At 71.8% G+C, this 54,746-nt stretch carries 54 protein-coding genes, 2 pseudogenes and 1 riboswitch (1 of these 57 running past the window's edge); of the genes and pseudogenes, 20 read left to right on the top strand and 36 right to left on the bottom strand.

All coding sequences use genetic code 11. The features are described from left to right. Positions 1–182: pseudogene (locus ACZ7L6_RS41615) on the bottom strand (aa3-type cytochrome oxidase subunit I); the annotation flags it as partial. 105 nt (positions 183–287) lie between these two features. On the opposite strand from ACZ7L6_RS41615, the gene ACZ7L6_RS41620 reads away from it, so the two are divergent. Then, positions 288–821: an RNA polymerase sigma factor gene (locus ACZ7L6_RS41620; protein ID WP_471933431.1), complete on the top strand. Its 534-nt coding sequence runs from the start codon at positions 288–290 to the stop codon at positions 819–821. Continuing rightward, on the top strand, positions 814–1,833 hold the full coding sequence (locus tag ACZ7L6_RS41625) for a CU044_5270 family protein (protein WP_471933433.1): 1,020 nt from the start codon (positions 814–816) through the stop codon (positions 1,831–1,833). Before ACZ7L6_RS41620 ends, ACZ7L6_RS41625 begins: the two co-directional genes overlap by 8 nt. Positions 1,834–1,845: 12 nt before the next feature. Here the strand turns inward: ACZ7L6_RS41625 and ACZ7L6_RS41630 are convergent, their stop codons facing one another. The 3 genes from ACZ7L6_RS41630 to ACZ7L6_RS41640 all read right to left on the bottom strand — a co-directional run bounded on the left by ACZ7L6_RS41630 (position 1,846) and on the right by ACZ7L6_RS41640 (position 4,302). Next, complete coding sequence (locus ACZ7L6_RS41630) at positions 1,846–2,694, bottom strand: bifunctional 5,10-methylenetetrahydrofolate dehydrogenase/5,10-methenyltetrahydrofolate cyclohydrolase (protein WP_471933435.1); 849 nt, start codon at positions 2,692–2,694, stop codon at positions 1,846–1,848. A gap of 18 nt (positions 2,695–2,712) precedes the next feature. Then, a riboswitch (ZMP/ZTP riboswitch) is annotated at positions 2,713–2,796 on the bottom strand. A gap of 65 nt (positions 2,797–2,861) precedes the next feature. Next, positions 2,862–3,128 (bottom strand): DUF4235 domain-containing protein, encoded by a 267-nt coding sequence (locus ACZ7L6_RS41635; RefSeq protein WP_471933437.1) that lies wholly within the window; start codon positions 3,126–3,128, stop codon positions 2,862–2,864. Between the two features lie 103 nt (positions 3,129–3,231). Further along, positions 3,232–4,302: a YihY/virulence factor BrkB family protein gene (locus tag ACZ7L6_RS41640; protein WP_471933439.1), complete on the bottom strand. Its 1,071-nt coding sequence runs from the start codon at positions 4,300–4,302 to the stop codon at positions 3,232–3,234. 322 nt (positions 4,303–4,624) lie between these two features. Between ACZ7L6_RS41640 and ACZ7L6_RS41645 the strand changes: the two genes are divergently transcribed. After that, positions 4,625–5,797 (top strand): alanine--tRNA ligase-related protein, encoded by a 1,173-nt coding sequence (locus ACZ7L6_RS41645; protein WP_471933553.1) that lies wholly within the window; start codon positions 4,625–4,627, stop codon positions 5,795–5,797. Between the two features lie 54 nt (positions 5,798–5,851). Here ACZ7L6_RS41645 and ACZ7L6_RS41650 read toward each other — a convergent pair whose 3' ends face one another. Further along, positions 5,852–6,217, bottom strand: coding sequence for a nuclear transport factor 2 family protein (locus ACZ7L6_RS41650; protein WP_471933441.1), 366 nt, complete (start codon positions 6,215–6,217; stop codon positions 5,852–5,854). A gap of 168 nt (positions 6,218–6,385) precedes the next feature. On the opposite strand from ACZ7L6_RS41650, the gene ACZ7L6_RS41655 reads away from it, so the two are divergent. Next, on the top strand, positions 6,386–6,652 hold the full coding sequence (locus tag ACZ7L6_RS41655) for a hypothetical protein (protein ID WP_471933443.1): 267 nt from the start codon (positions 6,386–6,388) through the stop codon (positions 6,650–6,652). 91 nt (positions 6,653–6,743) lie between these two features. Here the strand turns inward: ACZ7L6_RS41655 and ACZ7L6_RS41660 are convergent, their stop codons facing one another. The 9 genes from ACZ7L6_RS41660 to ACZ7L6_RS41700 form a co-directional block, all read right to left on the bottom strand. Continuing rightward, positions 6,744–7,955: a type III PLP-dependent enzyme gene (locus ACZ7L6_RS41660; protein WP_471933445.1), complete on the bottom strand. Its 1,212-nt coding sequence runs from the start codon at positions 7,953–7,955 to the stop codon at positions 6,744–6,746. After that, on the bottom strand, positions 7,952–9,772 hold the full coding sequence (locus ACZ7L6_RS41665) for an IucA/IucC family protein (RefSeq protein ID WP_471933447.1): 1,821 nt from the start codon (positions 9,770–9,772) through the stop codon (positions 7,952–7,954). Before ACZ7L6_RS41665 ends, ACZ7L6_RS41660 begins: the two co-directional genes overlap by 4 nt. Then, complete coding sequence (locus ACZ7L6_RS41670; protein ID WP_471933449.1) at positions 9,772–10,968, bottom strand: MFS transporter; 1,197 nt, start codon at positions 10,966–10,968, stop codon at positions 9,772–9,774. Before ACZ7L6_RS41670 ends, ACZ7L6_RS41665 begins: the two co-directional genes overlap by 1 nt. Further along, positions 10,965–12,641: an IucA/IucC family protein gene (locus tag ACZ7L6_RS41675; protein WP_471933451.1), complete on the bottom strand. Its 1,677-nt coding sequence runs from the start codon at positions 12,639–12,641 to the stop codon at positions 10,965–10,967. Before ACZ7L6_RS41675 ends, ACZ7L6_RS41670 begins: the two co-directional genes overlap by 4 nt. Further along, complete coding sequence (locus ACZ7L6_RS41680; RefSeq protein WP_471933453.1) at positions 12,638–13,813, bottom strand: ATP-grasp domain-containing protein; 1,176 nt, start codon at positions 13,811–13,813, stop codon at positions 12,638–12,640. Before ACZ7L6_RS41680 ends, ACZ7L6_RS41675 begins: the two co-directional genes overlap by 4 nt. Before the next feature lie 109 nt (positions 13,814–13,922). Then, positions 13,923–14,942, bottom strand: a complete 1,020-nt coding sequence (locus tag ACZ7L6_RS41685; RefSeq protein ID WP_471933455.1) for an ABC transporter substrate-binding protein — start codon at positions 14,940–14,942, stop codon at positions 13,923–13,925. 28 nt (positions 14,943–14,970) lie between these two features. Continuing rightward, positions 14,971–15,789, bottom strand: a complete 819-nt coding sequence (locus ACZ7L6_RS41690; RefSeq protein ID WP_471933555.1) for an ABC transporter ATP-binding protein — start codon at positions 15,787–15,789, stop codon at positions 14,971–14,973. Between the two features lie 170 nt (positions 15,790–15,959). Next, positions 15,960–17,009 carry a FecCD family ABC transporter permease gene (locus ACZ7L6_RS41695; RefSeq protein ID WP_471933457.1) on the bottom strand — a complete coding sequence of 350 codons (1,050 nt, stop codon included), beginning with the start codon at positions 17,007–17,009 and terminating at the stop codon, positions 15,960–15,962. Continuing rightward, the gene (locus ACZ7L6_RS41700) at positions 17,006–17,998 is read right to left on the bottom strand and encodes a FecCD family ABC transporter permease (RefSeq protein WP_471933459.1); all 993 of its coding nucleotides are present in this window, start codon (positions 17,996–17,998) and stop codon (positions 17,006–17,008) included. The genes ACZ7L6_RS41695 and ACZ7L6_RS41700 overlap by 4 nt, the downstream gene beginning before the upstream one ends. A 208-nt stretch (positions 17,999–18,206) precedes the next feature. Between ACZ7L6_RS41700 and ACZ7L6_RS41705 the strand changes: the two genes are divergently transcribed. After that, the gene (locus ACZ7L6_RS41705; RefSeq protein WP_471933461.1) at positions 18,207–19,052 is read left to right on the top strand and encodes a (2Fe-2S)-binding protein; all 846 of its coding nucleotides are present in this window, start codon (positions 18,207–18,209) and stop codon (positions 19,050–19,052) included. 7 nt (positions 19,053–19,059) lie between these two features. On the opposite strand, the gene ACZ7L6_RS41710 is transcribed toward ACZ7L6_RS41705, so the two are convergent. Genes ACZ7L6_RS41710 through ACZ7L6_RS41725 form a run of 4 tightly spaced genes read right to left on the bottom strand, consistent with a single transcriptional unit; the run spans position 19,060 to position 24,449 of the window. Further along, on the bottom strand, positions 19,060–20,814 hold the full coding sequence (locus tag ACZ7L6_RS41710) for an ABC transporter ATP-binding protein (protein WP_471933463.1): 1,755 nt from the start codon (positions 20,812–20,814) through the stop codon (positions 19,060–19,062). A 28-nt stretch (positions 20,815–20,842) separates the two neighbouring features. Beyond that, positions 20,843–22,357, bottom strand: a complete 1,515-nt coding sequence (locus ACZ7L6_RS41715; protein ID WP_471933465.1) for a TIGR00730 family Rossman fold protein — start codon at positions 22,355–22,357, stop codon at positions 20,843–20,845. Further along, on the bottom strand, positions 22,354–23,682 hold the full coding sequence (locus tag ACZ7L6_RS41720; protein ID WP_471933467.1) for an FAD-binding protein: 1,329 nt from the start codon (positions 23,680–23,682) through the stop codon (positions 22,354–22,356). The genes ACZ7L6_RS41715 and ACZ7L6_RS41720 overlap by 4 nt, the downstream gene beginning before the upstream one ends. Further along, on the bottom strand, positions 23,679–24,449 hold the full coding sequence (locus tag ACZ7L6_RS41725; RefSeq protein WP_471933469.1) for an isopentenyl transferase family protein: 771 nt from the start codon (positions 24,447–24,449) through the stop codon (positions 23,679–23,681). Before ACZ7L6_RS41725 ends, ACZ7L6_RS41720 begins: the two co-directional genes overlap by 4 nt. Before the next feature lie 258 nt (positions 24,450–24,707). Here ACZ7L6_RS41725 and ACZ7L6_RS41730 point away from each other — a divergent pair, with 258 nt between their 5' ends. Then, positions 24,708–25,298, top strand: a complete 591-nt coding sequence (locus ACZ7L6_RS41730; RefSeq protein WP_471933471.1) for a transketolase — start codon at positions 24,708–24,710, stop codon at positions 25,296–25,298. Positions 25,299–25,310: 12 nt separating this feature from the next. On the opposite strand, the gene ACZ7L6_RS41735 is transcribed toward ACZ7L6_RS41730, so the two are convergent. Further along, positions 25,311–25,904 carry a rhodanese-like domain-containing protein gene (locus ACZ7L6_RS41735; protein ID WP_471933473.1) on the bottom strand — a complete coding sequence of 198 codons (594 nt, stop codon included), beginning with the start codon at positions 25,902–25,904 and terminating at the stop codon, positions 25,311–25,313. Between the two features lie 65 nt (positions 25,905–25,969). On the opposite strand from ACZ7L6_RS41735, the gene ACZ7L6_RS41740 reads away from it, so the two are divergent. Then, a complete protein-coding gene (locus ACZ7L6_RS41740) occupies positions 25,970–26,257 on the top strand; it encodes a metal-sensitive transcriptional regulator (RefSeq protein ID WP_471933475.1) in 288 nt (95 codons plus the stop codon). Between the two features lie 78 nt (positions 26,258–26,335). Here the strand turns inward: ACZ7L6_RS41740 and ACZ7L6_RS41745 are convergent, their stop codons facing one another. After that, positions 26,336–27,085: a sulfite exporter TauE/SafE family protein gene (locus tag ACZ7L6_RS41745; RefSeq protein ID WP_471933477.1), complete on the bottom strand. Its 750-nt coding sequence runs from the start codon at positions 27,083–27,085 to the stop codon at positions 26,336–26,338. A gap of 117 nt (positions 27,086–27,202) precedes the next feature. Beyond that, the gene (locus tag ACZ7L6_RS41750) at positions 27,203–28,876 is read right to left on the bottom strand and encodes a rhodanese-like domain-containing protein (RefSeq protein WP_471933479.1); all 1,674 of its coding nucleotides are present in this window, start codon (positions 28,874–28,876) and stop codon (positions 27,203–27,205) included. A 238-nt stretch (positions 28,877–29,114) separates the two neighbouring features. Here ACZ7L6_RS41750 and ACZ7L6_RS41755 point away from each other — a divergent pair, with 238 nt between their 5' ends. From ACZ7L6_RS41755 to ACZ7L6_RS41770, 4 genes are all read left to right on the top strand, one after another. Continuing rightward, entirely contained in the window at positions 29,115–30,203 is a 1,089-nt protein-coding gene (locus ACZ7L6_RS41755; protein WP_471933481.1) for an S-(hydroxymethyl)mycothiol dehydrogenase, read from the top strand. After that, on the top strand, positions 30,203–30,832 hold the full coding sequence (locus tag ACZ7L6_RS41760) for an MBL fold metallo-hydrolase (protein WP_471933483.1): 630 nt from the start codon (positions 30,203–30,205) through the stop codon (positions 30,830–30,832). Before ACZ7L6_RS41755 ends, ACZ7L6_RS41760 begins: the two co-directional genes overlap by 1 nt. A gap of 51 nt (positions 30,833–30,883) precedes the next feature. Then, positions 30,884–31,258, top strand: a complete 375-nt coding sequence (locus ACZ7L6_RS41765; protein ID WP_471933485.1) for a DUF4180 domain-containing protein — start codon at positions 30,884–30,886, stop codon at positions 31,256–31,258. Between the two features lie 106 nt (positions 31,259–31,364). Further along, positions 31,365–32,279 carry an SDR family oxidoreductase gene (locus ACZ7L6_RS41770; RefSeq protein WP_471933487.1) on the top strand — a complete coding sequence of 305 codons (915 nt, stop codon included), beginning with the start codon at positions 31,365–31,367 and terminating at the stop codon, positions 32,277–32,279. On the opposite strand, the gene ACZ7L6_RS41775 is transcribed toward ACZ7L6_RS41770, so the two are convergent. Next, positions 32,270–32,818 carry a hypothetical protein gene (locus tag ACZ7L6_RS41775; protein ID WP_471933489.1) on the bottom strand — a complete coding sequence of 183 codons (549 nt, stop codon included), beginning with the start codon at positions 32,816–32,818 and terminating at the stop codon, positions 32,270–32,272. The genes ACZ7L6_RS41770 and ACZ7L6_RS41775 overlap by 10 nt on opposite strands. Positions 32,819–32,868: 50 nt before the next feature. On the opposite strand from ACZ7L6_RS41775, the gene ACZ7L6_RS41780 reads away from it, so the two are divergent. Together ACZ7L6_RS41780 and ACZ7L6_RS41785 are read left to right on the top strand one after the other, a co-directional pair. Further along, positions 32,869–33,666, top strand: coding sequence for an SDR family NAD(P)-dependent oxidoreductase (locus ACZ7L6_RS41780; RefSeq protein ID WP_471933491.1), 798 nt, complete (start codon positions 32,869–32,871; stop codon positions 33,664–33,666). A gap of 149 nt (positions 33,667–33,815) precedes the next feature. Continuing rightward, a complete protein-coding gene (locus tag ACZ7L6_RS41785) occupies positions 33,816–34,517 on the top strand; it encodes a L,D-transpeptidase family protein (protein ID WP_471933493.1) in 702 nt (233 codons plus the stop codon). 37 nt (positions 34,518–34,554) lie between these two features. On the opposite strand, the gene ACZ7L6_RS41790 is transcribed toward ACZ7L6_RS41785, so the two are convergent. The 4 genes and pseudogenes from ACZ7L6_RS41790 to ACZ7L6_RS41805 form a co-directional block, all read right to left on the bottom strand. Further along, positions 34,555–35,757 carry a Gfo/Idh/MocA family protein gene (locus ACZ7L6_RS41790; RefSeq protein WP_471933556.1) on the bottom strand — a complete coding sequence of 401 codons (1,203 nt, stop codon included), beginning with the start codon at positions 35,755–35,757 and terminating at the stop codon, positions 34,555–34,557. A gap of 14 nt (positions 35,758–35,771) precedes the next feature. Further along, positions 35,772–37,121: an ABC transporter substrate-binding protein gene (locus ACZ7L6_RS41795; protein WP_471933495.1), complete on the bottom strand. Its 1,350-nt coding sequence runs from the start codon at positions 37,119–37,121 to the stop codon at positions 35,772–35,774. Between the two features lie 10 nt (positions 37,122–37,131). Next, positions 37,132–38,049: a carbohydrate ABC transporter permease gene (locus ACZ7L6_RS41800; protein WP_471933497.1), complete on the bottom strand. Its 918-nt coding sequence runs from the start codon at positions 38,047–38,049 to the stop codon at positions 37,132–37,134. Positions 38,050–38,067: 18 nt separating this feature from the next. Further along, positions 38,068–39,033: pseudogene (locus tag ACZ7L6_RS41805) on the bottom strand (carbohydrate ABC transporter permease). Positions 39,034–39,203: 170 nt separating this feature from the next. On the opposite strand from ACZ7L6_RS41805, the gene ACZ7L6_RS41810 reads away from it, so the two are divergent. The 3 genes from ACZ7L6_RS41810 (at position 39,204) to ACZ7L6_RS41820 (ending at position 41,618) form a co-directional block, all read left to right on the top strand. Then, on the top strand, positions 39,204–40,364 hold the full coding sequence (locus ACZ7L6_RS41810) for an ROK family protein (RefSeq protein WP_471933499.1): 1,161 nt from the start codon (positions 39,204–39,206) through the stop codon (positions 40,362–40,364). A gap of 100 nt (positions 40,365–40,464) precedes the next feature. Then, complete coding sequence (locus tag ACZ7L6_RS41815; protein ID WP_471933501.1) at positions 40,465–40,650, top strand: hypothetical protein; 186 nt, start codon at positions 40,465–40,467, stop codon at positions 40,648–40,650. 404 nt (positions 40,651–41,054) lie between these two features. Then, positions 41,055–41,618, top strand: a complete 564-nt coding sequence (locus ACZ7L6_RS41820) for an EamA family transporter (RefSeq protein WP_471933503.1) — start codon at positions 41,055–41,057, stop codon at positions 41,616–41,618. A gap of 23 nt (positions 41,619–41,641) precedes the next feature. On the opposite strand, the gene ACZ7L6_RS41825 is transcribed toward ACZ7L6_RS41820, so the two are convergent. Together ACZ7L6_RS41825 and ACZ7L6_RS41830 are read right to left on the bottom strand one after the other, a co-directional pair. Then, complete coding sequence (locus ACZ7L6_RS41825) at positions 41,642–43,015, bottom strand: S1 family peptidase (protein ID WP_471933505.1); 1,374 nt, start codon at positions 43,013–43,015, stop codon at positions 41,642–41,644. Positions 43,016–43,111: 96 nt separating this feature from the next. Next, positions 43,112–44,131 (bottom strand): hypothetical protein, encoded by a 1,020-nt coding sequence (locus tag ACZ7L6_RS41830; RefSeq protein ID WP_471933507.1) that lies wholly within the window; start codon positions 44,129–44,131, stop codon positions 43,112–43,114. A gap of 24 nt (positions 44,132–44,155) precedes the next feature. On the opposite strand from ACZ7L6_RS41830, the gene ACZ7L6_RS41835 reads away from it, so the two are divergent. Continuing rightward, complete coding sequence (locus ACZ7L6_RS41835; protein WP_471933509.1) at positions 44,156–45,340, top strand: MalY/PatB family protein; 1,185 nt, start codon at positions 44,156–44,158, stop codon at positions 45,338–45,340. 82 nt (positions 45,341–45,422) lie between these two features. Further along, positions 45,423–45,809: a PPOX class F420-dependent oxidoreductase gene (locus tag ACZ7L6_RS41840; protein WP_471933511.1), complete on the top strand. Its 387-nt coding sequence runs from the start codon at positions 45,423–45,425 to the stop codon at positions 45,807–45,809. Between the two features lie 27 nt (positions 45,810–45,836). Here the strand turns inward: ACZ7L6_RS41840 and ACZ7L6_RS41845 are convergent, their stop codons facing one another. After that, positions 45,837–48,599 (bottom strand): S9 family peptidase, encoded by a 2,763-nt coding sequence (locus ACZ7L6_RS41845; protein ID WP_471933513.1) that lies wholly within the window; start codon positions 48,597–48,599, stop codon positions 45,837–45,839. A 281-nt stretch (positions 48,600–48,880) separates the two neighbouring features. On the opposite strand from ACZ7L6_RS41845, the gene ACZ7L6_RS41850 reads away from it, so the two are divergent. Beyond that, entirely contained in the window at positions 48,881–49,180 is a 300-nt protein-coding gene (locus tag ACZ7L6_RS41850; protein WP_471933515.1) for a hypothetical protein, read from the top strand. Between the two features lie 108 nt (positions 49,181–49,288). After that, a complete protein-coding gene (locus ACZ7L6_RS41855; protein ID WP_471933517.1) occupies positions 49,289–49,747 on the top strand; it encodes a hypothetical protein in 459 nt (152 codons plus the stop codon). On the opposite strand, the gene ACZ7L6_RS41860 is transcribed toward ACZ7L6_RS41855, so the two are convergent. The 7 genes from ACZ7L6_RS41860 to ACZ7L6_RS41890 form a co-directional block, all read right to left on the bottom strand. Further along, complete coding sequence (locus ACZ7L6_RS41860) at positions 49,729–50,142, bottom strand: Zn-ribbon domain-containing OB-fold protein (protein WP_433053324.1); 414 nt, start codon at positions 50,140–50,142, stop codon at positions 49,729–49,731. The two genes, ACZ7L6_RS41855 and ACZ7L6_RS41860, sit on opposite strands and share 19 nt — an antisense overlap. Before the next feature lie 182 nt (positions 50,143–50,324). Then, a complete protein-coding gene (locus tag ACZ7L6_RS41865; RefSeq protein ID WP_471933519.1) occupies positions 50,325–51,065 on the bottom strand; it encodes a TetR family transcriptional regulator in 741 nt (246 codons plus the stop codon). Between the two features lie 37 nt (positions 51,066–51,102). Continuing rightward, the gene (locus ACZ7L6_RS41870) at positions 51,103–51,315 is read right to left on the bottom strand and encodes a Trm112 family protein (protein WP_471933521.1); all 213 of its coding nucleotides are present in this window, start codon (positions 51,313–51,315) and stop codon (positions 51,103–51,105) included. Continuing rightward, positions 51,312–52,217 (bottom strand): DMT family transporter, encoded by a 906-nt coding sequence (locus ACZ7L6_RS41875; protein ID WP_471933523.1) that lies wholly within the window; start codon positions 52,215–52,217, stop codon positions 51,312–51,314. Before ACZ7L6_RS41875 ends, ACZ7L6_RS41870 begins: the two co-directional genes overlap by 4 nt. A gap of 4 nt (positions 52,218–52,221) precedes the next feature. Further along, a complete protein-coding gene (locus ACZ7L6_RS41880) occupies positions 52,222–52,980 on the bottom strand; it encodes a class I SAM-dependent methyltransferase (RefSeq protein ID WP_471933525.1) in 759 nt (252 codons plus the stop codon). Then, positions 52,977–54,335, bottom strand: coding sequence for a condensation protein (locus ACZ7L6_RS41885; RefSeq protein WP_471933527.1), 1,359 nt, complete (start codon positions 54,333–54,335; stop codon positions 52,977–52,979). Before ACZ7L6_RS41885 ends, ACZ7L6_RS41880 begins: the two co-directional genes overlap by 4 nt. Continuing rightward, positions 54,332–54,746, bottom strand: the 3' portion of a protein-coding gene (locus ACZ7L6_RS41890; RefSeq protein ID WP_471933529.1) for an alpha-(1->3)-arabinofuranosyltransferase domain-containing protein. 3,848 nt of this gene lie beyond the right edge of the window; the window shows 415 of its 4,263 coding nt (coding positions 3,849–4,263); its start codon lies off the right edge, out of view — the gene reads right to left on this strand; the stop codon is at positions 54,332–54,334. The genes ACZ7L6_RS41885 and ACZ7L6_RS41890 overlap by 4 nt, the downstream gene beginning before the upstream one ends.

Consider the following 54,746-nt stretch of genomic DNA (forward strand, 5'->3'; position numbering starts at 1 on the left):
TCGTTCGACATGATCTGCAGGCCCGGACGGGCCAGCTCGGCACGCATCAGCAGCGCCATCACGCCACCGATCACGAAGAACGCGAACGACGTGACCAAATAGAGCGTTCCGATCGTCTTGTGATCCGTGGTGGTCAGCCACTGGACGACTCGGACGCTCCTGATGTCTCTGATCCTCTTCACGCCCCGCCTGTGTCCGCCCCTCGACCGGACGTCACACTCGCAGGACGCGACAAGAATCACGGAAACGGGTGTGACGATGCGGCGGGTGCCGGACACGAACGGAACATGAGCAACGACGAGATCTTCGCCGCTGCCTATCGCGAGCACTACTGGGCGGTCAGCCGCTATGTCGCGCGGCGACTGGACGGGCGCATGAGTGAGGTCGAGGAAGTGGTGGCGGAGGTGTTCACCGTCGCCTGGCGGCGCCGGGACGACCTCCCGGCCGCCCCGCTGCCCTGGCTGTACGGCGTGGCACGCAACTGCCTGGCGAACGCGGTACGCGGCTACGGGCGCCGCCGACGGCTGGTCGACCGGCTCGGCAACGACGACACGGCGCACGGCCGGCACGTCGAGGCCGGTCCCGACGCCGAGTCACCGGGTGCCTGGGTGCACGAGGCGCTCGCCCGGCTCTCCCCGGCGGACCAGGAGGTGCTGCGCCTGACGGCGTGGGAGGAGCTCGGCATCGACGAGATCGCCGTCGTCCTCGGCTGCGGCAGCCGGGCCGCGGCGATGCGGCTGCACCGGGCGCGCCGCCGACTCAGAGCGGAGATCGACCGTATGAGCCCAGCGACCGCATCGAAGGAACACGGCCATGGCTGACGAACTCGAACTCCTGCGCCGCGCCAACCCGGTGCCGGCCGACGGTCCCCACTTCGGCGACGGACCGCTGGACCACACCGCCGAGCGCGGCCTCGACCGGCTGCTGAACGACCGCCCGGCCGGCCCTGATCGGCGACTCCCCGCCGCCGATCGGCCCCGCCGCCGTACCCGACTGGCATGGGGCCTCGCGGCCACGGCCGTGGTCGCCGCGCTCGTGTCGGCACTGCTGTTCACCGGCCAGACCACCGCACCCGCCCTCGCCGCGCCCCGCCCGCTCGTCGTGCAGGCCGACTCCACCCCGGTGTCCCTGCGGACGATGGCCGAGCGTGCCCGAGTGGCCGCGGCCGACGGCTCGCCCGTCCTGCGCAAAGGCACCCACGTGCAGTCGTGGAGCCTCGGCATGAGCGACGACAAGCCGCCGATCACCCTCCCCGAGGAACGCATCGTGCGCTGGAACGCCGACGACAGCCACACGGAACTCGTGGTGGCGACCGACCCGCGCCATCCGGGGCGGCCGGTCCTGCGGGAGACGGACGGCCGGCCGCGCCTGGTCGAGGACGGGCACGTCATCAGCAGGCGGACCTATCCGCCGAGTTGGAGCGACGCCCCGCCCGAGTCCCGGCCGCCGCACGACGCCGTACGGCTGCACGACTACCTGGAAGAAGCGGAGCGCCCCTACCTGTCGGACCACAGCAAGCCGCTGAACACCGCCGAACTCCTCGACGCCACGAAGATCCTGCTCGACCACTGGACCCTCGGCGCCCGCGAGACCGCCGCGCTGGCGGGACTCCTGGCGGACGCCGACTTGTTGCGGCCCGTCGGCCAGGTGACGGACCGGCTGGGCAGGCGCGGGCAGGCGTACGTGTACGACGCCTCCGTCACCCGCCGCATGCTGATCCTGGACCCCGCCACCGGGACGGTCCTCGGCCTGGAGACCACGTTCACCAGGGACCAGCCCGAGTACGGCGTGCAGGCGGGGGACGTCATGGAGTACAGCGCCTGGATGCGCTGACCTCCCGCAGGCTCACACCCCGAGTTGCCGGGCCGCCGCGTCCACCGTCTGCTCCAGCAGCGTGGCGATCGTCATCGGACCCACGCCGCCCGGCACCGGGGTGATGAGCGAGGCACGCTCCACGGCGGAGTCGAAGTCGACGTCGCCGACGTTCCCGGGGTTGTACCCGGCGTCGATCACCACGGCGCCGGGCTTGATGTCCTGCCCCCGGATCAGCCGCGGTCGCCCCACGGCCGCGACGACGATGTCCGCCTCCCGGACGGCCGCCGACAGATCCGTCGTACGGGAATGGCAGTACGTCACCGTCGCGTCGCGGGCGAGCAGCAGCATGCCCGCCGGCTTGCCGAGGATCGCGCTGCGGCCGACGACCACGGCACGCCTGCCGACCGGGTCGACGCCGTACTCGTCGAGGAGGCGCATGATGCCGCCGGGCGTGCAGGAGACGAATCCCGGCAGTCCGAAGCTCATCGCCGCGAAGGAGGCGAAGGTGACGCCGTCGACGTCCTTCTCCGGCGCGATGGCCTCGAACGCGGCCCGCTCGTCGACGTGCGGGCCCATCGGGTGCTGGAGCAGGATGCCGTGCACGCCGGCATCGGCGGACAAGTCGTGGAGGGTGCCCACGAGTTGCTCGGTGGTGGTGTCGGCGGGCAGCGGCACGTGGCGCGAGGTGATGCCTGCCGCGCGGCACCGGTTCTGCTTCATACGGACGTACGTCACGGATGCGGGGTCCTCGCCGACCAGTACGGTCGCGAGGCAGGGGGCCGTGCCGGTGCGCTCGGTGATGTCGGCAGCGCGCTTGGCGCTCTCCTCGACGATGCGCCTGGCGAGGGCGGTGCCCTCCATGAGCCGTGCCTGAGTCATGATCCACTCCTGGGCTGATCGGTTCGCCCAGGCGCACGGCATCGACTCTGCGAGGCCGCTCCCCGGTGGTGCTCCACCTCAGCGCCAGTCACGGCCCACGACTCACCCTAGCGGAGGCGGTGCCAGGCACGGTCCTCCGGGCTGCGGGCCGTGTACGCCCGGCGCTCTCAGCCGGGCCAGGTGCCCGTCAGGCGGCGGGTGGCGGTGGCTCCCGCGCGGTCCACGGCGGCCTTGACGCCCGCGAAGATGGCGCCCTGCAGGGTCGCGGCCGTCAGGACCTCCCGCCAGTCGCGTTCCTCGTCGGTGGCGTCCGGAGCGTCCTGCTCGTGGCCGAGCATCTTCCAGGTCTGCTTGAAGGCCGCGCCGGCCAGCACGCCGCTGACGGCGCCGAGGGCGAGGCCCACGGGCTTGTAGGCGATCTTGGAAGTCTTCATCGGTGGGCTCCTGTGCGGTCCGCTGACCGAGGTCGGTCCGTTTCCCGGGAACCGGGCTCGTGCCGGGTACCCGGGCGCCGCCCTCCCGTACCGCGCGGCGCCGTCATGGGCCACGCAGCCGGCGCCGGTCCTGTTCGTCCCAGGTGCGGGTGTCGCGGGGGGTGACGTAGGGCTCCTCGTCGGGCGGGTGCCCGCCGGCGATCGCGCGCTGCCGTGCCGCCTCCGCGTCGAACTCCAGGCCGAGCAGGATGGCCAGATTGCCGACCCACAGCCAGATCAGGAAGACGATGACGCCTGCCATGGTGCCGTAGGTCTTGTTGTACGAGGCGAAGTTGGCGACGTAGAGCGCGAAGCCCGCGGAGGCGATCATCCAGATCACCAGGGCCAGGAAGCTGCCCGGGGTGATCCACCGGAAGCCGCGGATCCTGGCGTTCGGGGTCGCCCAGTACAGGATCGCGATCATGGTGGTGACCAGGACGGCCAGGAGCGGCCACTTGGCGATGGCCCAGACGGTCAGGGCCGTGTCGCCGAGGCCCAGTGAGTTGCCGACCTGGCGGGCCACCTCGCCGCTGAAGACGACGATCAGCGCGCTGATCACGGCCAGCACCATGAGCGTGACGGTCACACCGAGCCGCACCGGGAGGACCTTCCACACCGGGCGGCCCTCGGGCATGTCGTAGACGGCGTTGGAGGTGCGGATGAAGGCCGCGACATAGCCGGAGGCCGACCACACCGCCAGGGCCAGACCGACGATGGCCATGAGGGAGCCGAGACCGCCGTTGCCCTGCAGCTGCTCGACCGCGCGCGTGAGGATGTCCCGGGCCTCGCCCGGCGAGAGCTGCTTGATGTTGTCCAGGACCTCGTCGGTGGCCGACTTGCCGGCCAGCCCGAGCAAGGACACCAGCACCAGCAGGGCCGGGAAGAGCGACAGCACGCCGTAGTAGGTCAGGGCCGCCGCGCGATCGGTCAGCTCGTCGTCCTTGAACTCCCGCAGCGTGCCCTTCAGCGCCTCCCACCACGACCGTTTGGGCAGGTCGGTAGGCGTGTCGGGGGCCCGCTGCTCCACCTGCGGATCCGGACCGAACCGCTCCTGCGAGGCCTCGGAGGCCGACTCCGGAGGCGGACTGCGCCGCGCCCCGTGATCCTTGTGCCTGGACTTGAGAAGTCGAGTCATGGTCCCCGGGTATCCGGCCCTGCGCCGCTCACGCGCGAGATGCACGAGTAGCCGATCGCCGGTCAGCTGCTGCCGGGAAATCCCGGGACACCCCCGGTACGGACTGTTAGCGTCGACTCCATGAAGGTCATCAGGCACACCCACACCGCAGCCGCGCGAGCGACCAGCTCCTCGGCTGCCGACGCCTGATCCCACCCCTCCCCGGCGGCCGGAAACGGACCGCCGGTGTGTGCCTTCCCCCTGGTCGCACCCTCTTCCGCGGCTCTTTCCGGTCCCCCTGACCCGAAGGAACACCGCGATGAACACGACCACGAACACGACCATGACGACCGACCGGATCGTCCGCACCTTCACCGACTTCTTCCGCGAGCGCGGACACGAGCTCCTCACCGGCGGCACCCTCCTGCCGCCGCCCTCCGACCGGGTGCTGTTCACCACCTCCGGCATGCACCCGCTCACCCCCTACCTGGAAGGCCGCCCCCATCCACGCGGACCGCGCCTGACCAGCGTCCAGCGCTGTCTGCGCACCACCGACCTCGACGAGGTCGGCGACCGGACCCATCTCACGGTGTTCGAGATGCTCGGCTCGTGGTCTCTGGGCGACTACGGGCATTCACAGAGCCTGCGTTGGGGCTACGAGCTGCTGTGCGACGGGTTCGGCATCCCGCCGGAGCTGATGTACGTCACCGTCTTCGGCGGCGACGGCCAGGTCGGCCCGGACAGTGAATCGGTGGGCATCTGGCGGGAGTTGGGGCTGCCCGTGGAGTCCACCCGCGACGAGAACTGGTGGTCCCACGACCCCGTCGGACTGTGCGGACCCGACTCGGAGATCTTCGTCTGGACCGGCGGCCCCGGCACCCCACCCCAGGGCAGCCCCACCACCGACCCACGGTGGGTCGAGGTCTGGAACCACGTGAGCATGCGCTACCGCCGGCACGAGGACGGCAGCCTCCAGCCCCTCCAGCGGCCCAGTGTCGACACGGGAATGGGCATGGAGCGGCTCGTGACCGTCCTCCAGGGCCACGACTCCGTCTACGACAGCGACCTGTTCGAACCCTGGATGCGGCTCCTGCCGCCCCTGTGGAACCTGGACGGGACGTCGACCCGGCTCGTCTGCGATCACCTGCGGTCCGGCATCGTCGTCATCGGAGACGGCGTACGGCCGTCCCCCACGGGACGCGGCTATGTCCTGCGTCGGCTGATCCGCCGCGTCCTCACCACGCTGTGGCGCGACGATCCCTCGCGCACGCTGTCCGACCTGCCCGGGGAAGTCGTAGGGCACACGCTGGACCACTTCCGCCAACCTCGCGGAACAGACCTGGTCCGCGAGGTGCTGCTGGACGAGGAACGGCGCTTTCGCAGGCTCCTGGAGCGAGGCCGCCGCGTGCTGGGCAGGCCGCGGTTCGAGGGCCCGCTGAGCGACGAGGACTACCGCTACCTCCACGACACCCACGGACTGCCCCGCGACCTCGTCACGACGCTCCGTACCTCTTGACGGCCGAGCAGGTCCGGGTCGGCCGCGAGGCGACCCGGACCTCAGGATTCCCTCCTACTCGTCCCACGCCTCGATCATGATCTGCTGGGAGATCTTGCCGTCCCGCAGCGTGATCATCGACTCGGACAGGACGCGCACCCCGTCCGTGTACTCGCAGGACTCGCAGTAGGCCGCGTGATTGCCCTGGACGACGCATCCCTCCAGCTTGTGCGTCATGTCCCGGCTGTAGACATCGGTGAGCATCTCGGCGATCTCGCCCCGGCCGTGCAGCACCCTGGGGTGGCTGGGCTGGGCGTTGCGGTTCACGACGCGCAGCTCCGCGTCGTCCGCGTACAGCGACAGAAGCGTGTCCGGGGTCTGTCCTTCTATGCCCCGGCGCAGTGTTTCGGTGTCGAACGACGGGCTTGTGGCAGTGCCCATGGTGACCTCCTCGAAGGCCCGCGGCGAGGCGAGGGACGGCCGCGAGGCCTCTCCTGAAGAGCCTCCTCCGCCCCGCCGGACTCGGCAAGCGCAACCGGCGCTGGGCCTGACGGGTGAGAGCCGCAGGGCGCCCGTGTCCGGTGGCGGGCCGCCCGCGTTGCTGAAAGCATGATCTCAACACGACGTATCGCAGCCGCCGTTGGCCTGGCCGCCGGTCTGACGGGCCTCGCCGCTCCGCTGGCGAACGCGCACCACTCGGACACCCGGAACGCCGGCCCGCAGCTGAACCCGATCGCCACCCTCGACTCGCTCGCCCAGACCGGCATCCCCGAGCAGCAGAAGCACCGGGTCCCGCGGGTTTCGCAGCAGCTGGGCCACCTCAACCGCCTCAACGAGCTGAAGCCGGCGCAGCTGGGTCACCTGGGTCAGCGCTAGGTCACCGCCCCGCAGGAAGGGCCGCCCGGAACATGCCGGGCGGCCCTTTGTGTGTGCCGTGAGTTACGTGCCCTCTACCCAGCGGTGTCGGCTACCCAGCGGTGTCGGCCGGTGCCGGCAGGAAGTGGAAGCCCGGCCTCGGGTGCATCAGGAAATCGTGGTGGGAGATGTTCCACGCATAGGCGCCGGCCAGTGCGAACACCACCCGGTCCCCGGCCCTGAGCCCGGCCGCGGGCACCCGGCGGGCCAGCACGTCCTTCGGCGTGCACAGCTGACCGGCCAGGGTGATCGGCTCGCCTTCGGCAGTGGGCCGCGGCCACGGGTGTGGCCAGGCGTCGACCGGCAGCACGGAACAGGGCTGGTCGTGGCCCTTCGTCGCCGGTGTCCGCAGATGGTGCGTGCCGCCGCGCACGACGGCGAACGCCTCGCCGTGGCTGTGTTTCACGTCCAGCACCTCGGTGGCGTACCAGCCGCAGTACGCCGTGAGCGCCCGGCCCGGCTCGATGCGCAAGGTCAGCTCCGGGTGCCGCTCGGTCAGGCGGGCGAGCCCGCGGCCGTACGCCGTCCAGTCGAAGCGGCGCTCGGGGGTGCCGTAGTCGACGTGCATGCCTCCGCCGACGTTCACCTCGGCGAGGCGCACGCCCAGTCCTGTCGCCCAGGTCACGATCGACTCCGCCACCGCGACCTGCTCGGCCGCCTCCAGACCGCTGGCCAAGTGGGCGTGGACGCCGCGCAGTTCGAGATGCGGATACGTCCCGTCGGTGAGGGCGCGCACGACCTCTGCGGCTCGTGCCGGATCCATGCCGAAGGGCGTCGGACGCCCTCCCATCGCCAGCGAGCTGCCCGCCAACGAGCCATCGGCCACCGGCAGGTTCACCCGCGGCAGCACCGCCACCCGCCGACCCGGCGCGTACCTCCGCGCCGACTCGGCCAGCATGCGCAGCTCATACCCGCTCTCCACGTGGAAGCGCTCGACTCCCGTCTCCAGCGCGGCCGTCACCTCGTCCGGCGTCTTGCCGGGACCGCCGAAGGCGAGCGGGCGGCCCGGCACCGCCTTGGCGACGTGGGCGAGTTCGCCGCCGGAGGAGACCTCGTACCCGTCGACGTACGGCGCGAGCGCGGCCAGGACCTCCGGCTCCGGGTTGGCCTTCGCGGCGTAGTACAGCTCGACCCGCTCGGGGAGAGCGTGTCGCACGGCGGCGGCGTGGTCGCGAAGTTCCGCCAAGTCGTAGAGGTACGCGGGCAGTTCGGCGGACGGCAGGGACAGGGCGCGGTCGCGGACCGCGGGCGTCGGCTCGGTCACCGGGCACCTCCGGTCGTGTCGCGCGGGCCCTGGGCTCCGGTCGCGCCGCCCAGGACGTCCTCGGCGAGCGGGGACGGCAGCCGGACGTAACCGGCCTCGCGGTCGGCCTTGCGCTCCCAGCGGGTGAGCAGGTTGGCCTTGGCGGGCAGCGGCACACCCGCGAGCAGGGCCGCCATACGGGGCGGGCAGCCGAACCGGTCGGCGTACGACTGGAGCGTGGCGCGCACCCGTGCCCACAGCGCGGCCTCCGCATCCGGATGCAGGTCGGCGAGGGCGGCGAGCAGCTCGGCCACGTGGTTGACCAGCAGGCAGTAGACGACGCGGTCCCAGCCGCGCTGCGCGTCGTACGTCATGGGCCCCGCGACCTCGGGCGGCAGCGCGGCGAGCGTGTCGGCGTGGTGGTCGGGGACCAGCTTGGTGCCCTCCAGGTCGCGGAAGAGGACCTGGGCGGGCCTGCCGTCGCCGTCTACGCAAATCAGGACGTTCTGCAGATGCGGTTCCAGGACCAGGCCGTGGTCGAAGTAGGCGGCGAGGACAGGTGGGAGGAGGAGGTCGAGATAGGCCGACCACCACTCGAGGGCCGCCCGCTCGTCGGCGCCGTCGAGGAGCCTGGAGATCTGCGCGGCGCCGGTCGGGTACTCGTCGGCGACCGCCGCCGCCAGCAGGGGAGTGGTGCCCGGCGCGAGCCGCTTCGGCAGGCCCTCCCGGACGATGACGCCGAAGCCCTCGAACAACGCGCGGTCCGGCGTACCGTCCGGGCCGGGCAGGGCCAGCGTGCGGTAGGCGGGCTCGCGCAGCACCGCGCTGCCGGGGAAGCGGTCGGCCAGGTCGGCGAGGGCCGGGGCCAGGACGCGGGTGAGCGCAACGGCGCCCGACAGCTCGTAACTGCTGTTCTTGCGCAGGCAGTTGGTGATCCGCACGTTCAGGCTGAACTTCAGGAACGTCTCACCGTCGTACAGGGTCCGCACGGACGCGGTGGCCGCGAACGGCTGCCCGCCCGGGCCCAGGTCGATGACGTCGCCGCGGTCCAAAGCCGCCCGGAGCAGCGGGTGCTCGCGGAGCGTCTCGTACTGCCAGGGATGGGCGGGCAGCAGCCGGTATCCGTCGGGGACGTCCGTGCGCTGCCGGTCGAGCGGGGCGACGGCCGAGGCGTCGGCGTACTCCTCGGCGATCAGGCCGGCGCGCACGGCGAGGTGCCGCAGCGGGAAGGAGGCCCCGGCCTCCGGGGCGTACGCGGACCAGGCGCGCGGGTCGCCGGTGCGTGCCTTGGGGGTGGGGTGGAAGCGGTGGCCGAAGAGGAGGGACTGTTCGGAGGCGAGGTAGGCCGGGAGAGGGGCGAGCCGGTCCTCCGAGGCCGAGTGCGGGGCCGCGTCCGTCCGGGTGGCGGCCAGCGTGCTCGCCACGGCCTCGTGGCTGGAGACGATCTGCTCCAGGAACTCCTCGTTGCGCACGCCTGTCCGCAGCGACAGCTCGTCGTGCGTGTACTCGGCGAGGCGCCGCCAGTCCACCTCGGTCCAGTCGCCGTCGCGCTGCTCGCTCACCGGGCCGGTGAACCGGTGCGCCCCGATCAGCGAGGTACGGCGCAGGGCGACGCGCAGCAGGACGCCGCGCCGGGGCAGACGCAGCAGGAGGTGGCCGTCGGTGACCACGGTCTGGTGCTCGGGGCCCGAGACCTCGCGCAGCAGGCAGTTGAGGAGGGTGTGGGCCACGGCGTCGTCGGCGGTGGGCAGGTGCGCGGGGGCGGCGGTGCTGCCGAGCGAGCGAAGCGAGATGGGGGTACCCCCGGACGAAGTCTGGGGGACGGTCAGGGAGGGCATCAGCGGCTCCGGCGGGTGCGGTGGTTCGGTGTGGGGAGGAGGATCGCGACGACGGTGACGGCGGCAGCGGCGCCGCCGATCAGCACGGGTGCGGCCGGTCCGAAGCGGGCACTGCCCGCCGCCGCGGCCACGCCGGCGGCGACCGCGCCGGCCTTGGAGAAGAACTCGAGCGAGCCGAACATGCCGCCCGGCGCACGGCCCCTGGCGCAGTCGGCGGCCAGCACCGACAGGGACACCAGACCGAGGGTGAGTCCCGCGCCCAGCAGCAGTCGTACGGCGATGAGCGAGGTCAGGGAACCGGCGACCCCGTGCCCGGCCAGCCCGAGCGCGATACAGGCGAAGCCGAGCGCGATCCCGGCCCGCGGACGGTCCCGGAACGCGGCGTGCACCGCGAGCGCCGACACCAGATAGACCAGGTGGGGCAGGGCGAAGAGCACACCGGACAGCGCCGGTGAGGTGCCCGGGAGCCGGTCGTCGACGAGCGCGATCAGGTAGGGGAAGGAGATGACCGTGGAGAAGACGAAGGCGAACTCCAGCGTGTACAGCACCTTCAGCGGGACCGCCGGAGCCGCCACGTCCACTGTCTCCGGCTCGCTCTGCGGTCGCTCGACGGGCTCGGGTTCGGGCAGCGCCGCGAGCAACAGGGCGGCCGTCAGCGGCAGTACGGCGAGCAGGGCGTACTGCCGGTGCGGGGAGAGCCAGCCGGACAGCGCACCGACCACGATCGGCGCGACTACCAGGGCCGCTCGCGCGCTGCCTTGCATCAGGGTGAGTGCCTTGGACAGCGCCGGGCCTTCCAGCGCGGCGCCCAGGTATCCGTTGGACGCGGCGAACGTGCCGCCCAGGATGCCCTGCAGCACCAGCGCCACCGTGAAGGCGGCCAGCGAGTCCGCCCAGCCCGCGAGCAGGAAGGACACGGCGAGCCCCAACTGGGCGCGCAGCAGCAGCCGTTTACGGCCGAACCGGTCCGCGAGCCGCCCCCACAGCGGGGCGCCGAGCGCGCCGAACACGGTCGGCACGACGTAGAGCACCCCCGCCCAGCGGGCCTGGCGGTCGCCCAGCTCCGGCAGGATCTCGGTGAGATACGGCGGCAGCCCCAGCGCCGCGAACGACGCCACGAAGTAGCACCCGGCCACCGCCTGCACCTGCCCGCGCCCGAAGCCGGACCGCGGCATGCGCAGAGCCTGTGCGCTCATGCCGGACCACCGCCGGGCAGCAGGTAGTTGGGGCCGGTCGTGTAGTGCTTGTTGATGTCGGCCGCGCCCGAGCGTTCCTTGGACAGCAGCGTCCCGGCCGTCACCATCGCCTTCACCGGCAGCCGCGGCGCGTCCAGGACGCGGGCGCGCAGCACGTCGGCCGCGTCCCCGCCGAGCCGGTCCAGCGCCTCGGTCAGCCGCCGGCGCACGAGGTCCAGCAGTGCTCGGCGGTGCGCGGGGAGCCCGAATGCGTATGCCCCCGCGCACAGGTGGAGGGTGATCGTCGCGAACACGTCGGCGATCGGCCCGTCGTCCGTGGCGAAGATCCGGGCGTCGTCGAAGTCCCACGGCCCGGGCAGGGCGGCGGTGAGCCGCTCGGTGTTGATCCGCGGCCCGTCGTTGTCCTTGAACAGCAGCCGCAGACTGCCGGGGCGCAACACCAGGGAGATGTTCTGCTGGTGCGACTCCAGGGCGATGCCGTAGCCGAAAAGGGTGCTCTGCCAGTCGAACAGCAGGGTGAGGACCGCGTCCAGCAGGGCCAGCGGGTCACCGCCGTAGTAGCGGTCGGCGAGCCCGTCGATCACCCGGCGCCCGTCCGGCGCCTCGGCCAGGAGCGCCGCCATCGGCACCACCGTGCAGTCGTCGAGGCCGGCCGGGTAGCGGCGGCACAGGACGGCCAGCAACTCGTGCCCGGCGTGGGCGTACGTCGTCTCGTCGGCGTGCAGGACCGTCTCCTGGAAGCGGGGCTCGCGGGCGATCACCGCTTCCAGCAGCCGTTGGCCCACCGCGCCGTCGACCAGCGTTCCGGGTTTGATCGTCCGCTTGTTGCGCAGGCCCAATGTGGCGGTGGCGACCGGGAGTTTGAGGTGCACGGAAGGATCGGCGACCGTGGCCACCGTCCGCATGGAGAGGGTCGGTACGACGTCCAGGCAGGCGCGGTCGGCCAGTACGGTGCCGCCGGGCAGGGCGTCGACGGTGAGGGCATCGACGGTCAGGGGATGGACGGGAAGCGTCACATGCGTGTCCCGCAGGTCTGGCAGGCCGAGCGTGTCGGGCGTCGGCCAGAACTCCGGCAGTTTGCCCGCCAGGGTGACCTCGTCCCGGCGCACGGCGAGCCAGCGCAGTGCGAAGCGCGGACCGAACTCCGGGGCGTACGCGCGCAGTTGCTCCTCCGTCAGCCCGGAGCGGACGCGTGCCGTCGGGTAGACGGGGTGGTCGTGGCGGGCGGCGAGCGCGTCGTACGTCAGGCTGCCCCCGAGGCCCGTCCCCTCCGTGAGCCGAGCCATCGTCTCCGCCCGTGTCGCCGAGTGCAGCCGCATGGTCGCCAGCGTCTGACGGCACTCCTCGGCGAACGCGTCGAAGCCGCCCCGGTCCTCGGGATCGGCGAGCTCGCGCAGCACGCCGAGCACCGTGTCGCACGACGTCAGCTCCGAGCCGTCCGACTCACGCACGAGGAGAGGCAACCGGGCCGCGTACGCGCACTGGAAGCCGTCCTCGACGACCGGCAGCAGCAAGGCATCCTGCGCAGTGGGGAGACGTAGCCAGGGACCGTCCTGCTCGGGGACGATCGTGCTGCGGGTGCGCAGCCCGACCACGTCCTCGCGCAGGAGGGCGCTGAGCACCCGCGTGAGCAGCTCCGCCTCGGAGGTTTCCCTCACCGTGGCGGCGGTCACGGCTGGATCTCCCACTGCCGTGCGGCCAGGAACTCGGCCACCACCCGGTCCACCGCACCCTGGTCGGGGCCGGTGGCGCGCAGCACCCCGAGGTAGTCCCGGTTGGTCCTGTACAGCTCGTGGCGCTCGCCCACCGCCCGCAGCGGACGGTACGTCAGATGCACACCGTCGATGTCCACGTCGGCCGCTGGGAGCGCGCCGACCAGCGTGCCGGCGCGGTCGGCGCACGGGTACTCCAGGCGGGCCGCGCCGTCGCGGCAGGCGCCCAGGTCGGCCGGGAGAGGCTCGCCCAGGTGGGTGCGCAGGATGTGCTCGAAGAGCGGTATGTCCAGGAGGCGGGCCAGCAGCAGGTCGCACTGGTCGCCGATGGCACGGTAGTTGACCTCGATGATCCGCGCCCGCCCCTCGTGCACCACGAACTCGGTGTGGCAGGCGCCGAACCCGACGCCCAGGGCGTCCAGTTGCGCCAGCACCTGCTCGACGACCGGCTCGGGGTGGGCGGGGACGAAGGTAAGGCGTTCCTCGATGAAGTACGGCGGCGGCGACAGCTCGGTGTGGAAGCCGCCCAGCACATGGCGGACGTTCCCGTCGCCGAGGGTCTCCAGGGTGAACAGGGCTCCGGGGAGGTACTCCTCGACGACCAGGACGGTGCCCGGGCGGCGCTCCAGGATCTCCTTGGAGCGGGTCACCAGGTCCTCCGGGCCGTCGACGAGGACGACGTCCTCGCTGGCCACGCCTTCGCGCGGCTTGATCACGCACGGGTACGGCGCGTCGGCGGGCGCGACCGGTTCGGTGAGCTCGGCGGACCACACGGTGTCGACGCCGGCCGCGGCGAGGCGGCGGCGCATCTCGGCCTTGTCCTTGCAGCGCAGGGCGGCCCGCCAGTCCTTGCCGGGGAGGTTGAAGTAGGCGGCGGCCAGGGCGGCCTGGGTCTGGAGGTGGTCGCTGTTGGTGAAGACGGCGCCGGGAGCGTGGTGCGTGGAGATGCGGGTGACGACGGCCCGGAAGTCGCGGACGTCGCACTCCAGGATCTCGATGTCCGGGTAGGTGCGGCGGTGGGCGTCGGGCTGGTCGGTGAGGACGGTGACGTCCAGGCCGAGGCGAGCGGCGGCGGGCAGGAAGCCCTCGGTGACCGAGTCGGTCGGGTTGAGGGCGAGCAGGTACAGGCGCATGGCAGACGGACAACTTCCGCTAGCGGGTGGGGGGTGGGGGCGGGCCGGGCCGGTCGGGCACGGATGTTCGGCCGTCGGGCACGGCCCGCCCTGCGAAAGACAGCGTCAGTTACTTCGCCGGGAGCTCCACGCCGGTGGCCTTGGCAACGTCCTTGAGCATCTCCTCGGCGGCCTGGACGCCGATGCCGGACATCCAGGTCTCGTCCGGGACCTCGAAGACCTTGCCGTCCTTCACCGCCGGGAGGCTCTTCCAGACGGGGTTGGAGACGACCTGCTTCTTCTGGGTCTTGTCCTCGGCGTCGGCGGCGGTGACGAAGATCAGGTCGGCGTCGGCCTGGTCGATCTCCTCGGGGCTGACGTCCTTCATCGTGACTTCGGGGTCGCTGGAGACCTGCGACTTCGGGCGCTGCAGACCGATGTCGTTCAGGACGACACCGCTGTAGGAGTTGGACTGGTACAGCCGGGTCGGACCGGCGATGAAGCGGACCACGGACGCGGTCGGCATGGCGTTGCCGTCCTTCTTCTTGATGGCCTCACCGAGCGCCTTGGCCTGCGTCTCGTACTCCTTCAGCTTGTCCGCGGCCTCCTTCTCCAGACCCAGTGCCTCGGCGTGGACCTTGAGGTTCTCCTTCCACACACCGCCGGTGGTCTCGGTGAACACGGTGGGAGCGATGGCGCTGAGCTTGTCGTAGACCTTCTCGTGCCGGACCTTGGAGGACAGGATCAGATCAGGCTTGAGCGAGGCGATCTTCTCCAGGTTCGGCTCCAGGAGCGGGCCGACGTCGACGGTGTTCTTCAACTCGCCGTCCAGGTACGTCGGGAAGCCGCCCTCGGTCTTGAAGTGCGGGGCGACCGCGCCGACCGGGTCGATGCCGAGCAGGGTGACGTCGTCCAGCTCACCGGTGTCGAGCACGACGACCCGCTTCGGCTGGGACGGGATCTTCACGTCGCCCATCACCGTCTTGAGGGTGCGGGGGAAGGCGGAGCTGTCGCCCGCGGCCCTGGCGGTGTCGCTGTCGTTGGCGGAGTCCTCGCTGCCGCACGCGGCCAGGACGGCCGTGCCGAGGACGACGGCGAGCAGCAGGGCGATGAGCCGGCCGATTCCGGGCAGGGGAGATCGCTTGAGCATGGGGGGTCTTTCTGTGAGTGGGGACTGATCAGGCGGTCGCGGCGGTGTGCCGCACCGCGCTGCTCCTGGGGATGACCAGCGGGGTGCCGGTCTCGGGGTCGGGGATCACCCGGCAGTCCACGTCGAACACGGACTTGACCAGCTCCGCGTCGAGGATGTCGGCCGGGGCGCCGGCGGCGGCGAGGCGGCCGTCCTTGAGGACCACCATGTGGTCCGCGTAGCGGGCGGCCTGTCCGAGGTCGTGCAGCACCATCACCACGGTGCGGCCCGCCTCGGCGTGCAGGGCGGCGACCAGATCGAGGACGTCGAGCTGGTGCCGCAGGTCGAGGAAGGTGGTGGGCTCGTCGAGCAGCAGCAGCTCCGTGTCCTGCGCCAACGCCAGCGCGATCCAGGCGCGTTGCCGCTGACCGCCGGAGAGCCGGTCCACGGGATGGTCGCGCAGAGCCGTGGTGCCGGTCCGCTCCAGAGCCTCGTCCACCGCCTTCTGGTCGGCGGCGGACCAGGGGCTGAGCAGCCGCTGATGGGGGTACCGGCCGAGGCGTACGAGCGCTTCGACGGTGATCGCCTCCGGGGTGACCGGCTGCTGCGGAAGCAGTCCCATACGGCGGGCCAGCGTCCGGGCGGACATCCGGTGGATGTCGGCGCCGTCGAGCGTGACGGTGCCGGCGGCCGGGGCGAGGAGTCGGCTCAGTCCTCTCAACAGGGTCGACTTCCCACAGGCGTTGGGCCCGACGATGGCCGTGACGGCGCCACCCGGCAGCGTCAGATCGAGCCCGCCGACCACGAGCCGGTCGCCGTAGCGCAGGTCTAGACCCTGGGTGGTGAGCTGGTTGGCGGTGGGGGTCATGTGCGGCTCCTGGGGGCCGGTGGAGTGTTTGTGCGGGGTGGTAAGCAGGTCGGACGAGGTGGACTGCGGTTCGGCAGCGCCCTGAAGGGGCGCGGGGAACTGCGCGACCAGCCACGACGGCGCCGCAGACAAATGACGGCACAACGCGGCTCCTCCAGCGGAGCGCTCGGTCATCCGTTGCTCCTTGGCACCGGCGAGCTCTGCCGCAGCATCAGCACCAGCAGCCAGGGCGCGCCCAGCGTCGCGGTGACCGCGCCGACCGGCAGCCCCTCGATCGGCAGCAGATGCTGCACGACCAGGTCGGAGGCGAGCAGCAGCACCGCCCCGGTGAGCCCGGCCAACGCCAGCGACGCGGCGGTCGGCGGCCCGGTGACGAACCGCACGATGTGCGGTACGGCGAGCGCCACGAACGTCACCGGACCGGCCAGTGCAGCCGCCAGGGACGCCAACGCCACGGCGACGAAGAGGAGTTGAAGCCGTGCGCGGGAGGTGCGCAGACCGAGCGCGCCCGCCGAGTCGTCACCGAGGTCGAGCACGGCCAGCTGACGGTTCATCGCCAGTGCGACGGCGAGCGCGAGCACCATGGCGCCGCCCGAGCCCCACACCTCCGCCCAGGTCCGCCCGTACACCGAGCCGGTGATCCACTGCAGCGCGGAGCCGGCGAGCTCGGCGGGGAAGCGCACGATCATCAGGTTCACGGCGGCGGCGAGACCGGCCTGCACGGCGAGCCCGGTGAGCACCAGCCGGGTGACCGCGAGGCCCGAACGCCAGGCGAACACGCCCAGCAGCAGCGCCGCGAGCAGCCCGCCGCCGAGGGCCCCGACCGGGATCAGCGCCTGCGAGGCCCCGGCGGCGATCAACGCCACCGCGCCGAGCGACGCGCCGCCCGTGATGCCCATGACGTCCGGGGAGGCCAGCGGATTGCGGAACAGCCGCTGCAGCACGCGGCCGGCCGCGCCCAGCCCGGCCCCGGCGACGATCGCCGCCACCGACCGGGGCGCCCGGAACTGCTGCACCACCAGCACGTCGCCCGCATCCCCGAGGCCGATCAGCGCGCGCAGGGCGGTACCGGCGGGCATCGGCATCTCACCCGTCGTCAGGGACACGGTGAGCAGCACGAACAGCAGGGCCAGACCGGTCGCGGCGTACAGCAGGACGCGGCGCCGGACGCGGGCACGGGACGTGGACCTCGTCCGCACGGAGACGACCGCGGCGCTCATCGGGCCACCCTCCGCGCCAGCAACGCCAGCAGCGGCGCGCCCAGGAACGCGGTCACGATGCCGACCTCCAGCTCCGAGGGGCGGATCACCAGCCGGCCGAGCACATCGGCCGCGAGCAGCAGCAGGGGACCGGCGATGAGGCAGCCGGGCACCAGCAGCCGGTGGTCGCCGCCGAGCAGCGGCCGTACGAGATGGGGCGCGGCGAGCCCGATGAAGGCGACCGGGCCGGCCACCGCCACCGCCGAACCGGCGAGCAGCACGACCGCGACACCGCCCGCCAGCCGGATCCGGGCCACCGGAACGCCGAGGGCCTGCGCTGAATCGTCGCCCAGGGCAAGGGCGTTGAGGGCGGGGGAGACCGCCAGGGCGAGAACGAGGCCGAGCAGCAGGGTCGGCAGCACCGGCCACAGCACCTCGAGAGTGCGCCCGGACAGCGACCCGGCCAGCCAGAAGCGGGCCTCGTCCAGCGTGCGCTGGTTCATCAGCATCACCGCCGACGTCCAGGACAGCAGCACGAGTTGGAGGACGGTGCCGCCAAGTGCCAGCCGTACGGCGTCGATGTCCCCCGCGCGCCGGGCCAGCGCCTGCGCGAAGAGGGCTGCGCCGGCCGCGCCCGCGAACGCGAACCACACGTACTGGGCGGGGCTGTTGAGCTTCAGCGCGAAGATGGCGACGACGACCGCGAAACCGGCGCCCGCGTTGATGCCGAGTGTCGTCGGCGAGGCGAGCGGATTGCGGGTGATGCCCTGCGCGACGGCCCCCGCGACCCCGAGCGCTGCTCCGACGGCGAGCCCGATGACGGTGCGGGGCAGCCGCAGGCCGGTCACCACGAGCGCGTCCCGTCCGTGGGCGTTGCCGAACAGGGCGTCGGCCACCGTGGGCAGAGGCACCGAACGGGCGCCCAGGGCGAGGCTCAGGGCGGTGCACAGGGCGAGGGCGGCGGTGCCGGTGAGGAAGAGCGGTATGTGCCTCAGGGCACGGAAGGGCACACCTGTGGGGGGTGCACCCTGTTGGGTCGCAGTCACAAGCGGTGAGATTAGGTTAGGCTTGCTTTATATTTCAACTGCTGTGGGCTCGCTGTGACATGTGCAATAGATGATCTCCGCACCTTGCCTCACCTCGCCGTTTTCATGTGATCATGAATGTAAGGTAAGCCTAACCTGGCTGACTTCCGTTGAATCTTGCACTGGAGCGCTCATGCCCGTGGCCCTGAAGATCCCGCCGGTCGGCGCCGTCGCGCGCACGCTCGGTGGCGTCTACCGGAGCCTGACGGACATGTGTGAAGTCCTGTCCGTGCGCGTCGCGGAGCCCGGCGCCGAGGTGACCCGAGCAGGCGTGACCGCGGCGGAACTGACGAAGGACGAGTCCGTGCTGGACGCCTTCGTCGACGCCGAAGCGGCACGCATCCAGCAGCGCCACGGGACGGTGCCGCGCCGTGACGTGGCCGCCTCCCGCGCACTGCACGACTACGCCTGGTCCGTCTCGCTCTTGATGAGCGGGGTCTGGTATCTGGAGCGCCGGGTGCCCCGGATCCGGCCCGAGGACCTGTGGCTGGACCTCGCCACGGCCGAGTTCACGCTCGTTCCCGGAACCGATCTCACCTGCCTGCCCGGCGACCCCCTGGAGGTGCTGCCGGGTGTGCTGACGGCCCCTCATGAAGAAGCGCTGCGCTCCGAGTTGAGGGGCGCCGTCGCCGAGCACCTGGAGCCGCTGCTGACCGCTGTCGGTCCCATCGCACGGCGTGGCTCACGCGCCCTGTGGGGCATGGTCGCCGACGACCTGGTCTCCGGCATCTGGTACCTCGGCCGCACGCTCGGCCGTGAGGACGACGCCGTGCGCGCGGCCGGCGAACTGCTGCCGAAGAGCCTGGCCCCGTACCCGGCCGGCGCCGACTTCCGGCACCTGACGACCGACGACGGTCACCGGCACCCGACCCGCACCCGCAGCGGCTGCTGCATGTACTACACGATCCGTCCCGACGAGGCGTGTGCCACCTGTCCCCGCACCTGCGACGCGGAACGGCTGCGCCGACTGCAGAGCTGAGAATGGCTCACTCGGCGGTCGCCAGGAACTGCGTCGCCGCCAGCTCGGCGTAGAGCGGATCCTCCGCGACGAGTTCCCGATGCGTCCCCACCGCGCGCACCCGGCCCGCGTCCATCACCACGATCCGGTCTGCCATCGTCACCGTCGACAGCCGGTGCGCGACGACCAGAACCGTGGTCGTGCGGGCGACGTCGGCGACGGTGTCGCGCAGCGCCGCCTCGTTCACCGCGTCCAACTGCGAGGTGGCCTCGTCCAGGAGCAGCAGACGGGGGCGGCGCAGCAGGGCGCGGGCGATGGCGACGCGCTGCCGCTCCCCGCCGGACAGCTTGGTGCCCCGGTGGCCGACGAGCGTGTCCAGACCGCCGGGCAGCCGTGCGACCAGAGCGTCGAGGCGCGTCGTCTTCAGCACCCGGGTGAGCGCGTCGTCGTCCGCGTCGGGGTTGCCCAGCAGCAGATTGTCCCGCAGCGAACCCGACAGGACCGGGGCGTCCTGCTCCACATAGCCGATGGCGGACCGCAGCCGGGGCAGCTCCCAGTCCGCAAGGTCCCGTCCGTCGAGCGTGATGGTCCCGGCCTCGGGGTCGTAGAACCGCTCGATGAGGGAGAAGACGGTGGTCTTGCCCGCACCCGACGGTCCGACGAACGCCGTCATGCCCTGCGCGGGCACGGCGAACGTCACCCCGTGGTGGACGTACGGCAGATCGTCGGCATAGCGGAAGCGCACGTCCTCGAAGGCCAGCGCGGCGGGCTGCGCCCCGGCCGTGGGCAACGGCGCGGGGGCGGCGGCCGGTTCGGCGGGCAGCCGCAGCGCCTCCTGGATCCGGGCGAGGGCCGCCGCGCCCGTCTGGTACTGCGTGATCGCGCCGACGACCTGCTGGATCGGCGACATCAGATAGAAGACGTAGAGCAGGAACGCGACCAGCGTGCCGATGGCGATCGCTCCCGTCGCCACCCGTGCCCCGCCCACCGCGAGCACCGTGATGAAGGCGATCTGCATGGCGAGCCCGGCCGTGTTGCCCGCCGCCGCCGACCACTTGGCGGCCCGCACGCTCTGCCGCCACGACTCCTCGGCCGCCTCGTGCAGCGTCCGCTCCTCCCGGTGCTCGGCGCCGGACGCCTTCACCGTGCGCAGCGCGCCGAGGATCCGCTCCAGCGAGGCCCCCATCACGCCGACCGCGTCCTGCGCCTGCCGGCTGGCCCGGTTGATGCGCGGCACGATCACGCCGAGGACCGTGCCGGCGCCCAGGACCACGGCGAGCGTCACCGACAGCAGCACCGGATCCACCAGTCCCATCATCACCACCGTCGCCAGCAGCGTGAGCCCGCCCGTGCCGAGGCCCACCAGCGAGTCGGTCGTGACCTCGCGCAGCAGCGTCGTGTCCGAGGTGATGCGGGCCATCAGATCGCCCGGCTCGCTGCGGTCCACCGCGGTGATGCGCAGTCGCAGCAGATACGACGACAGGGCACGCCGCGCGCCGAGCACCACAGACTCGGCGGTGCGCCGCAGCACGTACGAACCCAGCGCGCCCACCGCCGCGTTGGCCACGACCAGCCCGGACATGAGCAGCAGCGCGCCGGTGATGGCCCGGTCGTGGGACAGGTCGTCGATCAGCTCCCGCGCCACCAGCGGAAGGAGGAGCCCGGTGGCCCCCGTGACCAGCGACAGCACGGCCCCCGCCAACAGGGCCCACCGATGTGGCCGTACGTATCCGAGGAGCAGCCGCCACGCGGGCTGGTCGGTCGGCGTCCGGTCAGTGCTCACGGCGCTCCTTCGGAGTCGGTCGGAGCACTCAGGCTACGTCGGCCCGTCCGTGCGGGGCGCGCCAGTTACGGGCGACGGACAACACGATCGGCCGATCGGCTCCGTGCGGCAGGCAGTCGTCGAGCATGCCGGTCAGGACCTCACCCGGCCCCAGCTCGACGAACGCGGTCGTCCCGTCGCGCCGCATGCGGGCCACCGCGTCCATGAAGCGGACGGGATCGCGCAGCGCCCGCACCCAGTGGTCCGGCCCGGCGGCCTCGTGGCCCACCGGCCCGGCGGTGGTGTCGGAGATCAGCGGGATGCGCGGGGCACGCAGGTCCAGTGTCTCCAGTTCGCGGCGGTAGTCGGCCAACAGCGGGTCGAAGGAGGGGGAGTGGGGCGCCACGTCGGCACGCAGCAGATGAGTGCGGCGACCGCGGGCCGACCACTGCGCGCAGACCTCGGTCACCGTCGCACGGTCCCCCGACACCACCACCGACCGGGGTCCGTTGACCGCAGCGATCACCGCCGTCGGCCCCAGGCACAGTTCCTCGGGGGCGGCCTCCACGGCAGCCATGCGTCCCCCCTCCGGCATCTTTCCCATGAGGTGGGAGAGCGTGCCGACCGCGTGGCAGGCGTCCGCCAGCGAGAAGACCCCCGCCGCATGCGCGGCCGCCATGTGCCCGGCCGAGTACCCGAACAGCACGTCCGGTTCGAGTCCCTGGCTCTCCAGCAGCCGGTACTGCGCGACCTGCAGCGCGAAGATCGCCGGATAGCCGTACACGATGCGGTCGAGCAGCGCGGCCGTGGGCGTCCCGGCCGGCGCGAACATCACCTCCCGCAGCGGGAGGTCGAGGTAAGGGTCGAGGAGCGAACACACTTCGTCCAGGGCTTCGGCGAACACGGGGGCGGCGCCATGGAGTTCACGCCCCATGCCGGGCTGCTGGGACCCGGCCGCCGAGAACAGGAAGGCGGTCCGGCCCGTCGGCATCCGCACCACGGCCGGCGTGCGTGGGGCAGCGGGAGCCGTGCCCGCCAGGTGGGAGACCACCTCCTCGGCCGACTCACACACGACGATCCGCTCCAGATCCCCCGGATGGAGAAAGCCCTCGTCCCGCGCGTGCTCCAGGAACGACAGCAAAGGACGGTAGAAACCGAACGGGTCGAGGAGCAGACACGGCTTGCCGTGGATCCGCAACTGGGCCCACGACAGCACCTCCAGAAGCTCCTCGGCCGTGCCCAGGCCCCCCGGCAGCGCCACGAAGGCGTCACACGACGCGGCCATGCGCGCCTTGCGTTGGTGGATGTCCGCGACCACCTCCAGCTCGGTGAGCCCGGTGTGCGTGATCTCGTACGGCAGCATGCGGCTCGGCACCACTCCGGTGACCGAGCCCCCGGCGGCCAGAGCCGCGTCCGCGACGGCCCCCATCAGACCGATGCGGGCACCGCCGTAGACCAGTCGCAGACCTGCTCCGGCCAGCGCACGGCCGAGGTCGGCGGCGATCCGCACATGGCCCGGCCGGCTGCCGGGGGAGGACCCGCAGAAGACGGTGACCCTCGTCACGCCCACAGCCCGTACCCCCTGGTCAGGATGTGGTGCGGGTCGTACCTGTCCTTGGCTCGGACGAGTTCCGGCCAGACCGGGCCGAAGTGGGAACGCCAGTCCTCGGGCGTCATGGGCAGTGCCGCGACCGGATGGAGGACTCCGCCGACGGTCCTGGCCCGCTCGTACAGTGCCCGGTTGGCCGCCACCAGATGTCGTACGACGACGGGCCGGTCGGGTGGTGCCGTGCGCATCAGGGACAGCAGGCACAGGAGTTCGCCCGCGGGCCTGGGCATCAGCGGCGCGTGCAGGGCCCGGCCGGTCAACGGGCGCAGCTGGACCGTCCCGCAGGTACGCAGGCCTCGCTGGGCGTCCTCGGCCAGGAGGGCCGGGACGAAGGAGGTCACGGCTTGCTCCGGGAGCAGCAGGGTGAGCCACGGGTGCGGGCGGTGCCACTCGCCCGTGGCGCGCAGGAGACGCTCGTCGCGGTCGAGGCGGTGCAGGTACTCGGCGTACGACAGGTCCGCGATCTCCTCGGTGTCGCGGTCGTGGTCCAGGTCGCCGACCAGCAGCTCGTCGTCGGCCGGCGGCCGGCCGGGGCACGGTGGGGCGGCATGCGGTGCCACCGCTTCGATCATGTACTGCCAGCCGCCGCCGAGCGCCGGTCGCGCCTGCCCCGTGACATGGCTGAAGCGGGCGTCGCGGGCCAGCCGCCGCTGGTCGGTGACGTAGGTGTCGGGGGAGTCGTAGTAGAGGCGGTAGCGGCGCACATGCGTCGGGGCGGGCACGAGGGCGAGCGTGGCGCCGACGATCAGCGCGCACTGGCCCAGTCCCGCCAGAACGGCACGGAAGAGGTCCGGACGGCGGTCGGGTGAGCAGGTCAGATGCTCGCCGGTGCCCGTGACGACCTCCACCTCGCGCACCCGGTCGGCGACGAGCCCGTACCGGTGGCTGGAGCCGCCGAAGCCGCCGGTGCTCAGCACACCGCCGACACTGCCGCCGAGGTGGTCGGGCAGCACCGGGGGCGTGAGACCTTCGGCGAGCGCGGCCCGTACGACATCCCGCCACGAGGCGCCCGCCCCGGCGGTCAGCGTCCGCTCGCCCGGAGCGCAGCGCACCTTATTGAGTGCGGCCATGTCGACGACGTAGCCGCCGTGCGCCTGTCCCTGCCCGTACAGTGCCTGTCCGCCGCCGCGGGCGGAGACCGGCAGCCCGTGCGGACCGGCGAAGCAGAGGAGTTCCTGTACGGCGGCGGCGGACGGCGCGGTGACGACGCCGAGCGGCGAGGAGCCGATGATGTGACCGAAATCGACGGCCACTTCCTTCACGTCCGGAGTTCCGTTCATGCCACACGCTCCAGCGTGCCGAGGCCGAACTCGGATCCCGTTACCGGACTTTCGAAAATTTCGGTGAACACGCGGTACTGGAGAAAACCGTGCTCCGCGTGCCGTTCGGCGATGAGCGCGGCGATGCGGTTGAGGACGGGCCGAGGGATGTCCTGTTTGTCGATGTCCGCCACGTCGAGTGAATATTTGGCGCAGCATTCGAGGACGGCCTCGAACCCGTTGACCGAGGCCGCGAGCAGCCTTCGACGGGGATCGCGCCACAGCGCGGCCAGTTCCTGGAGGAGGCCGGGACCGCAGGCGCCGGGGGTCAGCATCTCGTGCGCCCGGCGGGTCAGGGCCGCCAGGTACTCGTCGCGCGCGGGCAGCGGCAGGAGACGGACCGTCAGCTGCCAGGCCAGGGTGGACCGGCGGTCGCACAGCTCCCGCAGCAGCGAGATGGAACCGCCCTCGACGATCACGAGCGGGTGCGTCCGGGCGAGCCGCTCCACCAGCGCGACCAGCGCGTCCGTCGCCTCGGCCGCGGACAGGTCGCCGTCGGCGAACGTCCGGTCGCCGAGCCAGTGCCGGCCCACGCCCGGGACGTCGGCCCCTGCGCGGGCGCTGGTGGTGGCCAGGTCGGTGAAGCACTGCAGGCGGTCCGCGACGACGATCGGAGCGCCCGTCGCCCGGGCCAGTTCGGTGGCCGCCGCGCTCTTGCCGACCCCGGTCGGCCCCGCGATCAGATGGACGCACGGACGGGCCACGGAAGGTGTTGCATTTTCGGCCATGGCGGGACTCCCCCTTCGGCTCGGTGTGCCGGAAAGAACGCCCTTCAAGCTACGCAGCCGGGTGCATGTGCGGACCCAGCGGTATGCCCGGATCGGGCAAAGAGACAGCCATATTCCTGTGGGTCTGTTAAAGGTTCAAGAACGTGGCGCTGAAGTGGATGACTTCGGGTAATTCACAGTCATATGACGGCCCGTCGGAAAGATTTCTTAACGAATTCCTGACGTGCCGTGATGAACCCGTCCCCGGAAGGATTCCCCATGAACTCCGACATGCTGCTGGCCGCCGTCGAAGCCCTTCCCCGGTCCCGCGCCGACGCGCCAGCGCCCGCCGCCGTCCTCGTCGGCTACGGCGCGGTCGACGAGCTGACCCGGTTCGCCACCGACCCCCGCTGGGCCGTGCACGTCCCCGGACACCCCGACGAGGTGCGCCGCGCGATCCAGCGCGCCGTACGGCGCGGCGACCGGGCGTACGTGCACGTGTCCGGCGACTCCAACGCCGAACCGCGCGGTGTGAGCGAGGGTTTCGAACTCGTCCGCGAAGGGCTGGACGGCGTGGTCGCCGCGTTCGGCGCCACCCTCGACCCCGTCCTGCGCGCCACGGCCGGCCTCGACCTGACCGTGCTCTACGCCGCCACCGTACGGCCCTTCGACCAGGTCGGCCTGCGCACGGCCGTCCTGGCCGCCGACCACGCCGACGTGGTGCTGGTCGAACCCGGGCAGCCCGGCCTGTCGGCCCGGCACGTCGCCGAGACGCTGGTGCACGTACCGCACCGACTGCTGACCCTGGGCGGCGCGGACGGCCTGGACGAGGCGGCCCTCGCCCGGGCCGTCCGGGATTTCCTCAGGTGATCCGGGAGTTCCTCAGCTGACCGATGGCCGCCCGCGCTCGGCCAGAGCGGCCAGGGTCGCTTCGAGGTCGGCGGGACGCGGGCGGTTGTGCGGCAGCTTCGACAGCAGGACGGCCATGCCGCAGGTGTTGGTCAGGGCCGAGAACACCAGGCCGCCCGCGATGCCCGCGGAGAGCAGCTGCCAGGCCGGGTGCAGCAGTCCGAGGGCCAGTCCCAACAGGACGGTCGTGCCCGCGGTGAAACGCACCTGGCGCTCCATGGCCCACCCGGCGCGCTTGCCCGGCGCCGGCCGGTGCAGTTCGTGCCCGCGCCCTGCCCAGCCCTGGGTGCCGCCCGTCAGGGTCCTGGCCCGTATGCCGTGCTCGGCGAGGATGCGGCAGGCCTTCTCCGAGCGGGCGCCGGAGGCGCAGACGACCAGCAGTTCGCCCGGGTGCTGCCGGAGTGCGGGCAGGGCGCTGTCGAGCCGGTCCAAGGGGATGTTGAGGGCGTCGGGCAGATGGCCGGCGGCGTACTCACCCGGCGTGCGCACGTCGACGACGGTCAGGCCGGGCAGGCGGGTGCGGGCCTCGTCGGCGTCGAGGGCGAGGGGCTCGGAGGGTGGGTTCACGGGAAGTGAGATCCTTTCGCGGGGGAGGAGGTAAAATACCCCCAAGGGTATGTAGAGGAGTGATCGTGGAGCTGCAGTTCGAGGGCGATGACCTCAAGTCGGTGCTGAACCGCCTGCGCCGGGCGCAGGGGCAGATCTCCGGAGTGATCAAGATGATCGAGGAGGGCCGCGACTGCGAGGACGTCGTCACCCAGCTCGCCGCCGCCTCCCGGGCTCTCGACCGGGCCGGCTTCGCGATCATCGCGACCGGGCTCCAGCAGTGCCTCACCGACGCCGAGAAGGGCGAAGGCGGCGGCGGGACGACGGAGCAGATGAAGGCACGGCTGGAGAAGCTGTTCCTGTCGCTGGCTTAGGTGTCACGGGCGTGGGGGGCGCGGGCTTGGGCGCCACGGGCGTGGGAGTCACTGGCCTGGGTGGCACGACCCTGGCGTTCACACGACGGCGTCGGCCAGCATGAACAGCGCCACCGCCAGCAGTACGTACGCGAAGATCCGCTGAAGCGTGCCGCCGGAGACCTTCCCGGCGAGCCGTTTGCCGTCCCACGCGCCGAGCACCGCGGCCGCCGCGAACGGAGCGACGGCTCTCCAGTCGACCGGCGCGGCCGAACCCGCCCGAGCCGCCAGCGCGACCAGTGAGTTGACGGTGATGACCAGCAGGCTCGTGCCCACGGCGGCCCGCATGCGCAGCCCCACCACGTTCACCAGCGCCGGTACGGCGAGGAAGCCGCCGCCCACCCCGAGCAGCCCGGTCACCGCACCGAGCCCCGCTCCGGCCTGAACGACCCGGCCGGGACGCACCGGGACGTCGTCGTGCCGTACGGCAGCCGACGGCCGGAGCATGCGCAGCGCGGCGACGGCGGCGATCACCGCGAACGCCCCCGTGAGCAGCCCGGGAGGCAGCCGCCCCGACACGGCCCCGCCGGCCGCCGCGGGCACCAGGCCCGCCGCCGCGAACAGCGCCCCGGCGCGCCACCGCACCGTGCCCTCACGGGCGTGCACGCCGAGCGCGGTCACGGAGGTGACGGTGACGACGACCAGGCTCGCCGTGGCGGCCGCGGCCGGGGTGAAGCCGAGCAGATACATCAACGCGGGCACGGCCAGCACACTGCCGCCGCCTCCCAGCGCCCCGAGCGCGAGCCCGGTGACGGCACCGGCGAACAGACCGAGAACCAGGGCGCTCACCGCGGGTGACCCGGGGGATGAGGTGGGGCGGGGTGGTTCGGGCCGACCGGCTGAGCGGGGCCGAAGGGACGAGCCGAGGTGGCTCCGGTCGCCGGCTCGCGGACTCCGCCCACGCCCTCACTCGCCACCGCACGCCCCCGGCTCCGTCACCACCGGGAGCCTCGCCTCGGCCCAGGCCCGCATCCCGCCGATGACGTCCACGACATCCGTGCCGCGTGCCGCGAGCAGGGCCGCGGCCTCGCGGGAGCGCTTGCCGGAGCGGCAGATCGCGACGACCGGGCGTCCCTGCGCGGCCGGCGGGAGCGGCTCACCCGACGTCAGCGACGACAGGGGCGCGAGTACGGCGCCCGGAGCGTGCCCCGTGGCCCATTCGCCGGGCTCGCGCACGTCCACCAGCACGGCGTCCGCGCCCGTCCGTTCATGGGCCTCGGCCGCGGTGATCCGCGCCATGGGGAGCCCGGCGTCGTGTGCCGCCGCGAACCCGTCGTCGACGGCGACGACGGCACGACCCGCCGCGTCGAGCAGCGAGGCGGCGATGGCGGCCCGCATCCCGCCGGCGCAGTGTACCCACACGGTGCCGTCCGGTATCTCCGCGAGACGGTCGCGCAGTTGGTGCAGCGGAATGTGCACCGAGCCCCTGATGTGACCGGCGTCGCGCTCGGAGTCGCGCCGCACGTCCAGGACCACGACGCCGTCCTGCGCGGCCAGTTCGGCGAAGGTGCCGCGCGGGAAGGAGCGCGGCCGCTCGCCGTGCCGTATCCAGTCGGCGGGGGAACCGGTCGCCGCGGCGGCCGGCCGGTCGATGCCGACCCGGACCAGTTCCCGCTGGGCGTCGGCCAGTTGGGCCGGGGTCTCGGCGAGCAGGGTGACCGGCTTGCCCCACGGCAGGAGCCAGGCCAGATACGTGGCGAGCTGCCCCTCCGCCTCGAAGTTCAGCGAGCCGGCGAGGTGTCCCTCGGCGAACGCGACCCGGTGGCGCAGATCCACCACCCACTCCCCGGCGGCGAGCCGCGCCGCGATGTCCTCGGCATCGGCCGGGCGCGGCGGGGTCAGGTCCACCGGCGCCGGGCCCCGCGCGTTCGCCGGGCCCATATGGGCGTAGTACGCGGGGACGTCGTCCAGCCCGGCCAGCAGGTCGGCGACGAACGCGTCGACGTCCTTCACCAGGGCCTCGTTGACGGCACGCTCACGTCCGATCGTCGTCGTCGCCCCGCCCGCCGCCCGGGTGGCGGAGCAGAAGCTGCCGAAACCGTGCGTCGGCAGCACCGCCGTCTCGTCCGGCAGCTCGGCGGCCAGCCGGTGCGCGGAGTCGTACTGCGCCCGCGCCAGCCGCCCCGTCAGCCGCGGCTCCACCAGATCGGGCCGCCCCACCGTGCCGATCAGCAGGGAACCGCCGGTGAAGACGGCCACGGCGCGGCCGGTCTCCTCCAGCACGTACGAGGTGTGGTGCGGCGTGTGCCCGGGAGTGGCCAGGGCGCGCAGCACCAGGCCGTCCGCGATCCGCGTACGGTCCCCGTCGGCGACCGGCACCCGGTCGTACCCGACCCGCGCCGCGGCCGGCACGAGATAGGCGGCGCCGGTGATCCGGGCCAGCTCCAGGCCGCCGGTCACATAGTCGTTGTGCACATGGGTCTCGGCGACATGGGTGATGCGCACACCCCGCCGCGCGGCGGCCTCGATCACCCGGTCGATGTCCCTGGGCGGATCGACCACCACGGCGCTGTGCGCATCGCCCGCCAGATAGCTGCGGTTGCCGAGTCCCGGCACGTCGATGGTGTCGACGAAGTACACGGCAGTGCTCCTCTCCTGGTCACCTCGTGAGCCCTCGGCGGATTACCCCCGGGGGTATATGGCAAACATATCAGAGGTACCCCCGGGGGTATCTACGGGAGTATTTCGGCGGCCCTGGCCGGAAGGTTCGGGACGTGGCCGAAAGGTGAGTTCATGAGCTGGGCCCCAGCCCCTTACCGATCAGTCACAACTAGGGTCGGGAGTGGACCGAGAGCCGCCGAGGGAAGGGTGGAGCACCATGGCGCAGGAAGTTCGCGGCGTGATCGCACCGGGCAAGGACGAGCCGGTGCGGGTGGAGACGATCGTGGTGCCCGATCCGGGGCCGGGTGAGGCCGTGGTCAAGGTGCAGGCCTGCGGTGTGTGCCACACCGACCTGCACTACAAGCAGGGCGGCATCAGCGACGACTTCCCCTTCCTGCTGGGTCACGAGGCCGCGGGAGTCGTGGAGTCGGTGGGGGAGGGGGTCACCGATGTCGCGCCCGGCGACTTCGTGATCCTCAACTGGCGTGCGGTGTGCGGCCAGTGCCGGGCCTGTCTGCGAGGCCGGCCCTGGTACTGCTTCGACACCCACAACGCGAAACAGAAGATGACCCTCGCCTCGACCGGGCAGGAGCTGTCCCCCGCGCTGGGTATCGGAGCGTTCGCGGAGAAGACGCTGGTGGCGGCCGGGCAGTGCACCAAGGTGGACGCGTCGGTGGCCCCGCAGGTCGCGGGCCTGCTGGGCTGCGGGGTGATGGCCGGGATCGGCGCGGCGATCAACACCGGCAACGTCGGCCGCGGCGACACCGTCGCGGTCATCGGCTGCGGCGGCGTCGGGGACGCCGCGATCGCCGGGTCACGTCTGGCCGGGGCGGCGAGGATCATCGCCGTGGACATCGACGACCGCAAGCTGGACACGGCCCGCACCATGGGCGCCACACACACGGTCAACTCACGCGAGACCGACCCGGTGGAAGCGATCCGCGAGCTGACGGGCGGCTTCGGCGCCGACGTCGTCATCGAAGCGGTCGGCCGCCCGGAGACGTACAAGCAGGCGTTCTACGCCCGCGACCTCGCCGGCACGGTCGTCCTGGTCGGCGTGCCCACCCCGGAGATGAAGCTGGAACTGCCGCTGCTGGACGTCTTCGGCCGCGGCGGCGCGCTCAAGTCGAGTTGGTACGGGGACTGCCTGCCCTCCCGCGACTTCCCCATGCTCATCGACCTGCATCTGCAAGGCCGCCTGGACCTCGAGGCGTTCGTCACCGAGACCATCGAACTCACCGACGTGGAGAAGGCCTTCGAGCGCATGCACCACGGCGACGTCCTGCGCTCGGTGGTGATGCTCTGATGGCCGCCCGCATCGAACGCCTCGTCACCTCCGGGCAGTTCACGCTCGACGGCGGCACCTGGGACGTCGACAACAACGTGTGGCTCGTCGGCGACGACCACGAGGTCATCGTCATCGACGCCGCCCATGACGCCGACGCCATCGCCGAGGCCGTCGGCGACCGGCGCCTCACCGCGATCGTGTGCACCCACGCCCACAACGACCACATCGACGCCGCCCCCGCCCTCGCCGACCGCACCGGCGCCACGATCTGGCTCCACGCCGACGACCTGCCGCTGTGGAAGCAGACCCATCCCGACCGCGACCCCGACGCCCATCTCGTGGACGGCCAGATCATCGAGGCCGCGGGCGCCGACCTGACGGTCCTGCACACCCCGGGCCACGCGCCGGGCGCGGTCTGCCTGCACGATCCCGGCCTGAGCGCCGTCTTCACCGGCGACACCCTCTTCCAGGGCGGCCCCGGTGCCACCGGCCGCTCCTACTCCCACTTCCCGACGATCATCGACTCCATCCGCACCCGCCTGCTCACCCTCCCGCCCGGGACCAAGGTCCTCACCGGCCATGGCGACCCGACCACGATCGGAGCGGAGGCGCCGCACCTCGAGGAGTGGATCGCCCGCGGCCACTGAGACCGGAAAACCCCTGGTCGGGCCTGGGGCGCGGCCGTACGATCGCGCCCCATGACCACCAACACACTCGTGACCCTGCATGACGTACGCGTCCTGCGCTGCGCCCCCGACGGCCCGCCCCTGGACGGCGAGCGCGCGGCGCTCGATCTGATCGGCGACGCCTTCGGGCAGGACGCCGAACTGGTCGCGGTTCCGGTGGACCGGGTCGCCGACGAGTTCTTCCAGCTGCGGTCGGGTGTTGCGGGCGCGGTCATGCAGAAGTTCGTGAACTACCGGCTGCGCCTCGCCGTCGTCGGCGACGTCTCCCACCGCATCGCCGAGAGCACGGCTCTGCGCGACTTCGTCCACGAGACCAACAACGGCGGCCACATCTGGTTCCTGCCGACCTACGACGACCTCGACGCGAAACTGCGCCCGGCCGGGTGACCCGCCCGCAAGACCCGTAGGAGACGACAGAAAGACGACAGAAGATGTCCGGCTTACCCGGCACCCTCGATGACGACATCGCTCGCAGAGGGTCGGGAGGCCGGACATGTCACAGCCGCTGAAGGACAAGGTCGCGCTCGTCGCCGGAGCGACACGGGGAGCCGGACGCGGCATCGCCGTGGAGCTCGGCGCGGCCGGCGCCACCGTCTACGTCACGGGACGCAGCACACGTGGCCACCGCTCCGAGTACCACCGCCCGGAGACGATCGAGGACACCGCGGACCTGGTCACCGAGGCCGGCGGCCACGGCATCGCCGTACCCACCGACCACCTCGACCCGGCGCAGGTCCGCACGCTCGTCGACCGCATCGCGGAGGAACAGGGCCGTCTCGACCTCCTCGTCAACGACATCTGGGGCGGCGAGAAGCTGTTCGCCTGGGACAGCCCCGTCTGGGAGCACGACCTCGACAACGGCCTCAGGCTGCTCCGCCTCGCGGTCGAGACCCACGCGATCACCAACCACCACGCCCTGCCCCTGCTCCTGCGCCACCGCGGCGGACTGGTGATCGAGATGACCGACGGCACCGCGGAGTACAACCGCGACCACTACCGCAACTCCTTCTTCTACGACCTCGCCAAGGCGTCCGTGCTGCGCATGGCCTTCGCCCTCGGCCACGAACTCGCCCCCCGCGGCGCCACCGCCGTCGCCCTGACCCCGGGCTGGCTGCGCTCGGAGATGATGCTCGACGGATTCGGGGTACGGGAGGACAACTGGCGCGACGCCCTCGCACAGGTCCCGCACTTCGCCATCTCCGAGACCCCGCGCTACGTGGGCCGCGCCGTCGCCGCCCTCGCCGCCGACCCCGACGTGGCCCGCTGGAACGGCGCGTCCCTCTCCAGCGGGCAGCTCGCGCAGGTCTACGGCTTCACGGACCTCGACGGTAGCCGACCCGACGCCTGGCGGTACCTCGTCGAGGTCCAGGACGCGGGGAAACCGGCGGACACGACGGGCTACCGCTGAGGCGGCACCGGGTCCGCCGCCGGGAGCGGCCAGCGCGCCGAGTGGCCCGGCGGCAGGCCCAGATCGTCGCGTACGGCGGCGTAGTAGGCCTCGCGTCCGGCGCGCTGCCGTTCCAGCAGGTCCTGCCAGGCCTCGCGGTCGTTCCGGCCCTCGCGCACGAACCGCTCCATCTCCATCGCCGCCACGACCCAGACCCGGGCCTTCTCGACCACCGCGCGGCTGCCCAGCATGATCAGGGCTTCGCCCGACGGATCGCGGCGGGTGGCCGCCTCGGCCAGCAGCGGCTGCGCTTCCGCCAGGGGCAGCGGATCCGGGTGCGGATCGACACCGGCCGCGGCAGCCACGCGGTATGTCACCGTGACCGTCTTCTTCACCGACTGCGCGTAGTCGGCGTACACCGTGAGTCGACGCTCCTCCCACCGGGCCGCCTGCTCGCGCCGAAACCTCATCCGGTCGCCCCGCACGACCACCACATACGAACCGAGCGCGCCGATCACGACACCGATGAGCGCGGGGAGTTGCTGAATGAACGCGGACATGGACGCACGCTATCTGCCCGGATGATCGTCCCGGCACTACGGTTCGGTCCATGACGGACACGACGCGCTTCGCAGGTCACGGAGTCCTGATCACCGGCGCGGCCCGCGGCATCGGCGCGGCCACCGCACGCCGCCTGGCCGAGGAGGGGGCCCGCGTCCTGGTGACCGACAGGGACGGGCCCGAGGCCGACAGGACCGCGTCGAAGCTGCGGAACCTGGGGCTCGCGGCGCAGGCATCGACGTGCGACGTCGCCGACCGTGCGTCCGTCGAGGCGGCCGTCGCCCACGCCGTCGACGCCTTCGGCTCGCTCGACGTCCTGGTCAACAGCGCCGCCTCGTGCACACCCGACACCCCGCTCTTCGAGGACGGCCCGGACGAGGCCTGGGCCCGTGACCTCGACATCACCCTCACCGGCACCTACCGCTGCTGCCGTGCCGCGCTTCCCCACCTGGCCGCCACCGGGCGCGGCGCCATCGTGAACATCGGCTCCGTCAACGGCCTCCAGTCCTTCGGCAACCACGCCTACAGCGCCGCCAAGGCCGGCCTCGGCTCCCTCACCCGCACCCTCGCCGGCCACGCCGCCGCCCGCGGAGTCCGCGTGAACCTGGTGACGCCGGGCACGGTGCGCACCTCGGCCTGGGAGGGACGGGACGCGGAACTCGACGCGGTCCGCGCGCTCTACCCCCTGGGCCGGGTCGGTGAACCCGAGGACATCGCCGCCGCGGTCGCCTTCCTGGCCTCCCGCGACGCGGCCTGGATCACCGGTACGACCCTTACCGTCGACGGCGGCATCACCGCGGTCAACGCCGGGTTCCAGGCTGCGGTCCGGCGCTCCGGCGGCGCCTGATAAACCCGGCTTGTCCCGGTTCGCCACAGCCTCCGCCTGGCGAAATTTCACCGTTCGGTCACAGCCCGGCCCGGGCCACAACCCACACCCCCGCACACGGGTCTACCTGGCAGAAGTCCACACGACCACGTAAAGGGAAGGGCCCGGCCATGGGGGACATACGCAGACGGCGAGCCGTCGCACTCGGCATCACCGGCGGACTCGTCGCACCGCTCACACTCACGCTCGCCGCCGCGCCGGCGCAGGCGGCACCGAGCTGTACGACCCAGGCCGGCCCGTATCAGAAGCAGGTGGAGAAGTTCCTCGGCCGACCGGTCGACGGCAAGCAGTCCGCCGCCGACTGCAAGGCCATCCAGGCCTTCCAGACCAAGCACGGCATCACACCGAACGCCGGCTACGCGGGCCCCGTCACCTGGGGCGTGATGGACCTGATGAACAAGCAGAAGGCCGTCGGGAACAACCCCAACAAGGACGGCAAGTGCCCCACGAACAAGGGTCGCATCGCCTGCGTCAACCTCACGCTCCAGCTGAGCTGGATCCAGGACGGCAGCAGGCTCGTCTACGGCCCCGTACCGGTGCGCACCGGCCGCAACGGCTACGAGACGCGCACCGGCCTGAAGAAGATCTACTGGCGGGACATCGACCACGTCTCGACCATCTACAACGTGCCGATGCCCTACAGCCAGTTCTTCGACGGCGGCCAGGCCTTCCACTCGGTCGGCGTCAGCATGTGGAACCCGCCCGGCTCGCACGGCTGCGTCAACATGACCAAGACCGTCGCGAAGAAGTACTGGTCGCTGCTGAAGAACGGCGACGACGTCTTCGTGTACGGCCGCAAGCCGGGCACCTGAGCACACAGGCACCCGGCTCGCTCGGCGCTCAGAGGTGTCACGCCTCGGGGGCGTCCCCGAAGTCCGGGATCTCCAGCCTGACCCCGCCCTGCCGCGCGGACTCGTGCGCAATGATGCCCGGCAGGGTGTAGCGGGCCGCGACCCACGCGTTCACCGACGGCAGGGTGCGGCTGCCCACCGCGGTCACGAAGTCGTCCACCAGGAAGTGGTGGCTGCCCTCGTGACCGTTGTGCAGGTTGTCGAACTCCCGGGGCAGCCGGGCGCGGTCGTGCACCGGCGCCGAACCGGAGGTGAAGGCGGCCCGCAGTTCCGGCGCGATGTGCTGGAGTGACGGGTCGTCAGGAGACATGGTGGGCTTGGGCTCGAGGAGCTCGCTGATGTCCTTGACCCCCTTCTTGTCCTGCCACAGAGCCACCGTGGCGAGCTGCTCCATGCTCGCCTCGGTACCGAAGAAGCGGAAACGCGACTCCCGTATGTGGGAGGGATAGCCGACCCGCCGGAACTCGTTCGTACGGAACGAGCCGCCGCCCGCGACCTCGAACAGCGCGGTGGCGTTCGAGAAGTCGTTGCCGAACTGGCTGACCTCCTTGTCGAAGACACCGTCTCCCCGCTCGTCCCTGACGCCGATCGCCGACACGCTCACCGCGTGCGTCTGCCAGGCGCCCAGCACACCGCCCACCGAGTGCGTCGGGTACAGCAGCGGGGGATAGCTCGCGGTCGCTTTCCAGTTCTCGCCGCCGCTGTACTGGTACGCCTCGTAGAACCCCAGGTCCATGTCGTGGACGTAGTCGCCCTCGGCGTAGAAGAGCCGCCCGAAGGCGCCTTCGGCGATCTGGTTGCGGGCGTGCACGGTCGCCGGGTTGTACTGGCTGGTCTCGCCCATCATGTACGTCAGCCCGGTCGCCTTGACGGCGTCGATGATCGCCGCGATCTCCTCCGTGGTGATCGCCATGGGCACGGCGGAGTAGACGTGCTTGCCGGCGTTCAGGCCCTGGAGGACCAGCGGCCCGTGGGTCCAGCGCTGGGTGAAGATCGCGACCGCGTCGACCGCCTTCGACTCCAGCATGGCCTCGTACGACGGGAAGGTGCCGGCCAGTCCCTGCGCGTCGGCGAGCTGCTCGGCCCGCTCGGGCAGCAGATCGGTGACGTACACGTCGCTGACGCCGGGGTGGGCCTGGAACAGCGTGGCGAACTGGCCGGAGAACTGGCCGGCGCCGACGATGCCGAGGGAGAACGTCATGGAGTGGGTGCCTTTCACTGGCCGAGGATGAGGTTGATCTGGTCGTTGGTCCGGTCGAGGCTGGTCACGGGTTTGCCGCCCCCGTAGATGTCCTGCATCGCGGGGTTCATGAGCGCGTTCATGTCGGCCGCGTAGTTGGTGATCGGGTACGTGAAGGTGGTGAAGTCCTTCTTGTCGGCGACCGGCCTGGTGAACGCCGTGACGTCGATGCCCTTCTTCTTGTACGCGGCCACCGCGGCCGCCGTGCCGTCGGGCGTGGCCGGGAAGACGATGCCGTAACGGCCCACCGTCTTCTGGCACTCGTCGGACGCCAGGTACTCCACCCACTTCCGCGCGCCCTCCTTGTTGCGGGCGTTCCTGGTGACGGAGTCGGCGAGGCCGTTCATCATCGTGGCGCGCTTGCCCGTCGGGCCGGCCGGGGTGAAGGCGGTGCCGATGTCGAGGCCCTTGAACCCGTAGTACGTCGAAATCATCCAGGCGCCGTCGAAGGCCATCGCCGCCTTGCCCGCGGCAACCTGCGCGTTGGCCTGGTTGGCGCCGGCGCTGTAGACGGTGAGCGGGGCGAGGTATCCCTTCTTCGCCAGGCCGAAGTACCACTTGATCACGGACTGGAAGGTCTCGCTGTCGTACCGGTACTTGGTGCCCCACCGTTTCTTGTCGGTGTAGTTCCAGCCCGCGGAGCCGGTGAAGGGACTCCACTGCGTCTGCCCGTCGCCGTATCCGGCGCCGTTGGTGGCGAGGCCGTAGACCTTGACGTGGTTCTTGTCGAAGCCGGGCTCGTCGCCGCGTCTGCCGTTGACGTCGACGGTGAGATGGGCGACCGCCTTCTCGAAGCTGCCGCCGTCCTTGGGGTTCCAGGCCAGGCTGTTGAGCTGGTCGGCGGTCAGCCCGCCCTGCTGGGCCATCTTCTTGTTGTAGAAGAGGGCGACCGTGTCCCAGTCCTTCGGAGCGCCGTAGCGGTGGCCGTCCTGGCCGATCCAGGCGTCCGCCAACCCCGCCTGGTAGTCGGCGGGGTTGATGCCGATGCCGTCCAGCGGCTCGAGCACCTTCAGATCGGCGAACTGGCCGAACTTCTGGACGTGGTCGGTGAAGACGTCCGGCTGGGTGCCCGCGATGAAGCTCGCCGTCAGCTTGGTCCAGTAGTCGTCCCAGCCCATCTGCGTGATCTTCACCTTCAGGCCCGGGTTGGCCTTCTCGAAGCCCTTCGCACAGGCCTGGTAGGCGGGCAGCTGGTTGGCGTCCCACAGCCAGTAACTCACCGTGTTCGCGCCCGCCGACACGGAGTCGCCCTGCGCGCAGCCGGTCACCGGGGACAGTGCGAGCGCCCCGGCCAGCGCCGAGACCGTACGCATCCGAATTCGCATTCCCGTCCCCTTACTTGATCCCGGTGAAGCTGATGGAACTGACGATGCGGCGTGCGAAGAAGCCGAACAGCACGAGCATCGGGAGCGCGGCGATGAGCGTGGCGGCCATCAGACCCGACCAGTCGTAGCCGGTCTGCGGGGTTTGGGCCCGGAAGATGGCCAGTGCCACGGTCAGCACGCGGGAGCTGTCGCTGTAGGACACCATCAGCGGCCAGAAGTAGTCGTTCCATGAGGTGATGTACGTCAGCACGCCCAGGGTCAGGATCGGCGTGGACGCCATCGGCAGCATCACCCGGAAGAAGATCCGTATCTTCCCGGCGCCGTCCAGCAGGGCGGCCTCCTCGACCTCCCGGGGCACGTTCATGAAGAACTGCCGCAGGAAGAACACCGCGAACGGCGTCATGAACATCGTCGGCAGGGCGATGCCCAACAGCGAGTCCACCAGGTCGAGTTGCTTGATGAGGACGAAGTTCGGCAGCAGGGTGAAGATCGCGGGCACCATCAGGCCCGCCAGGAACAACCCGAACACCTTCTCCCGGCCACGCCACCTCAGCCGTGCGAAGGCGTACGCGGCCATGGAGGAGAAGAAGATCTGGCAGACGGTGATCAGCGTCGAGACGATCACGGAGTTGAGCAGATAACGCCAGAACTTCAGCCCACCGCCCGAGCCGCCCTGGGCGATCGCCTCCTCGGCGGACTGCAGCCCCAGGGCGCGTTCGAAGCCCCCGGTCGTCAGGTCCACGGGCAGGGGATCGCCGGGGCGGGCGGCGAGCGCGGTGTTGGTGGACAGCGCGGTGCGCAGGATCCAGTAGAACGGCAGCAGGGTGACGAGCACGATCGCGGCCATCACCGTCCAGGCCACGATCCGGCCGGGGGAGGGCCGGCGCCTGGTGGTCCGCAGGGTCGTCGTCGATGTCACGGCAGCCATGTCGGTCGCTCCTTTCCGTCAGCCGAGGTCGCTCTGGCCGGCCCGGGTGAGCCGGTACTGGACGAAGGTGATCGCGCTCAGCACGACGAGCAGGGCGACGGACATCGCCGATGCGTAGCCGAACTGGAAACGGCCGAAGGCGGCGCCGTAGATGTAGAACTGGAGCACGTTGGTCGCGTTCGCGGGTCCGCCGCCGGTCGTCACGGCGACCGTGTCGAACACCTGGAACGAACCGATCACCGTCATGATCAGAACGACCGCCAGGACCGGCCGCAGCAGCGGCATCGTGATCCGCCAGAACATCCGCCACTCGCTCGCGCCGTCCACCCTCGCGGCCTCGTACATGTCGTTCGGGATGGCCTGCAGCCCGGCGAACAGCAGCAGCGCGGTGTAGCCGACGTGCCGCCACACGTTGATCAGCGCGATCGTCGGGATCGCCCATGTCTCGTCCCCCAGGAACGGGATGCGGTCGAAGCCGAGCGCCGAGATGATCTCGTTGCCGATGCCGAGCTGGTTGTCCAGGATCCAGAGCCAGACGATGCCGGCGACGACGTTGGACATCAGATACGGCGTGAGCACGATTCCGCGCAGGACCGCCGACTGCGTCAGCCGCTGCAGCAGGACCGCGATGGCGAGCGCCGCCATCGTCTGCACCCCGATGTTGATCACCACGTACTCGACGGTGACCGTCAGCGAGTCCCAGAAGATCGGGTCGTTGACCATCCGCACCTAGTTGTCCAGACCCACCCACTCCGCCGGCGTGAGCAGGTTGTAGCGGGTGAAGCTCAGGTAGATGCCCCGCAGCGTCGGCCACAGCAGGAACACCGTGAAACCGAGCAGCGCCGGCGCGATGAACACCGCGGCGAGACGTCCGTCCCCACTGTTCTCTCCGGCCACGCTCCGGCGTGTCCTCGGTTCGGTCTTGGCCCCCGCGGCGCCGCTCAGTGGCAGGCGCGACGGAGGGCTGCTGGAGGCGATGGTCATCGGGAGACTCCCTCGCATGCGGCGGCTCGTCCTCGGGTGGGAGTTACTTTTGGTGCGAAACAATCCATGCGTCAAGAGGTGCGCAGACATCTTCTGAAGGCCGCTCTGATCGCCGTACGCTGGCCTGGTTGTTTCCGTGGAGAAAAAAATGATGTGGGAGTCTGTCGACCATGACCCCAGTAGCCGCCAGCTGGCTTCCCCTGAGCGCCGGTGAACGCTCCGTGGCCATCGAGGTGCTCCTCGGCGGCCCCGTGTCGCGCACCGAACTCGCCCGGCGGCTCAACCTGTCCGCGGGCAGTCTCACCCGGCTGACCAAGCCGCTCATCGAGTCGGGCCTCCTGGTCGAGGTCCCCGAAGCGGGCGCCCCGGCCGAGGTGCGTCAGGGGCGTCCGTCCCAGCCGCTGGACGTCGTCGCCGAATCCCGCTCCTTCGCCGGATTCAAGATCACCGAGGACATGGTCTACGGCGTCGTGACCACCCTCAGGAGCGAGATCGTCGCCCGTTACGACCGCCCGCTCACCACCCATGACCCCGCCGAAGTCGTGGATGTGCTGGGGGGGATGGCCGAGGAACTCGCCGGCGCCCACCCCCGGCTCGCCGGTATCGGCATCGGCGTGGGCGGTCTCGTCGAGGGCCGTGCCGTGGTCGGGGAGTCCCCGTTCCTGCAGTGGAGCGATGTCCCGCTCGCCGAACTGGTCGAGGAGCGCACGGGGTTGCCGGTCGTCGTGGAGAACGACGTGGCTGCCCTCGTCGAGGCCGAGACCTGGTTCGGGGCAGGTCGCGGCCTCGACCGCTTCGTGGTGCTCACCATCGGTGCCGGTATCGGATACGGCCTGGTCCTGGGCGGCAAGCGGGTGCCGTACGCCGAGGAGGACCGCGGCTTCGGCCGCCACTGGATCGTGAACCCCAACGGCCCGCTCACCCCCGACGGGGCGCGCGGCAGCGCCGTCTCACTGCTGACCATCCCCAACATCCGCTACCAGGTGCAGGCCGCCACGGGCCGGGACCGGACGTACGAGGAGATCCTGGAGCTCGCCGCGGCCGGGGAGCCGATGTCCGCCCGGGTCGTCGAGGAGGCGGCCCGCGCCCTCGGCATCCTGGTCGCCCAGATCGGCAACTTCGTGCTGCCGCAGAAGATCCTCCTCGCCGGCGAGGGAGTGGGGCTGATGGATGTCGCAGGCAAGACCGTGGCCGAGACCATCCGGGCGCACCGGCACCCGCTCGCGGCGCCGATCGACCTGGAGACCAAGGTGTCCGACTTTCACGACTGGGCCCGTGGTGCGGCCGTCCTGGCGATCCAGGTGCTGGTGCTGGGGGCGGCGGACGCCTGAACTCGGCGGCCTGGGTGGACAGATGGACGTGATCAGTAACACGGTCCGATATGTCCATATTGAGTGTGCTTACTCACAGCGCCTTCACCTCTGGAGCCCTATGCTTCACAGCATGTCCACCACTGTTGAATTCGCCTCCGATCGCTCGGCTGACGAGGTCAACGAGGAGATCCGGGCGCTGTGGCGCCGGTCGGGCGGGACACTGAGCGTCGAGCAGCGCGAGGAGTACCAGCGCCTCGTCCTGGAGTGGGCCGCAGCGGCCCCGCAGCCGGAGAAGGCGGCCTGAGCACTCGGCTCGACGGAGGCCGCCCGAGCCCCTTCCTCGGCCCGCCTCGCCGCGCATCGGACAACCCTGCCGGGGCACTCCTGTCTCGATGGGTGCCTTCCTCGCACTGACCTCGGCCGTCGTCTACGGCATCGTCGTCCCCCAGCTCTCGGCTTCGCTCGAGCCGGGAGGTGCCCCCACCACCGGCGGCATGCTCTCCAGACGCGCCCACTTCGCCGCCGTCACACTCCTCGGCCAGCTCGGCGGCCTGCTCCTCGCCACCGCGGCCGCCCTCCTCGTTCCCGCCGACGCCGTCCGCCCCACCCGATCTGCTGTGGGGCGCGCTGTCCGGCGTCGGCAGCGGCGCGGCGATGCACTTCCTCAACCGCGGGCTGAGCCGGGGCGCCATGAGCACTGTCGTGCCCGTGAGCGCCGTCACGTCCGTCGCGTTGTCCGTGCTGTGCGGGGTGCTGCTGCTCGGTGACCGGCCCGGGGCCCTCGCCTGGGCCGGCTTCGTGGTCACCGTGCCTGCGCTCTGGCTCGTCGCGGACGACCGGAGCGGCCGGCCCGGATCGGTGGCCGCGGGCGGCGTCACCGACGGACTGCTCGCCAGCGCGGGTGTCGCCGTGCAGTACCTCGCGCTCGGCCAGGCCGCGGCGTCGAGCGGGCTGTGGCCGGTCACGGCCGGCAGGGCCGCTGCCGTACTCGTACTGCTGCCCGTCGCCGTCCGGCACGGCCGGGAGATGCGGCTGCCGGCGCGGTGCCATGCCCAGGCGCTGCTGATCGGGGCGGGGGCGGCGCTCGGCCTCATCCTCTATCTGCTCGCCGCGCAGCGGCAGTTGCTCGCGGTCGCCGTCGTCCTCGCCTCCCTCTACCCGGCGCTGCCCGTCGTCCTGGGGTTCGTCCTCCTCCACGAACACCTCACCGGGCGCCGGGCGATCGGACTGACCGGCGCGGCGGTGGCCACCGTGCTGCTGACCTTGGGGTGACGCGGGGCGAGGAGCCGGCCCGGTCAGCTCCATGTCGCCGAGTAGTAGCGCCGGTACGCCTTGCGATCCTGTTCCGCGCGGATGTACCGGGCCGCGACCAACGCGACCAGGCTGCCCGCGATGACCAGCAGACCAGGGCCGACGTTCTTCGGATCCGCGAGCCGGGACAGCAGCGTCGAGGCGGTCACGCCCGTGATCGGGGCCGCCGAACCCGGCGAGGCGTCGCCGGGCGCGCCCGCGCTCTGCGTGGGCGATGCGGACGGTGCCGGTGCGGCGCCCTGCTGACCCGAGCCGTTCTGTGCCGCCACGAGCAGCTTGACGTCGAGCGCGGCCAGCGCCTTGGTCACGGGCTGGAAGAACGTCGTACCGCCCGCGCTGCAGTCGCCGCTGCCGCCCGACGTCACCCCCAGCGCGATCCCCTCGGAGAACATCGGACCGCCGCTGTCCCCGGGTTCGGCGCACACGTTCGTCTCGATGAGTCCCGTGACCGTGCCCTCGGGGTAGTTGACCGTGGCGTTGAGCGCCGTCACCTCGCCGTCGCGCAGCCCGCTCGTGCTGCCGCTGCGGAACACCCGTTGCCCGACGGCAGGATCCGCGGCGCCGGTGATCCGCACGCCCTTGCCGTCCCCGATGGACACCACGTCGGCCCCGGCGCCCGCGTCCCCGCCCGCGTACTCCACAAGAGAGAAGTCCCCGCCGGGAAAGTTCTGCTGAACGGTCTGGCCGATCTGCTGGGTGCCCCGGTTGTCGGCGAACCACACGGAACCGTTCGGCCCGCAGTGCCCGGCCGTGAGGATGAAGTCGCGTTGTCCGTCGGTGACGTTGAAACCGGCCGAACAGCGCCCGGCGGTCGACAGCAGCGGCAGCGCGCCGTTGAGCCGCGTCGTGAACGTCCCCTCGGTGCGCTCCATACGGACGAAGCCGCCGATGCCTTCCGCGACCCGCGTCATCCGCGACCAGTCGGCGGCCGAGACGGTGCTGTCACCGCGTACGACCACTTGGTTGGTCCGGTAGTCCATGACCCACGCCGTACCCGCGACCCGCGGCGCCGAACGCAGCGTCGACGTGGCCGACTTCAGCTCGTCCATGCTGTGGTCGACCATCTTCGCCTCGGCACCGGCCTTGCGCACCTCGGCCGCCGCCTCCTCGTCGGTGACCGCGACGACCGGCTTGCCGTCGGAACCGATCCAGCTGCCCGCGGTGCGGGCCGTGCCCAGGTGCGATACGAGATCGCTGCCGGTGCCGGCCGCCGAAGCGGCGTAGGTGCGCGGGACGGCGGAGGCGTCGGGAGGTTCGCTCGCCACGGCGCGTGTGACCATCGTTCCTCCGAGGAGGAGTCCGCCGACGGCCGCCAGCCGTGTCACTCGCCGGACGAGACGTCGTCGTGCGTGCCTCATGCATGGCTCCCGAACCAGTACAGCGCGGCGTGAACGCCGCGGGGCCCTCCCGGAGTTGAGCACCCTCTCTCCATACGTGGCCCGGCCCGCCCGTGTTCACCGCACAGGTGATCGCTCTTGTGCCGGTTCCTGTCCGAGCAGTGTCCAGCTGCGCTCGTCGCCCCACACGGACGCCGGATCCACGTACGGACGCAGGAGCGCGGTGAGCGCCGGATCGCCCTGCCCGTTCAGCTCGTCGGAGGCGATCTTGCGGGCGATCCCGGCGAGGAAGTCGGCGACCTGCACCCGTGGATCGAGCCGTGAGTGCACCAGCCGCAGCCCGCCGAAACCGATCCCGGCCCGCCGGGCCGTCTCCTCGATCCAGGCGATGCGTTCCGGCGTCAGCATGTTCTGCCGGTCGTGGACGAGACGCACGGACCGTCCTGACGCACTCCAGTGCGCGGCCGTTCCGACGATGGCGGGCAGCAGGGGATTGAGGACGGGAATGAGGGGCGGCGGTCCGTCCAGCAGCCGCGCCCGATAGGAATCGGCGAGCGACCGGGACGCCGCAATCCGGTGCAGTGTTTCCGCCACCTCGGGAGGGCAATCCGCGCGCCGCAGCGCCTGCACCGCACGGAAGAACGCGTCGACGGGTTCCTCGGGCTCACCGCCGTTTCTGACCCGGAGCAATTGGTTGGCCGCCGCCAGGAATTCCCGCCAGAGCGCGTCGCCGAAATCCCGCCGCCCCGCCCGGTACAGGACGAGCGCCTCGGTGCCGTCGTCCAGCAGCAGGTCGACGGCCCGGTCGACGACGAAGTACGCCTTCTCGATCAGATGCACCTGGGCGTTTCCATGGATCGGCCCCGTCGGCGCGAGCAGCCATTCCAGAACCGCCCGGTGTTTCTCCCGCAGCAGATGGTTCGCCTTGTACTCCTCCGCGGGCGAACGAATCCGGTCCCGGATCTCCTGCACATACGCGGCGGCCGTTTCCACGGGCAGCCGCACACTGGCATGCGCGAATACATCGGTGTTCCCGCCGGTGAGATTCTCACCGTCCGACCCCGACTCGTCACAGGCCACTTCGAGGAATCCGCCGCCCGTCACCGCCCGCTCCGCGTCCTCACCGTTCCCGGCCACCGCACAGCCCCCTATCTTGTGCCCATGACCAGGATCCCGCACGAAACGTCCGGTGAACCAAATCCTTTTCGCGCCCTGACCCTCGACCGCCTGCGGTGTCGTACGAGCATGAAGTGGCGCACCTACCCCGACGACGTGTTGCCGCTGTGGGTGGCCGAGATGGACGTACCGCTCGCCGAACCGATCGTCCGCGCGCTCACCGACGCCCTCGCTCTCGGGGACACCGGCTACCCGGCGGGCACCGGCTACGCCGAGGCGCTCGCCGACTTCGCCGGCAAACGGTGGGGCTGGGACGGGCTCGCCGTCGAGCGGACCGCAATCGTTCCCGACGTGATGCTCGGTGTGGTCGAAATGCTCAAACTGGTCACCGGACCGGGCGATCCGGTCGTCGTGAACTCACCCGTGTATCCGCCGTTCTACCAGTTCGTCGAGCACATGGACCGGCAGGTGGTCGAGGCCCCGCTGGGCGTGGACCTGCGCATCGACCTCGAGGCCCTGGACGAAATCTTTCGACGGGTGGCCAGCGGCGGCCGGCGCGCCGCCTTCCTGCTGTGCAGCCCGCACAACCCGACCGGCACCGTGCACACCGCCGACGAACTGTCCGCGGTGGCCGCCCTCGCCGACCGCCACGGCGTGCGAGTGGTCGCCGACGAGATCCACGCACCGCTCACCGCGGGCGGCGTCACCTTCGTGCCGTACCTGAGCGTCCCGGGCGGCGAGAACGGGCTCTCGCTGATGTCGGCGTCGAAGGCCTGGAACCTGGCCGGCCTCAAGGCCGCCCTCGCCATCGCCGGACCCGCGGCCGCCGCCGACCTGGCCCGCCTGCCCGAAGAGGTCAGCCACGGTCCCAGCCACCTCGGCGTCATCGCCCACACCGCCGCCCTGCGCGACGGCACCGCCTGGCTCGACGCCCTGCTGGCCGCCCTCGACGACAACCGGCGCCTGCTCGCGGACCTGCTGGCCGAGCACATCCCCGCGATCACCTACCGCCCGGGCGAGGCCACTTACCTCGCCTGGCTCGACTGCCGCGCCCTGGGCCTGGGCGACGGCATCGACCCGGCGGACGTCTTCCTGGAGCGCGGCCGGGTCGCGCTCAACTCCGGGATCCCGTTCGGCAGCGGCGGACGGGGGCACGTACGACTGAACCTCGCCACGTCACCCGAGCTGATCACGGAAGGCGTACGACGGATGGCGACGGCACTCGACTGAGCCGCAACGGGCGTATGGCTGGACGGACAGCGGGGTGGGGGCACCGATCAGTGCCCCCACCCCGCTGCCTACACTTCGCGCCATGGACGACACGACGCTCGACCGGCTCGGCGCGGGCAAGTACCTGCTCATCACCAGCTTCCGCAAGAACGGCACCGGCGTCCCCACGCCGGTCTGGGTCGTCCGCGACGGGGACGCACTGGGCGTGTGGACGGTCGCCGACTCCTGGAAGGTCAAGCGCATCCGGGCCCGCGGCGACGTCCTGGTCGGCCCCTGCGACCTGCGCGGCAAACCCACCGGCGAGCAGGTCCCCGCGACCGCCGAGATCTGCGACGAGGCGACCAGCGCCCGCTACCGCCGGCTCATCGCCCGCAAGTACGGGATCACCGGCCGCCTCACGCTCCTCGGCAGCCGACTGCGCCGCGGTGTGAACGGCACAGTCGGCATACGGATCATCCTGACGCCCTGACCGGGGCCTGGTGCGTCCGGTCAGGGGTCACGACGCGTCGAGCACCGTGCCCTTCATCACCGGCGCCCCGGGCAGCGGCTCACCGGAGTCGTCGGCAGCCTGGAAGCGCACCGACTCGGCCGGCTCGGCCACCTGGTCCTTGACCGTCGGGATCCGGATCTCCGCGGTTGTCCGGCCCGCCGGGACGTTCACCCAGATGTAGAAGCCGTCCACCCCGGACAACGGCCGTTCCGGATCCGGGGACGCACCGGTGTTCTCCTCGAGCCAACGGGGGTCGACGTCCTTCGTCGACACCTCCCGACCGTCGGTGACCGGCACGACGGCGTACGCCCCGCCCACCTCCGCGTCGGCCACCGCGGACAAGGTCATCCGCCACTTCAGTGGCTGGCCCTCGGTCACCCGGTCGGCGACCGGTGCCACGGAGATCGTCGGCATCGGGTCGTCGTTCGCGACGTTCACCCCGCCCAGGTGGGCGCCGACTACGGCGGTGCGGACCGCCTTCACGAACACGTTGTACTCGGAGTCGTAGCCGTAGCGGGTGTTGCCCTCGACCTTCACCGGTACGTCGATGTCGTGCGCGCCGGGCCGGACCGTCACCAGCCGGTCCGTGACCCTGCCCGTGACCGGGTCGGCGACGAACAGCCGTATCTGCCCGCTGCCCTGCCCCGACACCCGGACCGGCACCTGATAGGTCCGTACGCCCGAGTCGCCTTCCTTGACGGACAGCCGTCCGATGTCGACCCGGGGGAGCGGAGCCTCTCGCACGGCCGGCGTGCCCGGCTGCCAGGCCCAGGCGTCCATCAGCCAGGCCCGCCCGGACCGCGTGCGCGGCGTCAGCTCCAGGGACTTGACGTGCTTCAGGTCGAGCGCGGCCGCGTCGTCCGCTCCGATCGGCACACGCACCTCGCGCGCCCAGTACGAGGCGGTCCGGTCGGATCCGGGCAGCCCGTCGACCGTGACGCGGCCGAGGGTCCGGTGCCGTCCGGCGGTGTCGGTGACGGAGACGTCCAGCTGCGTTCCCTTGGTGTTGGGCGGCACGATGACCCGCAGCGCCAGCGCCTTGGCGCCCTTGAGGGACAGCGGAGCGTCGGGGCGTATCCGTGCGGGGGACCCCGCCGCGGACCAGCGCAGCGCGACCGCGCGGCGGCCGGGCTCGCGGTCGGTCTCCCACTGGGCGAAGTGCGGTGAGACGCCCGCCGTCTCCGACGACAGACAGGCCTTGGCCGCGGCGGGGTCGACCGCCGAGCACAGCCGGCCTCCGCTCACCGTGACCTTGCCGTCCGGCAGGAACCCGGCGCCGCGCCGCGCACCGACCGCATGGGTGAGGACGTGCGCGGGATCGGCCGACGGGGCACGGCGGCCCGAGCCGTCGAGGAGCGGGCGGACCCGGTCGTCCCCGGCGACGAACAGCCGTGCCGCCGCCGCGATGTAGGTGGAGCCGGCCTTGTGCTGCTGGTCGGCGGTCAGCCGGGTGCGGGTACCGGGGGAGCAGACCGGGTCGCGCTGCTCCTCGTCGTTGTAGAAGTCGTCGTCGGCCGGCGCCTCGGCCTGCCCCGGGGTCCACTCGCTGTTGAAGAAGTTGTGGTTGGCGCCGACCATGTACACCGCGCTGTGCAGCGCGGCACCGCGGCTGACCCGGCGGGTGCCGTCGACGTACACCTGTCCCTGGAGATCGGAGACGTCGCCGTCACAGCCCGGCAGGATCGTCATCGACGGCACATCCGGGACGGGGTTCTGGCCGAAGATCGTCGGGCCGATGAGGACGGTGCCGCGAATGTGCCAGCGCACCGGGCCGTGGGCGCCGTCCTGGTCCGCGGGCGGCGGGTAAAGGCTGTCCATCGCGGCCCGGTTGACGCCCTCGCCGCCACGTGAGTGCCCCACCAGCAGCACCCGGGACATGTCGGCCCTCGGGGCCTTCCGTACGGCAGCGGGTGCCGTGTCCGGGTGGGCGGACCAGTCGGCCCAGCGGGCGAGATGCTGCCGTACGAGCGAGGAACGGGCCTGTGCGCCGCCGTCCTCGGCCTGCCAGTCCTGGCCGTTGATGCCATTGGCGGAGATCGACACGGTCACATAGCCCTGGGAGGCCAGGAGCCGCTGGTCGCGCAGGTAACCCCGGTGGCTCGGCACCGGCTTGGCGCCCGTGGCACAGGGCCAGTCGCCGGTGATCTCGCCCTGCGGTGTGTAGCAGGTGAAGTGGCGGCCGTGCAGGAACAGGGCGAGCGGACGGCGGCCCTCGGCATCCTTGGGCGCCACGACGACGGCCCGCATCTCGACCGGCTGGGGGAATCCGGGCAGCCGCACGGGGGTGAGGTCGTACTCGCCCGTGACGGTGCGGTACCCGCCCGGCTTGCCGGGGTCGACCTGGTTCGCCGGCAGCTGCCTCGGGACCGGCACCGCCGAGCGCGCGTTCGAAGCGGTGTCGGGCACGTCCAACCGGCGCCCCGCGGCCCGCACTTCAAGGTCCCGTACGGAGTCCAGGCGGACCCCGTCGAGGCCGAGCCGGAACGTGCGCCCGTCCTTTGCCTGGGCCGGCCGGCCGAGCAGGCGGTCGCCGGCGTAGAACTCGACGCGGGCGTCCCCCATGGGCACCCGTTCGTCGGACCGCCACACCAGCTTGCGCGCGGTGCCCTCGCCGGTGATGCTCCAGTCGTCCGGCAGACCGTCACCCCCGTCGGCCGGGTCCGCCGACCGTATGTCTGACGCCTGTTGAGCCTGGGCCCACCCTGGCGACGCCCCCACCACCGCGAGTAACGCCACCGCGGTGGCCCATATGCGCCGGGCACGGATCACGTGCCCCTCCTTCCCCTCGCCCCGGAACGGCCCCGGGGCCCTCATCCCGGGAGGACGGAAGGCGGTGCTTGTGCGTTGCCTGTGAAGGGAGGGAACAGTGAGGGGAGAGAACGATTCAGGACTGGGGGAGCGGCCGGTGGGAGGGCCACCCCAATGAGCCGAACTCCCCGTCACCGCGCCGCCATTGTCGGCACCGGCCACCGCGCCCGGACCTTCCCCCGCGCCCTCGCCGAACGCCCCGACCCCGGGTTGCCGCCCTGTGCGACCCCAGCCCCACCCGCATGGCCTTCCACAACCGGCTGCCGGCCGAGGCCGGCGAGCCCGCGGGTTGCCGCGTGGCGACCGAGAAACCGATGACGGTCGACGCCGACCGCTGCGCCCGCATCCTCGAAACGGTCGGCGAGACCGGCAACTTCCGCCGCCGGCACCGGGAGAAGCGGCACAGCGGCGGCCTGATGATGCACAAGGCCGGCCACCACTTCGACCTGGGTGGCTGGCGGACGAGCCGCGGGATGTCTTCGGTTTCGGGAGGCCCGGCTTCTCTACGGCCACGTGCGGTACGCCATAGGGCGCGACGATGACGTACCTAGTGTCGTCGGCGGCCAGGTGGCGCCGGGACTACGACCGCGCCCACGGCTCCGACCCACCTCACCGCGCACCCACCGTAGGGGGGCTACCGGGGCTACAGGGTGTTCAACGGCAGCGCGGGACGGCTGGAACTTGCCGTGGAGGAGAGCCGCCGGCAGTCGCCCCGGACCCGGATCGGCACCGCTGGCGGGGCGCTGCACGGGGACACGGCCGCCGAGCATGCGGGCGGTGTACCGCTCACGGTGCGCCCGCTGTGGCGGCCTCCGGTGGACGTGCCGCTCGTGACCGCCCACGAGGCACATGGCGAGGGAGACCCGCGCATGCTCGACGCCCTCTTCGGCCCCGTCGATCCCGCGCACCCGGCCGACGCGGACACGGCGGCACGCACGGCGTCACACCCCACGGCCACCGAACGCGAAGGGGCGCTGGCGTCGGCCGTCGGGCTCGGCTCCAACCAGTGCTTCGAGACGGGGCGGCCCGTCGGCGTACGGGAGTTGCTATCCGGTGTCTGGGAGCGCGCGGGCGTTGAGGAGCCGACGGCTCAGGTCCAGGCCCGGTAGGGCTCGTCTATCAGCTGGAACACCGGCTCGCCCCGGACCGGGTCCTTCGCCGTGGACAGCCGGACCCGGTCCCCGCTGTGGATGCCGATGGGCGGGCCCATGACCCGGCCGCGTACGACGAACCCCTCGGCCATCTCGACCAGCGACACATTGCGCGCCGCGGGGGTGTTGCGGTGCACCACCGTGGAGTGGCGGACCGTCCCCACGCCCTCGCTTCGCTCCGTGCGCAGGTCACTGCCCTGACAGACCGGACACAGCAGCCGGTGGTACATGGCGGTGCCGCACCAGGTGCAGCGCTGGAAGAGCATGGCCTCGGTGTCCGGGGCCGTGGGTTCGAGAAGGCCGGCCGCAAAGCCGGTGGTCGGACGAGCAACGCTTCCTGAGTGGTGGTACACGCTGTTCAACTCCCTGCGCTCGGCCGGAATCCCACGTGCGCGGGTCGTCCGTGCACGCACGTGCCCGGTCGCTGTGCCACCGTGCACAGGCCACAGAGTATGGCACTGAGTGCCACTCGTAAAGGCACTGCGTTCCCTGGATTTTGTAGATCTTGTAGGGGGCCCTGGTGCCCGGGCGTGGGTCAGTCGCGGCCGAGCGTGGTCTCGATCTCCTGGACGACCCGCCACAGCGGTGCGCCGCGCCGGGACACGACGACCACCACGTCGTCGGCGGGCCCGTCGGGAGCGGGGCGAGGGGCGGGGGCGACGCCGAAGGCGGCCTGCACAAATCCCAGCGCGTGGTCCACGGCGGCGCTCGCGTCGTCCTGCCCGTCCGACCGCAGCCAGGAGCGCAGCGCGTTGTTGTGCGCCGCGACCACTGCGGCTGCGATCACGTCGGCCTGCAGGGTGCCGTCGCGCCGGCCGGCGAAGCGCCCGCGCAGATACTCAGCCAGGGCGCGCTCGTAGCGCCACACCACGGACAGCTCGTATGCACGCAGCCCCGGCACCTTCTTGGTGAGCCGGTAGCGCTGCACCGAGAAGGTCGGGTTCTCCGCGTACATGCGCAGCACCAGCCGGGCCGCGTCGCACACCCGCCGCACCGGCTCGTGCTCCTCGTCGCTCGCGGCCAGGAAGGCCGTCATGTCGGCGAGGCACCGCTCGTGGTCCGGGAAGACCACGTCCTCCTTGGACGGGAAGTAGCGGAAGAACGACCGCCTGCCGACACCGGCCAGTGCCACGATGTCGTCGACGGTGGTCTGCTCGTAACCCCGCTCCAGGAACAGCTGGAAGGCCGCCGCGATCAGCGCCTCCCGTATCGGGGGCCTCGCCGTCCCGGCCTCCGCCTTCTCGTCGCCGCCGGGTGCCGCGTTGCTGGAGCTCATGGACGGGAACGTAGCACCAGAACGGAGCTGATGGCACTCAGTGCGCTGTCCGGAGGGTACTGAGTGCAGCCAGCTCCTCGTCGGAAACCGGCTCCCCGGAACCGGGAAGGAGTTGCGGAATGCCGTCGATCACCGGATAACGGCGCCTCAGCCGGGGGTTGTAGAGCGCGCAGCCCTGAGCGTCCAGGATCAGCGGGCCCTTGTCGAGCGGGCAGACCAGGATCTTCAGCAGCGGGTCGTCGGGCCTCATGGGCGGTTCCCTTCGTGGGCGGGACGGTCGGTGTGGTGCCGCGGCAGGGTGAGGACGACGGCCAGGGCGAGCGCGGTGCCGCCCAGGCGCAGGACGAGCCGCAGCGGGTCCTCGGGGAGCGGTTCGCCGAATGCGACCGTGCCGCCGGCCACGCTGAACACACAGGTGACGGTGGTGCACACGGGCACGATCAGCGAGGCCCGGCAGCGCTGCAGGGCGGTCTGCGAGAGCACGAGGCCGATGGCTCCGGTGAGGAGCAGCAGGTAGGGGTAGGGGGAGGTGAGCAGAGCGGGTACGGAGTCGCCGGGACCCGCGGTGGTGAGGTGTCCGGACACGCCCTTGATCGCGAGTGAACTCACCCCGTACAGAAGGCCGATCGCCACCGCGTACACCACACCCGTCGGCGCCTGCCGGTGCCGTCGCCGGGCCCGACGCTCTGCCGTGCCGTACAGCCACAGACCGAGGGCGAGCGCAGGAAGACAAAGGGCGAGCAGTGGGCCGGCCGGAGCGGTGCGGGCGATCGGTTCGGTGCCGTCGTGCAGTGAGGCCACTGTCATCAGCAGCGCCACACCGATGACGGCGACTCCCCGCCGTTCCGCGGCCGTCAGCCGCTCGCCGAGCACCGCCGAGGAGAGCAGGAGCAGCAGCACCAGGCCGGAGACGAACAGCCCTTGCGCGGCCGCGAGTGGCAGCACCCGGTAGACGGCCAGCTGAGCGGCGAAGCCGAGCGCCAGCGCCAGTGCGCCGCCCAGCCACAGCGGGCTGCCGGCGAGCAGCAGCACCGCCCGGGCCGGCTGCCCGGCACGCAGCGGCGGCAGACCGGCCAGCGCCCGCTTCTCCAGCACGAACCCGGTGCTGTACAGGACGTTCGCCAGCAGCGCCGCGGCCACTCCCCAGACCATCGGGCTACCTCCTGCGCGCGTGCACGAGGAGGATGGAGGCCAGGGACGGCCGTCGGCACGCCAGCCGGTCGAGCGGCCGCAGCGGATGCGGAACCCCGTGGAAGGGGGCGCCCTCCAGCCGTACGACCTCGAAGCCGGACGCGGTCACGAACTCCCGCAGCGCACGCGCCGTGAACAGCCGCAGATGGCCCACCACTTGGCTGCCCGGCCTGCCGTGCACCCGGCGCAGGCTCACCTCCGAGAAGACGGGCTGGACGCCGCCGAGCAGCAGCGCCCGGTTGTACCAGGCCGCGAGATTCGGCGTGGAGAGCATCAGATGACCGCCCGGCCGCAGCACCCGGTGCAACTCGTCCAGGGCGCCGTCGGGGTCGACGAGGTGCTCGACGACCTCGCTGAACAGCACCGCGTCCGCACTGCCGGACGCGAACGGAAGCCCGCCGCCGGACAGTTCGCCCCGCACCACCTGCGGCAGCCGCATCGCCGCCCGGCGCAGGGCGTCCTGCGACCAGTCGACGCCCACGATCCGGTGCCCGTCCAGCACCCGTGCGGCGACAGCAGCCGCCGACCCGTCCCCGCACCCCACGTCGAGCACGACGGCGGGTGCTCGTCCGGGCCGTACCGGACCGAGCGCGCTGGCGAGCAACCGGGCCTGTCGCCGACTGCGGTCCTCGCCGGAGGCGACCGGGACGGCCGGGTCCTCGTAGAAGTCGCGCAGGCCGGGAGCGGCAGCGGGGGCGTGGGCGGTCGTGGGCGAGGTGGTCATGGTGCGCTCCGAAGGCCGTACGTCAGGGCGAGACACTCCTCGAAGAGCCGGGCCAGGGCGGCGCCGGCCGGGTCGTCGAGGAGGGCGTGCGACCAGCGCAGCGCCACATGCAGGCGTCCGCCGGTGGAGGCGGCGGCCAGGCTCAGACCACGCGGCATGCGCGCGGGCGCGGAGAACCACACGGCACGGGCCCGCCCCGCATCGCCGAAGTCCAGCGGATACGGAACCCGACCGAGGTTGCTGAGCAGCAGCGTCGACGTCCACGGGGCGGCGGCCCGGCGCACCCCGCGCGTGAGCGCGCCGCGCACCCCGACCGGAAGCACGGGTGCCGTCAGCAGGTCCGCCCCCGTGCCGAGCGGTGCCCGCCGCAGTGCCGTCAGCGTCCGGGTGCGCCGCGCGGTGGTGTGCAGCAGCCGTGTCACGGCCGCCGGATCGGGACGCGGGCCCAGGAGCAGCGGTGCGTCGGAGCGGTCCTCCGGTGTCACCGGCACCTCGACGAGTCGCGTCCCGTTCCCGATGGGCATCGCCATGTCGCGGGGACGGTCGTCCACGGGCACGGTGATCCGCACCGGGCGGTCCGGTCGGCCATGAGAGTGGTTCCAGCGGCCCACGGCCAGGGAGGCGGCGACCAGGAGCCGGTCGTTGACGGTCCATGGAGCGGCTGGCTCCGGTTGCGGCAGCGGCAGTTCCCGCAGCAGCATCCCGTTCGCCGCACGGCCTGCGCGCGTCGGCCGGGCAGCGGTGACGCGGGCCAGCCGTGCGGGCCTGGCCCAGCGGACACGGGCGTCGCCGTGCTGCCCGGCGTGCATTCGGCGCACGCGTGCGCTTCCTCCCGTGGCCGTGCCCTCCCCGCCGTAGAGCGTGGCCGTCGTGGCCAGTACCCGCAGCCCGGCCGGCGCGTCGAGCGCGGTGTGGTGGAGGGTGAGCAGCAGGACGGACCGCATGGCGTTCACCGTGACCACCTCCAGACGCACGGGCGGCGACCGGTACAGCGGCGGGCACACCGAGAGCGCTCTGGCGCGGGCACGGGCCAGCGCGTCCGGCCCCGGCCCGGCGAAGCTCACCGGGTCCACGTCCGGTGTGCCGGTCAGCTCCCACTCGTAGGACCGCCGGTACCAGCGGTGCGGCGCCTGACGTACCAGGATCCGGGGGTGGAGGAGCAGCGCCCGGTGGAAGGCATCCCGCAGCCGGCGCGGGTCCGGCCTGCCGGGCAGATGGACCTCGATGTGGACGGTCTCGGGCTCGTCTTCGCTGAGGAAGTGCCGGGACACCTCGTCGACGGTCGGGAACGCCAGCCGTGCCCCGACCGGGGCTCCGCCGCGCCCCAAGCCGGGCTCGGCCGGGAGTGCGGTCACCGCGCACCGCCTCTCTCGCCGACGACGGTTCTCGGTCCGCCCGTATCGTCGTCGCCGCGGCTTTCCGGGCCACCCGCTCTCTCGCCGCCGCGCATTCCCGAGCCTTCCGCTCTCTCGCCGCCGCGCCTTCTCGGCGCGCCCGCGCCGGTCGTCACCGCCGCCGCGGACAGAGCAACGAGCGCCAGCACCTGCGCGACCGCACCGAACGCGCCCCGGTCGGCGGAAACCGGTGCGCCCGCTCCCGTCGCCGCGACGATGCCCGCCCCCGCCATCGCCGCCGCCGCGACCGGCACCAGGGCGCCGGGCCGCAGCCGGGCGACCAGCGCGAGCACGGGAACGACCAGGGCGAGCGGACCCGCCACCAGCGCGACGACCGCGGTCAGCGCCACGATGCCGAGAACAGGACCGGGC

The organism is Streptomyces sp. NPDC107522 (genome assembly GCF_055657525.1).

What these genes read in the sequence shown, in the direction of transcription:
- ACZ7L6_RS41620 (WP_471933431.1), top strand. Translation starts at nt 288, where the DNA reads ATGAGCAACGACGAGATCTTCGCCGCTGCCTATCGCGAGCACTACTGG.
- ACZ7L6_RS41625 (WP_471933433.1), top strand. Translation starts at nt 814, where the DNA reads ATGGCTGACGAACTCGAACTCCTGCGCCGCGCCAACCCGGTGCCGGCC.
- ACZ7L6_RS41630 (WP_471933435.1), bottom strand. Translation starts at nt 2,694, where the DNA reads ATGACTCAGGCACGGCTCATGGAGGGCACCGCCCTCGCCAGGCGCATC.
- ACZ7L6_RS41635 (WP_471933437.1), bottom strand. Translation starts at nt 3,128, where the DNA reads ATGAAGACTTCCAAGATCGCCTACAAGCCCGTGGGCCTCGCCCTCGGC.
- ACZ7L6_RS41640 (WP_471933439.1), bottom strand. Translation starts at nt 4,302, where the DNA reads ATGACTCGACTTCTCAAGTCCAGGCACAAGGATCACGGGGCGCGGCGC.
- ACZ7L6_RS41645 (WP_471933553.1), top strand. Translation starts at nt 4,625, where the DNA reads ATGACGACCGACCGGATCGTCCGCACCTTCACCGACTTCTTCCGCGAG.
- ACZ7L6_RS41650 (WP_471933441.1), bottom strand. Translation starts at nt 6,217, where the DNA reads ATGGGCACTGCCACAAGCCCGTCGTTCGACACCGAAACACTGCGCCGG.
- ACZ7L6_RS41655 (WP_471933443.1), top strand. Translation starts at nt 6,386, where the DNA reads ATGATCTCAACACGACGTATCGCAGCCGCCGTTGGCCTGGCCGCCGGT.
- ACZ7L6_RS41665 (WP_471933447.1), bottom strand. Translation starts at nt 9,772, where the DNA reads ATGCCCTCCCTGACCGTCCCCCAGACTTCGTCCGGGGGTACCCCCATC.
- ACZ7L6_RS41670 (WP_471933449.1), bottom strand. Translation starts at nt 10,968, where the DNA reads ATGAGCGCACAGGCTCTGCGCATGCCGCGGTCCGGCTTCGGGCGCGGG.
- ACZ7L6_RS41680 (WP_471933453.1), bottom strand. Translation starts at nt 13,813, where the DNA reads ATGCGCCTGTACCTGCTCGCCCTCAACCCGACCGACTCGGTCACCGAG.
- ACZ7L6_RS41685 (WP_471933455.1), bottom strand. Translation starts at nt 14,942, where the DNA reads ATGCTCAAGCGATCTCCCCTGCCCGGAATCGGCCGGCTCATCGCCCTG.
- ACZ7L6_RS41690 (WP_471933555.1), bottom strand. Translation starts at nt 15,789, where the DNA reads ATGACCCCCACCGCCAACCAGCTCACCACCCAGGGTCTAGACCTGCGC.
- ACZ7L6_RS41695 (WP_471933457.1), bottom strand. Translation starts at nt 17,009, where the DNA reads ATGAGCGCCGCGGTCGTCTCCGTGCGGACGAGGTCCACGTCCCGTGCC.
- ACZ7L6_RS41705 (WP_471933461.1), top strand. Translation starts at nt 18,207, where the DNA reads ATGCCCGTGGCCCTGAAGATCCCGCCGGTCGGCGCCGTCGCGCGCACG.
- ACZ7L6_RS41720 (WP_471933467.1), bottom strand. Translation starts at nt 23,682, where the DNA reads ATGAACGGAACTCCGGACGTGAAGGAAGTGGCCGTCGATTTCGGTCAC.
- ACZ7L6_RS41725 (WP_471933469.1), bottom strand. Translation starts at nt 24,449, where the DNA reads ATGGCCGAAAATGCAACACCTTCCGTGGCCCGTCCGTGCGTCCATCTG.
- ACZ7L6_RS41730 (WP_471933471.1), top strand. Translation starts at nt 24,708, where the DNA reads ATGAACTCCGACATGCTGCTGGCCGCCGTCGAAGCCCTTCCCCGGTCC.
- ACZ7L6_RS41755 (WP_471933481.1), top strand. Translation starts at nt 29,115, where the DNA reads ATGGCGCAGGAAGTTCGCGGCGTGATCGCACCGGGCAAGGACGAGCCG.
- ACZ7L6_RS41760 (WP_471933483.1), top strand. Translation starts at nt 30,203, where the DNA reads ATGGCCGCCCGCATCGAACGCCTCGTCACCTCCGGGCAGTTCACGCTC.
- ACZ7L6_RS41765 (WP_471933485.1), top strand. Translation starts at nt 30,884, where the DNA reads ATGACCACCAACACACTCGTGACCCTGCATGACGTACGCGTCCTGCGC.
- ACZ7L6_RS41770 (WP_471933487.1), top strand. Translation starts at nt 31,365, where the DNA reads ATGTCACAGCCGCTGAAGGACAAGGTCGCGCTCGTCGCCGGAGCGACA.
- ACZ7L6_RS41775 (WP_471933489.1), bottom strand. Translation starts at nt 32,818, where the DNA reads ATGTCCGCGTTCATTCAGCAACTCCCCGCGCTCATCGGTGTCGTGATC.
- ACZ7L6_RS41780 (WP_471933491.1), top strand. Translation starts at nt 32,869, where the DNA reads ATGACGGACACGACGCGCTTCGCAGGTCACGGAGTCCTGATCACCGGC.
- ACZ7L6_RS41785 (WP_471933493.1), top strand. Translation starts at nt 33,816, where the DNA reads ATGGGGGACATACGCAGACGGCGAGCCGTCGCACTCGGCATCACCGGC.
- ACZ7L6_RS41790 (WP_471933556.1), bottom strand. Translation starts at nt 35,757, where the DNA reads ATGACGTTCTCCCTCGGCATCGTCGGCGCCGGCCAGTTCTCCGGCCAG.
- ACZ7L6_RS41795 (WP_471933495.1), bottom strand. Translation starts at nt 37,121, where the DNA reads ATGCGAATTCGGATGCGTACGGTCTCGGCGCTGGCCGGGGCGCTCGCA.
- ACZ7L6_RS41800 (WP_471933497.1), bottom strand. Translation starts at nt 38,049, where the DNA reads ATGGCTGCCGTGACATCGACGACGACCCTGCGGACCACCAGGCGCCGG.
- ACZ7L6_RS41810 (WP_471933499.1), top strand. Translation starts at nt 39,204, where the DNA reads ATGACCCCAGTAGCCGCCAGCTGGCTTCCCCTGAGCGCCGGTGAACGC.
- ACZ7L6_RS41815 (WP_471933501.1), top strand. Translation starts at nt 40,465, where the DNA reads ATGCTTCACAGCATGTCCACCACTGTTGAATTCGCCTCCGATCGCTCG.
- ACZ7L6_RS41825 (WP_471933505.1), bottom strand. Translation starts at nt 43,015, where the DNA reads ATGAGGCACGCACGACGACGTCTCGTCCGGCGAGTGACACGGCTGGCG.
- ACZ7L6_RS41835 (WP_471933509.1), top strand. Translation starts at nt 44,156, where the DNA reads ATGACCAGGATCCCGCACGAAACGTCCGGTGAACCAAATCCTTTTCGC.
- ACZ7L6_RS41840 (WP_471933511.1), top strand. Translation starts at nt 45,423, where the DNA reads ATGGACGACACGACGCTCGACCGGCTCGGCGCGGGCAAGTACCTGCTC.
- ACZ7L6_RS41850 (WP_471933515.1), top strand. Translation starts at nt 48,881, where the DNA reads ATGGCCTTCCACAACCGGCTGCCGGCCGAGGCCGGCGAGCCCGCGGGT.
- ACZ7L6_RS41865 (WP_471933519.1), bottom strand. Translation starts at nt 51,065, where the DNA reads ATGAGCTCCAGCAACGCGGCACCCGGCGGCGACGAGAAGGCGGAGGCC.
- ACZ7L6_RS41870 (WP_471933521.1), bottom strand. Translation starts at nt 51,315, where the DNA reads ATGAGGCCCGACGACCCGCTGCTGAAGATCCTGGTCTGCCCGCTCGAC.
- ACZ7L6_RS41875 (WP_471933523.1), bottom strand. Translation starts at nt 52,217, where the DNA reads ATGGTCTGGGGAGTGGCCGCGGCGCTGCTGGCGAACGTCCTGTACAGC.
- ACZ7L6_RS41880 (WP_471933525.1), bottom strand. Translation starts at nt 52,980, where the DNA reads ATGACCACCTCGCCCACGACCGCCCACGCCCCCGCTGCCGCTCCCGGC.